46 protein-coding genes, 1 tRNA gene and 1 pseudogene (2 of these 48 cut by a window edge) are annotated in these 57184 nt (G+C 66.4%); 30 read left to right on the top strand and 18 right to left on the bottom strand.

From position 1 onward, the window contains the following. Nucleotides 1–323: the 3' portion of a hypothetical protein gene (locus AB7F11_RS07200; RefSeq protein WP_428287985.1), read on the top strand. The gene continues 178 nt to the left of window position 1, outside the view; 323 of the gene's 501 nt are visible here — the last part of the coding sequence; its start codon lies off the left edge, out of view; it ends in the stop codon at nt 321–323. A 6-nt stretch (nt 324–329) separates the two neighbouring features. Here the strand turns inward: AB7F11_RS07200 and AB7F11_RS07205 are convergent, their stop codons facing one another. The 3 genes from AB7F11_RS07205 to AB7F11_RS07215 are packed head-to-tail and all read right to left on the bottom strand — an operon-like array spanning nt 330 to nt 4076. Further along, complete coding sequence (locus tag AB7F11_RS07205) at nt 330–2147, bottom strand: M61 family metallopeptidase (protein WP_428287986.1); 1818 nt, start codon at nt 2145–2147, stop codon at nt 330–332. Then, entirely contained in the window at nt 2144–2857 is a 714-nt protein-coding gene (locus AB7F11_RS07210; RefSeq protein WP_428287987.1) for a DsbC family protein, read from the bottom strand. The genes AB7F11_RS07205 and AB7F11_RS07210 overlap by 4 nt, the downstream gene beginning before the upstream one ends. A 49-nt stretch (nt 2858–2906) precedes the next feature. Continuing rightward, nucleotides 2907–4076, bottom strand: coding sequence for an FAD-dependent monooxygenase (locus AB7F11_RS07215; protein ID WP_428287988.1), 1170 nt, complete (start codon nt 4074–4076; stop codon nt 2907–2909). 99 nt (nt 4077–4175) lie between these two features. On the opposite strand from AB7F11_RS07215, the gene AB7F11_RS07220 reads away from it, so the two are divergent. The 5 genes from AB7F11_RS07220 to AB7F11_RS07240 all read left to right on the top strand — a co-directional run bounded on the left by AB7F11_RS07220 (nt 4176) and on the right by AB7F11_RS07240 (nt 9256). Continuing rightward, entirely contained in the window at nt 4176–5084 is a 909-nt protein-coding gene (locus AB7F11_RS07220; protein ID WP_428287989.1) for an MOSC domain-containing protein, read from the top strand. A 36-nt stretch (nt 5085–5120) separates the two neighbouring features. Next, nucleotides 5121–6212, top strand: coding sequence for a redox-regulated ATPase YchF (gene ychF / locus AB7F11_RS07225; RefSeq protein ID WP_428287990.1), 1092 nt, complete (start codon nt 5121–5123; stop codon nt 6210–6212). 127 nt (nt 6213–6339) lie between these two features. Then, nucleotides 6340–7545, top strand: a complete 1206-nt coding sequence (locus AB7F11_RS07230; RefSeq protein WP_428287991.1) for an AAA family ATPase — start codon at nt 6340–6342, stop codon at nt 7543–7545. Next, nucleotides 7542–8135 (top strand): DUF4276 family protein, encoded by a 594-nt coding sequence (locus AB7F11_RS07235; protein ID WP_428287992.1) that lies wholly within the window; start codon nt 7542–7544, stop codon nt 8133–8135. The genes AB7F11_RS07230 and AB7F11_RS07235 overlap by 4 nt, the downstream gene beginning before the upstream one ends. Nucleotides 8136–8482: 347 nt before the next feature. After that, nucleotides 8483–9256, top strand: a complete 774-nt coding sequence (locus AB7F11_RS07240) for an RNA pseudouridine synthase (RefSeq protein ID WP_428287993.1) — start codon at nt 8483–8485, stop codon at nt 9254–9256. Here AB7F11_RS07240 and AB7F11_RS07245 read toward each other — a convergent pair. Beyond that, nucleotides 9229–10407 carry an MFS transporter gene (locus AB7F11_RS07245; RefSeq protein WP_428287994.1) on the bottom strand — a complete coding sequence of 393 codons (1179 nt, stop codon included), beginning with the start codon at nt 10405–10407 and terminating at the stop codon, nt 9229–9231. The genes AB7F11_RS07240 and AB7F11_RS07245 overlap by 28 nt on opposite strands. Continuing rightward, nucleotides 10404–10874 (bottom strand): YqaA family protein, encoded by a 471-nt coding sequence (locus AB7F11_RS07250; RefSeq protein ID WP_428299876.1) that lies wholly within the window; start codon nt 10872–10874, stop codon nt 10404–10406. The genes AB7F11_RS07245 and AB7F11_RS07250 overlap by 4 nt, the downstream gene beginning before the upstream one ends. A 191-nt stretch (nt 10875–11065) precedes the next feature. Here AB7F11_RS07250 and dusB point away from each other — a divergent pair, with 191 nt between their 5' ends. The 3 genes from dusB to purH all read left to right on the top strand — a co-directional run bounded on the left by dusB (nt 11066) and on the right by purH (nt 14077). Beyond that, nucleotides 11066–12097 (top strand): tRNA dihydrouridine synthase DusB, encoded by a 1032-nt coding sequence (gene dusB / locus AB7F11_RS07255; RefSeq protein WP_428287996.1) that lies wholly within the window; start codon nt 11066–11068, stop codon nt 12095–12097. After that, nucleotides 12094–12330, top strand: a complete 237-nt coding sequence (locus AB7F11_RS07260; protein WP_428287997.1) for a helix-turn-helix domain-containing protein — start codon at nt 12094–12096, stop codon at nt 12328–12330. Before dusB ends, AB7F11_RS07260 begins: the two co-directional genes overlap by 4 nt. Nucleotides 12331–12490: 160 nt before the next feature. Beyond that, nucleotides 12491–14077, top strand: coding sequence for a bifunctional phosphoribosylaminoimidazolecarboxamide formyltransferase/IMP cyclohydrolase (gene purH / locus AB7F11_RS07265; RefSeq protein ID WP_428287998.1), 1587 nt, complete (start codon nt 12491–12493; stop codon nt 14075–14077). A 21-nt stretch (nt 14078–14098) separates the two neighbouring features. On the opposite strand, the gene hemL is transcribed toward purH, so the two are convergent. Together hemL and thiD are read right to left on the bottom strand one after the other, a co-directional pair. Next, nucleotides 14099–15400, bottom strand: coding sequence for a glutamate-1-semialdehyde 2,1-aminomutase (gene hemL / locus AB7F11_RS07270; protein WP_428287999.1), 1302 nt, complete (start codon nt 15398–15400; stop codon nt 14099–14101). 8 nt (nt 15401–15408) lie between these two features. After that, nucleotides 15409–16335 carry a bifunctional hydroxymethylpyrimidine kinase/phosphomethylpyrimidine kinase gene (thiD, locus tag AB7F11_RS07275; protein ID WP_428288000.1) on the bottom strand — a complete coding sequence of 309 codons (927 nt, stop codon included), beginning with the start codon at nt 16333–16335 and terminating at the stop codon, nt 15409–15411. A 154-nt stretch (nt 16336–16489) separates the two neighbouring features. On the opposite strand from thiD, the gene AB7F11_RS07280 reads away from it, so the two are divergent. From AB7F11_RS07280 to AB7F11_RS07305, 6 genes are all read left to right on the top strand, one after another. After that, on the top strand, nt 16490–16663 hold the full coding sequence (locus AB7F11_RS07280; RefSeq protein ID WP_428288001.1) for a rubredoxin: 174 nt from the start codon (nt 16490–16492) through the stop codon (nt 16661–16663). A gap of 98 nt (nt 16664–16761) precedes the next feature. Next, nucleotides 16762–17157, top strand: coding sequence for a response regulator (locus AB7F11_RS07285; RefSeq protein WP_428288002.1), 396 nt, complete (start codon nt 16762–16764; stop codon nt 17155–17157). Then, nucleotides 17157–17522 carry a response regulator gene (locus tag AB7F11_RS07290; RefSeq protein ID WP_086125331.1) on the top strand — a complete coding sequence of 122 codons (366 nt, stop codon included), beginning with the start codon at nt 17157–17159 and terminating at the stop codon, nt 17520–17522. Before AB7F11_RS07285 ends, AB7F11_RS07290 begins: the two co-directional genes overlap by 1 nt. 29 nt (nt 17523–17551) lie before the next feature. Further along, complete coding sequence (locus AB7F11_RS07295; protein ID WP_428288003.1) at nt 17552–18094, top strand: chemotaxis protein CheW; 543 nt, start codon at nt 17552–17554, stop codon at nt 18092–18094. A 65-nt stretch (nt 18095–18159) separates the two neighbouring features. Beyond that, nucleotides 18160–20415: a methyl-accepting chemotaxis protein gene (locus AB7F11_RS07300; protein WP_428288004.1), complete on the top strand. Its 2256-nt coding sequence runs from the start codon at nt 18160–18162 to the stop codon at nt 20413–20415. Between the two features lie 41 nt (nt 20416–20456). Then, nucleotides 20457–26468 carry an Hpt domain-containing protein gene (locus AB7F11_RS07305; RefSeq protein ID WP_428288005.1) on the top strand — a complete coding sequence of 2004 codons (6012 nt, stop codon included), beginning with the start codon at nt 20457–20459 and terminating at the stop codon, nt 26466–26468. Between the two features lie 84 nt (nt 26469–26552). Here AB7F11_RS07305 and AB7F11_RS07310 read toward each other — a convergent pair whose 3' ends face one another. Further along, nucleotides 26553–28034 (bottom strand): cryptochrome/photolyase family protein, encoded by a 1482-nt coding sequence (locus AB7F11_RS07310; RefSeq protein ID WP_428288006.1) that lies wholly within the window; start codon nt 28032–28034, stop codon nt 26553–26555. 59 nt (nt 28035–28093) lie between these two features. Between AB7F11_RS07310 and AB7F11_RS07315 the strand changes: the two genes are divergently transcribed. Genes AB7F11_RS07315 through AB7F11_RS07340 form a run of 6 tightly spaced genes read left to right on the top strand, consistent with a single transcriptional unit; the run spans nt 28094 to nt 32669 of the window. Beyond that, the gene (locus tag AB7F11_RS07315) at nt 28094–28681 is read left to right on the top strand and encodes a YqgE/AlgH family protein (RefSeq protein WP_428288007.1); all 588 of its coding nucleotides are present in this window, start codon (nt 28094–28096) and stop codon (nt 28679–28681) included. Further along, nucleotides 28678–29106: a Holliday junction resolvase RuvX gene (gene ruvX / locus AB7F11_RS07320; protein WP_428288008.1), complete on the top strand. Its 429-nt coding sequence runs from the start codon at nt 28678–28680 to the stop codon at nt 29104–29106. Before AB7F11_RS07315 ends, ruvX begins: the two co-directional genes overlap by 4 nt. Continuing rightward, the gene (gene pyrR, locus AB7F11_RS07325; RefSeq protein ID WP_428288009.1) at nt 29103–29621 is read left to right on the top strand and encodes a bifunctional pyr operon transcriptional regulator/uracil phosphoribosyltransferase PyrR; all 519 of its coding nucleotides are present in this window, start codon (nt 29103–29105) and stop codon (nt 29619–29621) included. The genes ruvX and pyrR overlap by 4 nt, the downstream gene beginning before the upstream one ends. After that, nucleotides 29618–30583 (top strand): aspartate carbamoyltransferase catalytic subunit, encoded by a 966-nt coding sequence (locus AB7F11_RS07330; RefSeq protein ID WP_428299884.1) that lies wholly within the window; start codon nt 29618–29620, stop codon nt 30581–30583. The genes pyrR and AB7F11_RS07330 overlap by 4 nt, the downstream gene beginning before the upstream one ends. Nucleotides 30584–30585: 2 nt before the next feature. After that, nucleotides 30586–31938: a dihydroorotase gene (locus AB7F11_RS07335; protein WP_428288010.1), complete on the top strand. Its 1353-nt coding sequence runs from the start codon at nt 30586–30588 to the stop codon at nt 31936–31938. Then, nucleotides 31935–32669, top strand: a complete 735-nt coding sequence (locus AB7F11_RS07340) for a lysophospholipid acyltransferase family protein (protein ID WP_428288011.1) — start codon at nt 31935–31937, stop codon at nt 32667–32669. The genes AB7F11_RS07335 and AB7F11_RS07340 overlap by 4 nt, the downstream gene beginning before the upstream one ends. A gap of 18 nt (nt 32670–32687) precedes the next feature. Here the strand turns inward: AB7F11_RS07340 and AB7F11_RS07345 are convergent, their stop codons facing one another. Further along, complete coding sequence (locus tag AB7F11_RS07345; protein WP_428288012.1) at nt 32688–33911, bottom strand: helix-turn-helix domain-containing protein; 1224 nt, start codon at nt 33909–33911, stop codon at nt 32688–32690. Nucleotides 33912–34155: 244 nt separating this feature from the next. Between AB7F11_RS07345 and AB7F11_RS07350 the strand changes: the two are divergent. Together AB7F11_RS07350 and AB7F11_RS07355 are read left to right on the top strand one after the other, a co-directional pair. Then, nucleotides 34156–36291 (top strand): annotated as a pseudogene (locus AB7F11_RS07350) (PQQ-dependent dehydrogenase, methanol/ethanol family). Next, nucleotides 36269–38416, top strand: coding sequence for a TonB-dependent receptor family protein (locus AB7F11_RS07355; RefSeq protein WP_428288013.1), 2148 nt, complete (start codon nt 36269–36271; stop codon nt 38414–38416). Before AB7F11_RS07350 ends, AB7F11_RS07355 begins: the two are co-directional and overlap by 23 nt. Here the strand turns inward: AB7F11_RS07355 and AB7F11_RS07360 are convergent. The 3 genes from AB7F11_RS07360 to AB7F11_RS07370 all read right to left on the bottom strand — a co-directional run bounded on the left by AB7F11_RS07360 (nt 38413) and on the right by AB7F11_RS07370 (nt 41841). After that, entirely contained in the window at nt 38413–39465 is a 1053-nt protein-coding gene (locus AB7F11_RS07360) for a hypothetical protein (RefSeq protein ID WP_428288014.1), read from the bottom strand. The genes AB7F11_RS07355 and AB7F11_RS07360 overlap by 4 nt on opposite strands. A 19-nt stretch (nt 39466–39484) precedes the next feature. Further along, on the bottom strand, nt 39485–40990 hold the full coding sequence (locus AB7F11_RS07365) for an MBOAT family O-acyltransferase (protein ID WP_428288015.1): 1506 nt from the start codon (nt 40988–40990) through the stop codon (nt 39485–39487). 206 nt (nt 40991–41196) lie between these two features. Then, nucleotides 41197–41841, bottom strand: coding sequence for a glutathione S-transferase (locus tag AB7F11_RS07370; RefSeq protein WP_428288016.1), 645 nt, complete (start codon nt 41839–41841; stop codon nt 41197–41199). 97 nt (nt 41842–41938) lie between these two features. On the opposite strand from AB7F11_RS07370, the gene AB7F11_RS07375 reads away from it, so the two are divergent. The 3 genes from AB7F11_RS07375 to AB7F11_RS07385 all read left to right on the top strand — a co-directional run bounded on the left by AB7F11_RS07375 (nt 41939) and on the right by AB7F11_RS07385 (nt 44322). Beyond that, nucleotides 41939–42322, top strand: a complete 384-nt coding sequence (locus tag AB7F11_RS07375) for a DUF2946 family protein (RefSeq protein ID WP_428288017.1) — start codon at nt 41939–41941, stop codon at nt 42320–42322. Nucleotides 42323–42413: 91 nt separating this feature from the next. Further along, complete coding sequence (locus AB7F11_RS07380) at nt 42414–42902, top strand: copper chaperone PCu(A)C (RefSeq protein WP_428288018.1); 489 nt, start codon at nt 42414–42416, stop codon at nt 42900–42902. Between the two features lie 4 nt (nt 42903–42906). Further along, the gene (locus AB7F11_RS07385; protein WP_428288019.1) at nt 42907–44322 is read left to right on the top strand and encodes a PepSY-associated TM helix domain-containing protein; all 1416 of its coding nucleotides are present in this window, start codon (nt 42907–42909) and stop codon (nt 44320–44322) included. On the opposite strand, the gene AB7F11_RS07390 is transcribed toward AB7F11_RS07385, so the two are convergent. Beyond that, a complete protein-coding gene (locus tag AB7F11_RS07390; RefSeq protein ID WP_428288020.1) occupies nt 44243–45391 on the bottom strand; it encodes an ABC transporter ATP-binding protein in 1149 nt (382 codons plus the stop codon). The two genes, AB7F11_RS07385 and AB7F11_RS07390, sit on opposite strands and share 80 nt — an antisense overlap. Nucleotides 45392–45471: 80 nt before the next feature. Between AB7F11_RS07390 and AB7F11_RS07395 the strand changes: the two genes are divergently transcribed. Both AB7F11_RS07395 and AB7F11_RS07400 read left to right on the top strand, forming a co-directional pair. After that, complete coding sequence (locus AB7F11_RS07395) at nt 45472–47079, top strand: ABC transporter permease (protein WP_428288021.1); 1608 nt, start codon at nt 45472–45474, stop codon at nt 47077–47079. 52 nt (nt 47080–47131) lie between these two features. Then, nucleotides 47132–47575, top strand: a complete 444-nt coding sequence (locus AB7F11_RS07400) for a twin-arginine translocation signal domain-containing protein (RefSeq protein ID WP_428288022.1) — start codon at nt 47132–47134, stop codon at nt 47573–47575. Between the two features lie 4 nt (nt 47576–47579). Here the strand turns inward: AB7F11_RS07400 and AB7F11_RS07405 are convergent, their stop codons facing one another. Then, a complete protein-coding gene (locus AB7F11_RS07405; RefSeq protein ID WP_428288023.1) occupies nt 47580–48011 on the bottom strand; it encodes a VOC family protein in 432 nt (143 codons plus the stop codon). 155 nt (nt 48012–48166) lie between these two features. On the opposite strand from AB7F11_RS07405, the gene AB7F11_RS07410 reads away from it, so the two are divergent. Then, nucleotides 48167–49420 carry a nucleoside recognition domain-containing protein gene (locus AB7F11_RS07410; protein ID WP_428288024.1) on the top strand — a complete coding sequence of 418 codons (1254 nt, stop codon included), beginning with the start codon at nt 48167–48169 and terminating at the stop codon, nt 49418–49420. 11 nt (nt 49421–49431) lie between these two features. Here the strand turns inward: AB7F11_RS07410 and AB7F11_RS07415 are convergent. Both AB7F11_RS07415 and AB7F11_RS07420 read right to left on the bottom strand, forming a co-directional pair. Continuing rightward, nucleotides 49432–49506 (bottom strand) — tRNA-Arg (locus AB7F11_RS07415). Beyond that, nucleotides 49497–50468, bottom strand: a complete 972-nt coding sequence (locus AB7F11_RS07420) for a LysR family transcriptional regulator (protein ID WP_428288025.1) — start codon at nt 50466–50468, stop codon at nt 49497–49499. Before AB7F11_RS07420 ends, AB7F11_RS07415 begins: the two co-directional genes overlap by 10 nt. A 127-nt stretch (nt 50469–50595) precedes the next feature. On the opposite strand from AB7F11_RS07420, the gene AB7F11_RS07425 reads away from it, so the two are divergent. Further along, nucleotides 50596–51228, top strand: a complete 633-nt coding sequence (locus tag AB7F11_RS07425; RefSeq protein ID WP_428288026.1) for an FMN-dependent NADH-azoreductase — start codon at nt 50596–50598, stop codon at nt 51226–51228. Between the two features lie 3 nt (nt 51229–51231). Here AB7F11_RS07425 and AB7F11_RS07430 read toward each other — a convergent pair whose 3' ends face one another. Continuing rightward, entirely contained in the window at nt 51232–55374 is a 4143-nt protein-coding gene (locus AB7F11_RS07430) for a translocation/assembly module TamB domain-containing protein (RefSeq protein ID WP_428288027.1), read from the bottom strand. A 7-nt stretch (nt 55375–55381) separates the two neighbouring features. Then, a protein-coding gene (locus AB7F11_RS07435; protein WP_428288028.1) for an autotransporter assembly complex protein TamA crosses the window boundary here: on the bottom strand, nt 55382–57184 show its 3' portion. Its footprint extends 213 nt past the window's final position; 1803 of the gene's 2016 nt are visible here — the last part of the coding sequence; its start codon lies beyond the right edge, outside the window — the gene reads right to left on this strand; its stop codon occupies nt 55382–55384.

Raw genomic sequence — 57184 nt, forward strand, 5'->3', positions numbered from 1 at the left:
AATTGGCGGCTGCCGGATGGGTGGAGCCGGTCCAGACCGCCGCCGCCGACCCCGTGGTGGCGGCTCAGGCGGCGCCCGTGGCCGAGCCCGCCGCGCTGCCGCCGCTGCCCTTCAGTGAGGCGCGCCGCATGTTGGTGCGTTTCATCAACGATCAGCTCGGCCCCATGGGCGAGCCGCTGGCACTGCGAGTCGAGTCTTGCAAGACGCCGGTCGACCTGCTGACCGTGTTGCCGCGCATCCGCGACGGCCTGTCCAACCTCAAGGGTGCCGCCACCCTGCAACGCTTCGACCAGGAACTGGTCTCGCGACTGCCCAGGTTTTGACCGCGCTCAGGCCTGGAGCCAAGGCGCCAGGCGCGCTGCATCACCCACGGCCAGGCGCACAGTCTGCGATTCGGTCGGCCATCCCAGCGCGCAACGCAGCACCCGCCGGTCGCGCGCGACGAGTGCAATCAGGCTGGACCGATGGCCCCGAAGTTCGGCCACATCGTCGAGCTTGTGGATGCGCCAGGCTTCGGGAATGGCGCCACGCCTGGCGGCGGGCAGTTCGATGGCCAGCCACTCGTCGCCCGGCGCCATGCCGGCGGCTTCGGCCGCCCCGCCGCGCAGCACGTTCTTGAGCACCACGCTGCCATGCGACTCCGCCACGCGCAGGCCGAGCTGCTGGGCCAGGGGCGCCTTCTCGTGCGTCACCTTCGCGCCGGCCTCCTGCAGCAGCGAGGGCAGGGGCAGTTCGGCGGTGCTGTGCACCCAGGCGGCGATCTCGCCGTCGAAACTCCGCCTGCCCAGGCGTTTCAAGACGCGCAGAAGGTCCGCTTCTCGCATCGGACCGCCTTTGCATCGTTGCCAGAGTTCGCGCATCACGGCGTCAAGCGAGCTGTGGCCCTCGGCGCGCAGGGTCAGGTCCAGACACAGGGCGACGAGCGCGCCCTTGGTGTAGTAGCTCACGGTGGCGTTGGGCGTGTTCTCGCCCACGCGGTAGTACTTCACCCAGGCGTCGAAGCTGGCCTGGGCCACGGTCTGCACCAGGCGACCGGGCGTCTGGCGCACCTGGTTGAGTGTTTTGGCCACCAACTGCAGGTAGGCGGCTTCGTCGATCAAGCCGGCGCGGCGCAGCATCAGGTCGTCGTAATAGCTGGTGAAGCCCTCGAAGAACCAGAGCAGCTCGGTGTGGTTCTCGGCGCTGTAGTCGTAGCGTGCAAACTCTGCCGGGCGCAGGCGCTTGACGTTCCAGGTGTGGAAGTACTCGTGGCTGATGAGGCCCAGCAGCGTCGTGTAGCCGTCGGTGGCTTTCAGGGCGGCCGGTTTTTCGCCGGGCGCTCGCTGGCGCGGCAGGTCGCTGCGCTGGCAGATCAGGGCGGTGGAGTTGCGGTGCTCCAGGCCGCCGTAGCCGTCGCCGCTGGCGTACAGCATGAACACATAGTGGTCGAAAGGGGGCTTCTCTGCGTGGCGACCATGCCAGAAGGCGATCTGGGTTTCGCACACGCGGCGGACGTCTTCCAGCAGGCGCGCACCATCCATCCATTCGCCGGCGCCACTCACCACGAAGCGGTGCTCCACACCAGCGGCCTTGAAACGGCCGCTCCAGAACGTACCCATCTCCACCGGGCAGTCGGCCAGTTCGTCGTAGTCCCTCGCCCGGTACTGGCCGAAACCGTCGGCGTCCACGTGCTGCGGCGAGAGGGCCGTAGCCACTTGCCAGCCGGCCATGGACGCTGCGGTCTCGATCTCCAGCGCATGTGGCTGGTCTTCCTGTCCCAGCACTTGCAGGCACAGGCTGGTGGCGTTGAAGAAGCCACGCGTGGTGTCGAGGAAGGCCGTGCGCACCGAAGCGTCGAAGGCGTACACCTCGTACCGAAGTTCCAGAGGCTCATCAGCCTCGCAGGCCACCTGCCAGCGGTGCTTGTCGAGCTGCTTGAGCACCGCTGGCTGGCCGCCCTGCCAGGCGCGCAGATTCTGCAGGTGCTGCGAGAACTCCCGCACGAGGTAGCTGCCCGGGATCCAGACCGGCAGACTCACGCGCTGGTTTTTCGCCGGCCGTGTCACCCGCAAGGTGATGGCGAAGAGGTGGGCGTGGGCGCTGAGGACGGAGATGGTGTAGCGCACGGCGGCGCGAGAGGTGGGTGCGCGGCGTCGCGATGTCGTCACGGCTTGGCTTCCTTGAGCATCGCTTCAATGCGTTCGGCCGGGATGAAACCTGGTACCCGCTTGTCGTTGGTGAAAAACAGCGTCGGGGTGCCGTTGATTCCGTGTTCACTGGCCAGTTTGCTGTTGCGCTCGATGGCGGTGGTGTCACAACTGGCGGCTTCGGGTGGCTGGTTGTTCAGCATCCAGCTCGTGTAGGTTTTGGCCTTGTCCCTGGCGCACCAGATGCGTTGCGTCTTGTCGACCGAGTCGTCGCCCAGTACGGGAATGAGGAACACATGGACCGTGACGTCGTCGATTTTGGCAAGCTCGCGGTGCAGGCGTTTGCAATAGCTGCAGTTCGGGTCTTCGAACACGGCGATCTGTCGCGTGCCCTTGCCTTTGACCAGCTTGAAGGAATCCTTCAGGGGCAGGTCCTTGTAGTCGATGGCGGTGAGCTGCTCGACGCGCACCTCGGTGAGGTTGATCCGGTTGCGCGTGTCAATGAGTGCGCCCTGGAAGATGTAGTTGCCGCTGTTGTCGGAGTAGAGCAGGCGGTTGCCAGCCAGGCGCACCTCCCACACACCGGGGAAAGGCGTCTTGGTGACTTCCTCGATGGCGGGCAGATTGGGCAGGCGCTCGGCCAGGTTCTTGCGAATCGCGGCCTCCTGCGCCTGGGCGCTCAGGGACAGGGCGGCAAACGCCGCGATCAGGAGGGTCTTGAGGAGTTTCATCGTGTGCCGTGTGGGGCTGATCGGGAAGGGTCTGGAAAGGGTTGTGTGCTCAGGCGCCCGTCCGGCCCATGGCCTGGCGGGCGATCCAGCGCTTGAGCGGGCCACTGCGGTCGAAGCCCGAAAGGCCCCAGTTGCGCAGGGCCTGCACGCGCGTGTCGTCGTGCGAGAAAAGGCCAAACAGGTGGTCCGTGACCCAGCCCATGGTGCCCACCTCGGCGGCGCGTGCGCGCTCGTAGCGGCGCAGCAACCGGAGGTCGCCCAGTTCGCGCCAGTACTCTCGCTGCTGCAGCACGCGCGCGAGCTCGGCCACGTCGGCCAGGCCCACATTGAGCCCCTGGCCGGCCAGCGGATGCATGGCGTGCGCCGCGTCGCCAGCCAGCGCCACGCCTCCTTGGGGGGTGCGGGCGATCCAGCGCTGCGCGCGAGAGAGTTCGAGGGGCCAGGCCTGAGCGGGGCTTTCCATGTGCATGTGGCCCAGTGCTTGGGCGCTGCGCGCCTGCACGGCCTGGGTGAAGGTCTCGGGGTCGGCTTGCAGCCAGGTGTCAGCCTGCTGTGCTGGAACAGACCACACCAGCGCCACGGAGTTCCCATCCTCGCCGCCCAGCGGCAGCAAGGCCATCACCTCGCCATCGGCAAACCACTGCCGGGCGGTGCCGCCGTGCGGCTGTTCGCAGCGCAACCGCGCGGCGAGCGCCTTGTGCGGGTAGGGGCGCACGTCGAACTCGAGCCCGAGTTCCGCCCGCGTCTGGCTGCGCTTGCCTTCGCATATCACGGTGAGCGCAGCAATCGGCGCCTCGCTCATGCGTTCAATGCTGCCCTGAAAGCTCACCGCATCATTCAGGCGCTGCTCCAGCGCCGGTACGTCCACGATCCAGGTCAGGGCGTCCGAGCCCTGGTCGGCGGCCGAAAAGCGCAACTCGCCGCCATCGTCGCCCCAGACCTGCATGCTCGTCACTGGCGTGATGGGCGGCGTGCGCACCTCCGGCGGGCCGGCTTCGGGCCAGGCGCGCACCGAGCGCAGCAGTTCGCGCGAAGCGGCATTGAGGGCGTAGGCCCGCACGTCGGCCTGGCCCGCTTCGGCGCGGGTCGAGCCGATCAGCGCCACGCGCAGGCGGTCGCGCGCCAGCAGCAGCGCCAGGGCCTGGCCCACCACGCCGGCCCCCCGTATGGCGACGTCAAAACGCCGGGTCGAGCCGGAGCTGGAGGCAGTGGAATTCATGCAGCGATTCTAGGAGCAGGGCACAATCCGGGCCTTCTCACCCGACCAGGCCCCGCGCCCGCCTGTCGCCTTCAGCACCTCCCCATCACGACCCAAGCCATGACCAACTCTGCCGCCGACGTGCAGGCCACCATCGACCAGCTCTGGATCTACCCGGTGAAATCCTGCGCCGGCGTGAAGGTGGACGAGAGCGAACTGACCGACACCGGACTGCTCTTTGACCGCGCCTGGATGGTGGTGGACGCCCAGGGCGAATTCGTGAGCCAGCGCGAGCTGCCCCGCATGGCGCTGATCCAGCCCGCCTTCAAGATGGGGCAACTCGTGCTGCGCGCGCCGGGCATGCTGGCCCTGCACCTGGAGCTGAATGCCGCTGAGGGACCTTTGAAAGTGCGCGTGTGGGACGACGAAGTACAAGCCTGCGACATGGGCGATCTGGCCGCCCAGTGGTTCAGCGATTTCCTGGGCGCCGACGCCCCCGAAGGCTTGAAACAACTGCGCCTGGCGCGTTTCGACCCCGAGGTGCGCCGCCCCAGCAGCCCGCGCTGGCTCGACGGCCGCGAGGCCGGCACCCAGTTTGCCGACGGTTTTGCGCTCCTCGTGACCAGCACCGCTTCCATGGCCGGCCTCAACGAGCGGCTGGTGGCCGCTGGTGAGCCGCCGGTGGACATGCGGCGCTTCCGGCCCAATCTCGTGCTGCGCGGGGTGGAGGCGCACGACGAGGACCGTGTCGGTCCCTTGCGAATTCACACCGGTGACGACCGCGTGGCGGTGATCGAGACCGTCAAGCCCTGCGCACGCTGCCCCATTCCCAATGTCGACCCGGACACCGCGACCTCCAGCCCCGCCGTCAGCGACGCGCTGCAGGTCTACCGCCAGGACCCGCGCCTGAACGGCGCAGTGACCTTCGGCATGAATGCCATCGTGATCGAGGGCGACGGGCAGATGCTGCGCGTGGGCCAGAAGGTCACTGGCGACTGGAAGTTCGACCAGGCTGGGGCACCCCCGTAAAATCGCGGGTTTCCCCGAGAACCCGAAAGCCCTTCCATGAGTCTCCAATGCGGCATCGTGGGCCTGCCCAACGTCGGCAAGTCCACCCTTTTCAACGCCCTCACCAAAGCCGGCATCGCGGCCGAGAACTACCCCTTCTGCACCATCGAGCCCAACACCGGTGTGGTGGAGGTGCCCGACCCGCGCCTGCAGCAGCTCGCCGAAATTGTGCAGCCCGAGCGCGTGGTGCCGGCCATCGTGGAGTTTGTGGACATCGCCGGCCTGGTGGCTGGAGCGAGCACCGGCGAAGGCCTGGGCAACAAGTTTCTGGCCCACATCCGCGAGACCGACGCCATCGTCAACGTGGTGCGCTGCTTCGAAGACCCGAACGTGATCCACGTGGCCAACAAGGTCGATCCCATCGCCGACATCGAAGTGATCCAGACCGAACTGTGCCTGGCCGACCTGGCCTCGGTGGAGAAAGCCATCCACCGTGTGAGCAAGACCGCGCGCTCGGGCGACAAGGAGTCCATCAAGCAGCTCGCCATCCTGGAGAAATGCCAGGTTGCGCTCAACGACACCCAGCCGGTGCGCACCATCGACTTCAGCAAGGAAGAGCGTGCCCAGCTCAAGCAGTTCTTCCTCATCACGGCCAAGCCGGCCATGTTCGTGGCCAACGTGTCCGAGGACGGCTTCGAGAACAATCCCTTCCTGGATCGCCTGCGGGCCTTTGCTGAAAAACAGAACGCGCCGGTGGTGGCCATCTGCGCCAAGATCGAGGCCGAACTCTCCGAGATGGACGATGCCGACCGCCTGGAATTCCTCAAGGAACTGGGGCAGAGCGAGCCCGGCCTGAACCGCCTGATCCGCGCTGCCTACCAGTTGCTCGGCCTGCAGACCTATTTCACCGCTGGCGTGAAAGAGGTGCGCGCCTGGACCATCCACGTAGGCGACACCGGCCCGCAGGCTGCGGGCGTGATCCACACCGATTTCGAGAAGGGCTACATCCGGGCCCAGACCATCGGTTTTGACGACTACATCGCCTACAAGGGCGAGCAGGGCGCCAAGGACGCGGGCAAGATGCGCGCCGAAGGCAAAGACTACGTCGTCAAGGACGGCGATGTGATGAACTTCCTGTTCAGCAGCTGATGACCCGTTAGAGATTGCCGGAAGATGGCTCGAATAGTGGCGTTCACTTGTGGGATAAGGTCGCATTTCTGATTGTGGTAAGTCTCTTTCATTGCATTTGCCCTTCGTTTCTTCAAAAGCAAAGCTCATGTTTCAGACCGTCTTCATACAGCGAGTGGTGCTGCGCAACTACAAGAGCATCGGCAACTGCGATGTTCGTTTGCAGCCTCTGACGTACCTGGTTGGGCAGAACGGTGCGGGGAAAAGCAACTTTCTGGATGCGTTGCACTTTGTCCGTGATGCGCTGACGGGCTCCCTGGATCACGCCATCAATGAACGCGGTGGCCTGAATGAGGTCCGCAGACGCTCCAGCGGCCATCCGACCCACTTTGGTATTCGGCTCGAGTTCCGCTTGAAGGACGGTCGAGAGGGGTGGTACGCATTCGATGTTGGATCCATGACCAGTGGCGGGTACGAGGTGCAGCACGAAAAGTGTGTCATCGACGGCATCGGCAAAGGCCCATTCTTTCGCGTCGCGAAAGGTCGTCTTGTTGATAGCAGTGAATCTGCATTCCCCGCCATCACCTCTGACCGGCTTGCTTTGGTGGCTGCTTCGGGCTTCACCGCATTCAGGCCTGTGTTCGATGCATTGACTGCCATGGGTTTCTATAACTTAAACCCCAAGTTGATGCGTGAGCTTCAAAAACCGCAGGATGGTCGTTTGCTCAAACCCGTAGGTGAAAACATCGCCAGTGTGATTGGTCACTTGGAGCGCGTCGCGCCAGAACGCGTCAACACAATTAAGGAATACCTTCAATCAGTGGTTCCGATGGTGCATGGCATGGAGCGCAAAGCCATCGGGCCGATGGAAACGCTGGAATTTCGCCAGGACATGGCGGGAGCAAAGCATCCGTGGAAATTTCTGGCACAGAACATGTCGGATGGAACCCTTCGCGCACTGGGCGTGCTGACTGCGCTTTTGCAGAGCAACGTTGACTATTCGCCCACCTTGATAGGAATTGAAGAACCTGAAACCGCGCTGCATCCAGCGGCCAGTGCCGCATTGCGTGAGGTTTTGGTAGAAGCTGCCAGGCATACTCAGGTGCTCGTAACCAGCCACAGCCCCGATCTGATGGATGACAGAGGCATTGATGTGAATGCCATTCTTGCCGTTGTTTCGGAGGGCGGAGAAACCAAGATTGCTCCGCTGGATGAAGCCTCTCGCCAAGTGCTGCGCGATCACTTATTTTCGGCGGGCGAACTGTTGCGCATGAATCAATTGGCGCCTGACCGGGAAGAGCTCGACCGACAAAGCGAAGTTCAGATCGACTTGTTCAGTGAAATCCGATCATGATTCCCATTGCGTCCATCGTGGAGGGCGATGGGGAGGTGTCAGCTTTGCCAATTTTGCTGAGAAGGTTGGCCGCCGAAAAGACGCCTGGGACTCTGGTCAACGCCCTGCCGCCTATCCGCGTGAGGCGTGACCGCTTCCTGAATCGTGATGACGAGTTTCGCAAGCAGCTGCTGTTGGCTGCGGCCAAAAGCGGGGACAACGGTTGGATCCTAATCTTGCTCGATGCCGACGACGACTGTCCTGCGAGGCTCGGAGACGTAATTCTTAAACGAGCTCGGCAACTCGTGCCGCATCGACGGGTCTCAATAGTTCTGGCCAATCGCGAATTTGAAGCTTGGTTCATTGCAGCTGCGCAGTCGCTTTCGGGTGCGAGAGGTTTTTCTATAGAAGCCCACGTGCAAGTGGAGGCAGAGAGGCCTCGCGATGCCAAGGGATGGATGAGGCAGCACATGGTGGGGGGCGTGTATCGGGAGATGCTCGACCAGCCAGCGTTCGCTGCGAAGTTCGATTTGCATCAGGCTTTCGACAACAGCCGCTCATTTCGCAAACTGTGCAAGGAATGGCAGACCCACGTATCGCGAGCTCTCTAAGCTCTCGTGCAACTAGCTCTCGTTCAGACTGACTTTCCGTCGCTATGCTGCGACGCGGAGTACAGCTACATCCGTTCGGGCCATCGCCACCTTTCATCATGGGTGACGATAAAGATTCGATACCAGGTACCCAACGCCATGCAGAAGAGAACTTTTTCCACCACAAACCAGCCGCGCCTGGCGGTGCTCATCGGAGCCGAGAATCTCAGCGGAGCACATGCAACGCGTCTCACTTTGCTGGTGAAGGAGTTGGGCAAACCGATCGTTCGCAGGGCCTGGGGCGACATGTCGGACTGCGCCGCGTACATGTATCTGGAGGCGCCCACTCAGAGCGTAGAGTCGACGGCATGAACCAATCCGAACGATCCGAACCCCAGCGCCTGGCCAAACGCCTGGCGGCGCAAGTGCCATGCTCGCGCCGCGACGCCGAGCTCTACATCGCCGGCGGTTTTGTGCGCGTGGATGGCGCGGTGGTGGAAGAACCCATGGCGCGCGTGAACGACGCGCAGGTCGTGACGCTCGATGCCAAGGCGCGCCTGGAGCCGCTGGTGCCGATCACGCTGATCTGGCACAAGCCGGCTGGGCAGGCGGTCCCTGAGGCGGAGTTCCTGCCCGACGAACTGGCAGCCCGCTGGCTGGCCCCGGGCACACGTTTCAAAGGTGACCGCTCTGGCGTGCGCCCTCTCAAGGCCCATGGCCACCGCTTGCTGCCGGTCTCGCCGCTGGAACCCGAGGCCAGCGGCCTGATGGTCTTTACGCAGAACCCCGGTGTGCGGCGCAAGGTCACCGACGGCTCATCGCCGCTCGAACATGAGTGGCTGGTGGAGGTGCAGAACGACCCCGAACTCGACGACGCCGCTCGGCGCGAAGCGGTGTTGCAGTCACTGGGCAAGCTGCTGTTTTTCGAAGGCACCAGCCTGCCGTCGGCGCGCGCCAGCTGGCAGAGCGAGCGGCGTTTGCGCCTGGCGATCAAGGGCACGCTGCCGGGCCAGGTGGACTTCCTGGCGGAGCGCGCTGGCTTGAAGCTGGCGGGTGTGCGTCGACTTCGCCTGGGGCGCATCGGGCTGGACGGCCTGCCCGCAGGCCAGTGGCGCTACCTGGCCGCGCAAGAACGTTTCTGAAGGCGCCCGGCCCACACGCTCAGGGCCATGGCCAGAAGCAGCACCCAGAGGCCCACCTCGTTGAGCCTGAGCATGTGGCCTTGCGCGATCATCACGCCGCCCAGCGCTGCACCCAGCGCCTGCCCGCCATAGATGCCTGAGCTGTTGAGTGCCACCGTGGCCGGTGCAAGCGCGGGCGACATGTGGACCAGCCGCGCCTGCTGCGCGGAGTTCATGGAGAAGCAGCCCAGCGCCCAGGGCACCAGCACCAGCGCCTGCTGCCACAGCCCGGCCTGGCCCAGCGGCCAGAGCAGCAGGCTCAAGGCCATGGCGCCCAATGCGATCAGCACCGCGCGCGGCGCGCCGATGCGGTCGATCCAGCGCGACATGACCACATTGCCCAGCAGTCCGAACGCGCCGAACCAGAGAAACAGCAGCGACAGGCCGCCGCCGCCGAGCCCGAGCGTCAGCGCGAAGTAGGGCGCGAAGTAGGAGAACAGCACAAACTGCCCGAAGCCGCCGAGCAGGGTGACGCCCACCGCCATCATCAGCGGCGCCGAGCCCAGCGTGTCCTGCCACGACTGGCGCGACAGCGCGGCCGGCTTGATGCCGTCGGGCATCTCGCGCCAGACCCACCAGCCGCTGGCAAAAGCCATCAGCGCCACCAGGCCAAAGGCCCAGCGCCAGCCGAATTCGCCACCGATCCAGGCCGCCATTGGCATGCCCATGACCGATGCCACCGACCAGCCCAGGAACACGAAGGTGATGGCGCGGCCTCGCTGCGCTGGCGAGACCAGCAGGCCGACGCTCGCTGCAGCCTGCGGTGTGAAGATGGCCGGCGCAATCACCGCGAGCACACGCAGCGGCAACAGCGTTGCGTAGCTGGGGGCGAGCGCGCAGGCCCCGGTGAGCAAGCCATACCAGATGAGCGAGAGGGCCAGCAGGCGTCGCCGGTCCCAGCCGGCCACCAGGCTGGCAAAGGCTGGCGCACCCAGGCCCATGAGGATGGCCGCAGCGGTGATGAGCTGGCCGGCCTGCGGAATCGACACGCCCAGGGATGTGCTGATGTCGGTGAGGGTGCCTGGCACCACCATCACGCCCGTGCCGATCACGAAGTTGCCCACCATCAGTGCCCACAGGGCTCGGTGCAGGGCGGGGGTGGCAGCGCTCATGGTTGGATGGTTCCAGGAAAGAACCACAACAGCGCCGCTGTCATGGTGAGGTAGCGGGCGAACTTGCCGATGCCCATGTAGAGCAGGCAGGGCCAGAAGGGAAACTTCATCCAGCCGGCAACGGCGCACAGCGGGTCGCCGACCACCGGCAACCAGCTCATCAGGCAGGCTTTGGGGCCGAAACGTTCCAGCCAGCGCAATGCGCGCAGCTCGGTCGGGTTGCCGCGCGCGCGGTCCACCACCTTGTGTGTATAGAGGCCCATGAGCCAGCTCACGGCGCCGCCCAGCGTGTTGCCCACGGTGGCCACCAGGATGGCTGGCCAGAACATGTCGGGGTTGAGCTTGATCAGGCCGAACACCGCGGGTTCGGAGCCCAGGGGCAGCAATGTGGCGGAGACGAAAGCCACCACGAACACCGTGCTCAGCCCGTATTCGGGCAGCGACAGCAGTTCCATCAGGTGGTTCATCCAGGCGGGCATGAGCAACGGCGGTGGCGCGGTGAAAGACCGGCGCGATCGAGTCGGGCAGGTGGATGGAAAAAAGTTCGGGGCGATATCGTCTGCTGAAAAAACAGGCAGATACAATCGCTTTCCTCTCGCTCCCTGCCTGGGCAGGGCTCGCGGCCGTTCAACCGCTCGACGCCGATTCTCCCACCGCCATGCAAATCGGGGCTTTCACCCTGCCCAATGCCCTGTTTGTCGCACCGATGGCGGGCGTGACGGACCGGCCGTTCCGCAAGCTGTGCAAGCGCCTGGGCGCGGGTTATGCGGTGAGCGAAATGGTGACCTCGCGGCCGGATCTGCAGGACAGCCTCAAGACTTCGCGCCGCGCCAACCACGAGGGCGAGGCCGCGCCGATCTCGGTACAGATCGCTGGCACCGACGCGCAGATGATGGCCGACGCGGCACGCTACAACATCGACCGCGGTGCGCAGATCATCGACATCAACATGGGTTGCCCGGCCAAGAAGGTTTGCAACAAGTGGGCCGGTTCGGCGCTGATGCAGGACGAGGCCCTGGCCATCGAGATCGTGCAGGCCGTGGTGGACGCCTGCGAGCCTCATCGCGTGCCGGTCACGCTCAAGATGCGAACCGGCTGGTGCGCCAGCGTGCGCAACGCCCCCACGCTCGCACTGGCCGCAGAGTCCGCTGGCGTGCGCATGCTCACCGTGCATGGCCGCACGCGTGAGCAGGGCTACAAAGGCCAGGCCGAGCACGACACCGTGGCGCACATCAAGAGCCGCGTGCGCATTCCGGTGGTGGCCAATGGCGACATTGATTCCCCCGAACGCGCGCGCGAGGTGCTGCAGCAAACCGGCGCCGACGCCGTCATGATCGGCCGCGCAGCCCAGGGCCGGCCCTGGATCTTCCGCGAGATCGCCCATTTCCTGGCCACGGGCGAACATCTGCCGCCGCCTGCGCTGGCCGAGGTTCGCGTCTGGTTGCTCGACCACCTGCACGACCACTACGACCTGTACGGCGAATACACCGGGGTGCGCAGCGCGCGCAAGCACCTGGGCTGGTACGCACAGTCGCTGCCCTTGCCTGCGGGCGCGGCCGCCCTGTTCCGCTCACGCGTCAATGCCACGACCTCCGTCGAGGCCCAACTCCGGTGTGTGAGCGAGAGCCTGGACGAGTGGTCCAGCGACCACAGCGCCACCCCGAGAGACAACTGGAAACTGGCCGCATGAAACAGAACAAACTTCACGAGTGTGTGCGTGCCAGTATGGAAGACTTCTTCCGCGATCTCAATGGCACCGATCCGGACAACCTGCACGAAATGCTGGTCAAGGCGGTGGAGAAACCCTTGCTCGAAGTCGTGATGGAACAGGCGCAGCACAACCAGTCGCGCGCTGCCCAGTGGCTGGGTCTGAACCGCAACACGTTGCGCAAGAAGCTGCTCGAACACAAGCTCATCGATTGAAACACCCCCGCCGCGCTTTGCGCGACCCCCTTGAAGGAGCAACACCTGCGGCCTGGCAAAGCCCGTTCCGCGGTGTTTCTCGATGAGGGTTGTGGCTCGCCAAACATTTCGTGCTTCGACGGGATGGACCACGGATTCCTAACTATCTTCATTACCTTTTATGCGCGCACTCATCTCCGTATCCGACAAGACCGGCATCGTCGAACTCGCCCAGGCCCTGCATGGGCTGGGCGTGTCGCTCATTTCCACCGGCGGCACCGCGAAACTGCTCGCAGAACAAGGCCTTCCTGTGACCGAAGTGGCCGAGGTCACCGGCTTTCCCGAAATGCTGGATGGCCGCGTGAAAACCTTGCACCCCAAGGTGCATGGTGGCCTGTTGGCGAGGCGCGATCTACCCGAGCACATGGCCGCGCTCAAGACCCACGGCATCGACACCATCGACCTGCTCATCGTCAACCTCTATCCCTTCGAGGCCACGGTCGCCCAGGCCAGTTGCACGCTGGATGACGCGATCGAGAACATCGACATCGGTGGCCCGGCCATGGTGCGCAGCGCCGCCAAGAACTGGAAAGATGTGGCGGTGCTCACCGACGCCGCCCAGTACCCGGTGGTGGTCGAGGAGCTCAAGGCCAGCGGTCGTCTCAGCCTCAAGACGCGCTTTGCGCTGTCGGTCGCCGCGTTCAACCGCATCAGCAACTACGACGGCGCCATCAGCGATTACCTCTCCAGCATCGAGTTCGATGAAGCCGCCACCGTGCCCGCGCGCAGTGAATTTCCGGGCCAGTCCAACGGTCGCTTCGTCAAACTGCAGGACCTGCGCTACGGCGAGAACCCGCACCAGAGCGCCGCCTTCTACCGAGACCTGTACCCCGCGCCCGGCTCGCTGGTGAGCGCAAAGCAGTTGCAGGGCAAGGAGCTTAGCTACAACAACATCGCCGACGCCGATGCCGCCTGGGAATGTGTCAAGAGCTTCGAGGTGCCGGCCTGCGTGATCGTCAAGCACGCCAACCCCTGTGGCGTGGCCGTGGGCAAGGACGCGGCCGAGGCCTATGCCAAGGCATTCCAGACCGATCCCACCAGTGCTTTCGGCGGCATCATCGCGCTCAACCGCGTGCTCGATGGTGCTGGCGCGCAGGCGATCAGCAAGCAGTTCGTTGAAGTGCTCATGGCGCCTGGCTACACGCCAGAGGCGCTGGAGGTCTTCAAGGCCAAGGCCAACGTGCGCGTGCTGCAGATCGACCTGCCCCCCGGCGGCGTCACCGCATGGGAGCAGGGCCGCAACGCGCAGGACGTCAAACGCATCGGCTCGGGCCTGTTGATCCAGTCCGCCGACAACCACGAACTCGCCCGCACCGACCTGAAGGTGGTGACCAAGCTGCAACCCACGGCGCAGCAGATCGAAGACCTGCTGTTCGCCTGGAAGGTGGCCAAATACGTGAAGTCCAACGCCATCGTGTTCTGCAAGGACGGCATGACCATGGGCGTAGGCGCCGGACAGATGAGCCGCCTGGATTCGGCGCGCATCGCCAGCATCAAGGCGGGTCACGCCAAACTGTCCTTGCAGGGCACCGCTGTGGCAAGCGACGCCTTCTTCCCGTTCCGCGACGGTCTGGACGTGGTGGTGGACGCCGGTGCGAGCTGCGTGATCCAGCCCGGTGGCAGCATGCGAGACCAGGAAGTGATCGACGCGGCGGACGAGCGCGGCGTGGTGATGGTCTACAGCGGCGTTCGCCACTTCAGACACTGAAGGCGCCTGCGCGCCAGCGCGTCACAGCTTCTTGAAGATGTCGCGCGCCGCGCTCACGGTGTCGGCAATGTCCTGCGCCGTGTGCGCAGCGCTCACGAAGCCGGCTTCATACAAGGCCGGTGCGATGTAGACGCCGCGGTCCAGCAGCCCGTGGAACAGCGCGTTGAAGCGCGGGCCGTCGGTGGTCATGACCGTGGCGTAGTTTTGCGGCAATTCGTCAAACAGGAAGAAGCCGAACATGCCGCCCTCGCTGTCGCCACTCAGCGCCACGCCCTCGGCAGCGGCGGCACCCAGAAGACCATCGACCAATGAACGCGTGGAAGCCGAGAGCGCCTCGAAGAAGCCTGGCTTGCGGATCTCTTTCAGGGTGGCCAGGCCACAGGCGGTGGCCACCGGGTTGCCCGACAGCGTGCCGGCCTGGTAGACGCCGCCCAGCGGTGCGAGCTGCTCCATCACCGCGCGCTTCGCACCGAAGGCCGCCAGCGGCATCCCGCCACCGATCACCTTGCCCATCACCGTCATGTCGGGTTCGAAGCCGGGGATGAGTTTCGCGTAGACGCTCTGCGCGCCGCCCAGCGCCACGCGAAAACCGGTCATGACCTCGTCGAAGGCGAGCAGCGCGCCATGCTGGGTGCACAGTTCACGGCAGCGTCTCATGAACGGTACCGAGGCGCGCACGAAATTCATGTTGCCTGCGATGGGCTCGATGATCAGGCAGGCCACGTCGGGGCCATGCTCGGCGAACGCCGCTTCGAGTTGTGCCACGTTGTTGTATTCGAGGACCAGCGTGTGCTGCACCACCTCGGGTGGCACGCCGGCGCTGGTGGGGTTGCCAAATGTGGCCAGCCCCGAGCCGGCCTTGACCAGCAGTGCGTCGGCATGGCCGTGGTAGCAGCCCTCGAACTTGATGATCTTCTTGCGCCCCGTGGCACCGCGCGCCAGGCGGATCGCACTCATGCCCGCTTCGGTGCCCGAGCTCACCAGCCGCACCATGTCGATGCTGGGCACGAGTTCAATGATGGTTTCGGCGAGTTCCACTTCGCGTTCGGTCGGTGCGCCGAAGGAGAAACCCTCCAGCGCCGCCTTCTGCACGGCATCCACCACCGCAGGGTGGCCGTGGCCCAGGATCATGGGTCCCCACGAGCCGATGTAGTCAATGTAGCGCTGACCGTTGGCGTCCCAGAAGTAGGCGCCCTGCGCGCGCTGAACGAAGCGCGGCGTGCCACCGACCGCACGGAACGCCCGCACGGGCGAGTTCACGCCGCCCGGGATCAGGGCCTTGGCGCGGTCGAAGAGCTGCTGGTTGCGGTCGATGGTGGTCATGCGTGGGCTCAATGTCTGGTGGTGTCGAGCGGAAAGTCCTCGGCGTCGAGCGTGCTGTCGGTGGCGGAGTCTTCCTCGCTGTCGTCGTCGTGCGCCCAGAACATGCGGTCCGGCACGGCATGTCCCATGCCCGGCTGGAAGCCTGCATCCAGGCATTGGTCCAGGTAGGTCAGCGCCTCGGCACAGGCGGTCTGCAGATCGGAGCCGCCCGCGATCAGCGCGCACAAGGCGGCCGAGAGCGTGTCGCCCGCACCGGTGAACGTGGCCTCGAAGCGCTCATAGCGCGCGGTAGCCAGCACCGTCTCGGGCGTGGCCAGATGGCTCTCCAGGTACTGGTCGGCGGCATTGAAGCCGGTCACCAGCGTGTAGGGCACCCCGTGCACCGCGGCAGCGCGCGCCACTTCGCGGGGGCTGGGCGGGCGGTCACCTTCCCACTCGGGCAACAACCAGCGGCACAGCGTGCTGTGGTTGCCCACCAACACCGTGGTCTGCGGCAGCAGCAGCTCCGCGCAGGCATCAAGGTAAGTTTCGATGGCCACTTCGTCCCACCAGGAAAGGTCGGGCATGTAGGTGATCACAGGGACTTCGGCGTAGTCGGTGGTGATCTCGGCGACCGCGCTCAGGTTCTCGGGGCTGCCGACGAAACCGACCTTGAAGGCCTGCACCGGCATGTCTTCCAGCGCACAGCGCGCCTGGTCTGCCACCGCTTCCTCGTCGAAGGCGAAGTGGTCGTGGATGTCGCTGGTGTCGCGCACATAGGCGCCGGTAACGACGGGCAGCACATGCGCCGATGCACTGGACATGGCTGTGATGTCGGCACTGAGTCCGCCCGCGCCACTGGGGTCGCTGGCGTTGAAAACCATCACGCAGGGAAGAGAGGATTCGCCAGGCGCCTCGACAACGGAAGAGGCAGGAGCGTCGGGTGTATCGGGCATGAAATTTGGGGAAGGGTCAGGGAGTGCGGCACTCATCCGGGCATCGCATCACGCCGGTTGCCAAGCGTGAGCGACAGCCGGCCGAAACGGCTTGTGGAGCGGTACACATGGCTCGATACAATGCTTGCATTCTAGAACAATGCCCCCTATAACCATGACCGAAACCAAGACTTGGATGTGCCTGATTTGCGGGTGGATTTACGACGAGGCAGCCGGCGCGCCGGACCACGGCGTGGCACCCGGCACACCCTGGGCCGAGGTGCCGATGAACTGGACCTGTCCTGAATGCGGTGCCCGCAAGGAAGATTTCGAAATGGTGCAAATCTGACCTTCAATCGGCGCCCTTTATGGTCTTTTGACGGGCGCGGTCGATGCATGCGACCCGGCCCGTGTCCCATCTGTCCCACACTCTGGAGCCAGTGAATCGTGAGCACTACACCTGCCCTGAAAGTCCTGGTGGTTGACGACAGCAACACCATTCGCCGAAGCGCCGAGATTTTCCTCAAGCAGGGTGGGCACGAAGTCCTGCTGGCCGACGATGGCTTCGATGCCCTGGCCAAGATCAACGACTACCAGCCGGACCTGGTGTTCTGCGACATCCTCATGCCCCGCCTCGATGGCTACCAGACCTGCGCCATCATCAAGCGCAACCTGCGCTTTGCCAACATCCCTGTCGTGATGCTCTCGTCCAAGGATGGTGTCTTCGACAAGGCCAGGGGCCGCATGGTGGGCTCGCAGGACTACCTCACCAAACCTTTCACCAAAGACCAGTTGCTGCAGGCCGTGCAGCAGTTCGGCACCAACCTAACCGGAGCATTGTGATGCCCATCCGCAAGATTCTCGTGGTCGACGATTCGAAGACCGAACTCATGGTGCTGTCGGACCTGCTGGGAAAAAACGGCTACACCGTGCGCACCGCTGAGAATGCCGACGAGGCCTTTCGTCGGCTCGGCGAGGAAAAGCCCGACTTGATCCTGATGGACGTGGTGATGCCCGGTCAGAATGGTTTTCAGCTCACGCGTGCCATCACGCGGGACCCGCAGTTTTCGAGCATTCCCATCGTCATGTGCACAAGCAAAAATCTGGAGACCGACCGTGTCTGGGGCATGCGCCAAGGCGCGCGCGACTACGTCACCAAGCCGGTCAATGCGGAAGAGCTGCTGTCCAAGATCCGGGCGCTCGGCTGACTGCCGCACAGACCTGATTCACGAACAGCATGGCCAAACGTCAGTCCCTCAAGGAACTTCAGGAACGATTGGCCCAGCGTTTGACGGTCGCCAAGACCGAAGCCGTCACCGCCACCTGGCTGGCGGTGGAAGCCGAAGGAAAGCGTTACCTGCTTCCACTCGTGCAGTCCGGTGAGATTTTTCCCTGGTCCCCGGTGCACCGGGTGCCCTACACCAAGCCCTGGTACGCCGGCGTGGCCAGTCTGCGCGGCGGCCTGCATGGTGTGATCGACCTGGCGCGCCTCGTGGGCGTGGCCGCCGAACAGGTCCCAGGCGCAGTCCAGACCGAGCGCGTGACGTCCGAGTCGCGCCTGGTGAGCCTGCACGCGGCGCTTGGCATCAATGCCGTGATCTGGATTGATCGCCTGCTGGGTCTGCGCAACCCCTCCATGTTCAGCGCCGTTGGCGACGCTCCAGCGAATGCGCCCGGCTATTTCACGCGCTCGCTGGTGGATCTGCAAGGTCAGTCCTGGCAAGAGATCGACCTGCAGGCGCTGGTGACCGAACCCGAGTTTCTGGCGATCGCGGCCTGAGGGCCTGTACTCCCGGCTCGCCTGGGGCATTTTCGTTTCGTTGTTATCTGTTGGAAGGTTTTTACATGGCCATGCTTGATCGATTCCAGGGACTCTTCAAGAAGAATGCCGTTGACGAACCCGATCTGTCCCAAGCCACCGACCAGGAGGTGGCCGAACTGGCTGCGGCGCGTCTCGCGCCAGATCCTTCGGCTGACGCATTCGTTGGCAATCCGATGGTGGAAGACGACGATGAAGATGCCGCCAACCAGGCCGGCCTGGTGTCGCTGCCACTGCTGGGGCGGCGCACGGCCGAGCAGCACCAGCGTTCGCTGGCTGTGCTGTTCACCTTTGCGCTCGTGGTGCTGGGGTCGGTGACCTTGTTTGCACTGAGTCAGACCGACAAGGTCGGTAAGCAGGTGGCCGCCACCGGTCAGGCTCTGATGCAATCTCAGCGTCTGGCCAAGAGTGTTTCTCAGGCCATGATCGGCAGCGCCTCGGCCTTTCCCGAGGTGCGCGACAGCTCCGATGTGATGGCACGCACGGTGCGCGGCTTGAAGCAGGGCGATGCCGAGCTGGGGCTCGATGCCCTCAATCCGGCATACGCCGGTGACCTGGAGGAATTGCTGCCCAAGATCGACCAGGCTGAGCGCAATGCCTCGGCGGTGCTGGCGCAGCAGAACATCCTGACGCAGGTGGGCACCGCGCTGCGCACCATCAACCGCCAGTCTTCCGATCTGCTGGAAATTGCCGAGACCGTGTCCTCGCTCAAGCTGCAGCAGAACGCACCCGCAGCCGAGATCTCGGCCTCCGGCCAGCTCGTGATGCTGACCCAGCGCATCGGCAAGTCGGCCAACGAATTCCTGACCATGGAAGGCGTGAGCCCCGAGGCGGTGTTTCTGCTGGGCAAGGACTTGAACACGTTCAAGGAAATTGGCGAAGGCCTTCTCAAAGGCAGTGATGAATTGCGCTTGAGGGCCGCTTCAGATCCCCAGGTGCGTGAACGCCTGGAGGCGCTGCTCAAGCTCTACGAAGAAACGCGTGTGGAGGCCGGCGCCATTCTGGGCAATCTGCAAGGCCTGGTGTCCGCGCGCGAAGCGCAGGCCGGTGTGATCGCCGACAGTGAACCGCTTCGTCTGGGCCTGCAGAAACTGCAGGGTGACCTGTCCTTGCGCTCCGGTCTCGGCGGCGGTGAACTCATCGCGCTGGCGCTTTCGGCTGCCTTCGCCGTGTTGTGCGCCATTGGCTTCGCCGTCGTGCAGCTGCAGGACAGCCGCAAACGACAAATGAGCGCCGAATCCATGCGCCTGGCCGCGGAATCGCAGGAGCAGGACGCCAAGCGCGTCAACGACGCCAACCAGGCGGCCATTTTGCGGCTCATGAACGAATTGCAGACGGTGGCCGAAGGTGATCTCACGCAGGAAGCCACCGTGACAGAGGACATCACCGGCGCCATCGCCGACTCGGTGAACTACACGGTGGAAGAACTTCGATCGCTGGTGGGCAACGTGCAGGCGACGGCCACGCGCGTGGCGCAAACCACCTCGGCGGTGGAGAGCACCTCCACCGAGCTGCTGGCGGCCTCCACCGAGCAGCTTCGAGAAATTCGCGAAACCGGTCAGTCGGTGCTGGACATGGCGCAGCGCATCAACCAGGTTTCAGGCCAGGCGCAGGAATCCGCCACGGTGGCGCGTGCGTCGCTGCAAGCGGCCGAGTCCGGTCTTCAGGCCGTGCAGGACGCCATCGGCGGCATGAACGCCATCCGAGACCAGATCCAGGAAACCTCCAAGCGCATCAAGCGTCTGGGCGAGTCGTCGCAGGAGATTGGTGAAATCACTGAACTGATTTCCGACATTACCGAGCAGACGAACGTGCTGGCCTTGAACGCTGCCATCCAGGCCGCGTCCGCCGGTGAAGCCGGTCGCGGCTTCTCGGTGGTGGCGGAAGAAGTGCAGCGGCTGGCCGAGCGTTCGGCCGATGCCACGCGCCAGATTTCGGCGCTGGTGAAGGCGATTCAGACCGACACGCAGGACGCGGTGGCCGCCATGGAGCGCTCCACGCAGGGCGTGGTCGAGGGGGCCAAGCTGTCTGACAACGCGGGTACCGCCCTCTCCGAGATCGACCGTGTGTCGCGCCGCCTTGCCGACCTCATTGAACAGATCTCCAACGCCACCTCCCGCGAGGCCGATTCGGCCAACGAAGTGGCGGGCAACATCCAGCACATCTTCGCCGTGACCGAGCAGACCGGCGAGGGCACGCGCTCCACGGCCCAGCAGGTGCGCGAACTCTCGGCCATGGCCGAGGAACTGCGCCAGTCGGTGGCCCGATTCAAGATCGCCTGAGTCCAGCCCGCTCCCACGGCCCGCTTTTTTCCTGGATCACCATGTTCGACACCGCCACCGACACCGACAGCCAGCCGATGGACACGGTCGCCGACCTGGGTCCGCTGGCGTGGGTCTTCGATGAACTGCGCAAGTCGCTCGACGGCGCCAACAAGGCCATCAAGCGCTTTGTGCGCGAGACCGAGCAGTCGCGCCTGAACGACCTGGAGGCGGTGGACCCCGGGTCCCTGCGCCTGGCTCGCCAGCAACTGCACCAGGCGGTGGGCGCACTGGAGATGGTCGGGCTGGGTGCGCCAGCGCAGGTGCTGCGTGCCATGGAAGCGGCGGTTCAGCGCTTCGTGCAGCGTCCCGCCACCTGCAACGAAGAGGCCGCCGCCAAGGTCGAGCGCGCCAGTTTTGCATTGGTGGAGTACCTCGAAGCCGTCCTCAACAACAAGCCTGTGCAGCCGGTGGCCCTGTTCGCCCAGTACCGCGAGGTGCAGGAACTCGCCGCCGCCGAGCGTGTGCACCCGGCCGACCTGTGGCCGTACGAACACCGTGGCATCGAGGTGGGCGCGCCTGCGGGCGTGGCGCCGCTGCTGGTCAATCCGGCCATGCGTTCGCTGTTCGATCGGCTGGTGCTGTTGGTGGTCAAGACACAAAGCCCCGCAGCGGCCCAACAACTGGCCAAGCTGTGCGCAGGCCTGTGTGCCGGTGCGGAGGATGCGCGCGTGCGCACCTTCTGGCGCATCTGTGCCGCCCATTTCGAATCCGTCGCGCAGCGCTTGCTTCCGGCTGACGTGTACGTCAAGCGCGCGGCTTCGCGCATCCTGCTGCAGTTTGCCAACCTGGCCCAGGGCAAAAACCAGATCTCCGAGACGCTGCTGCACGACCTGCTCTTCTTCTGTGCCCAGCCTGTCGGGGTGACGGCCGCGACCACGCCCCACCTCGCGGCGGTGCGCGAGGCTTTTGGCCTGGGCGGCCTGACGCCGGTGGACTATCACCAGGCCACACTGGGCCGCTTCGATCCGGCGGTGCTGGCGCAGGCGCGCAAGCGCATCCACACCGCCAAGGAGGTCTGGTCCCTGTATTCCGGTGGCGACCAGAGCCGTGCTCGCCAGGTGGCCGACCAGTTCGGCCTGATCGGCGACTCGCTGCTCAAGCTGCACCCGGCCAGCACCGTGCTGGCCCAGGCGCTGGTGAAAGCCGCCGATGCGGCTGTGCACGAGCCCGGCGGGGTGCGGCCCGAGCTGGCCATGGAAGTGGCCACCACCACCCTCTACCTGGAAGCCGCGTTCGAGGACTTCGACCCCAGTGCGCCCGAACTCACCGAGCGCACCCAGGCGCTGGCCGAGCGCCTGGAAAGCGTGCTCGCGGGCGCGCCCGCGCAGCCCCTGGATGCCTGGATGGAGCAGCTCTACCGCCGCGTGAGCGACCGCCAGACCATGGGCAGCGTGGTGGGCGAACTCAAGGTCTCGCTCGGCGAGGTTGAAAAGTCGCTCGACCAGTTCTTCCGCACGCCGCAGGAAAAAGCCGGCCTGCACGTGGCCGTGTCCCAGCTTGGGCAAATGCGCGGCGTGCTGTCCGTGCTGGGCCTGGAGCAGGCGGTGCTCACGGTGGCGCGCATGCGCAACACGGTCGACCAGATCCTCGATACCGAGGTGGACGAAGCCATGGCCCGCGAGGCCGGCACCTTCCAGCAACTCGGCAACAACCTCAGCGCGTTGAGTTTCCTGGTGGACATGCTGAACTACCAGCCCGCACTGGCCAAGAAGCTGTTCGTCTTCGATGACGAGAAGGGCGAATTGCTGCCCCTGATGGGCCGTACGGTCAGCGCCCAGGCCATGCACCAGCCCGCCCAGGCCGATGCGCGCGCCATCAGCGATGGCGTACAGCGCGTGGTGGACAGCGTGCAGGGCGGCGCCAGCCTGGTGGACCTGAGCGAGCAACTCGACTCCCTCGCCGATCAGGCTTCGCTGGCTGAACAATCTGGCGTGGCCCGGGCGGCGCGCGAAGCCGCCGAGGCGGTGGTCAATGACAACGCCGCCGCTGGCGCACAGGCGCTGGTGGGACTGTCGGAGAGCTCGACCACGGCACCCATGGAGCCCGAGGCGACCGCCGCCGAGGACAACGACGAGGACGACCTGCTCGACATCTTCCTGGAAGAGGCCCGCGAAGTCGTGGCCAATGGCCTGGAGGCGGTGTCGCACCTTCAGGTGCAACCCGGCGATCTGGAACACCTCACCACGCTGAGGCGAGCTTTCCACACGCTCAAGGGCAGCTCGCGCATGGTCGGGCTCGACGAGTTCGGCGAAGCCGCCTGGGCCATGGAACAACTGCTCAACACGGTGCTGGCCGAGCAGCGCCCTGCCAGCCCGCCGCTGCTCACCCTGGCCGGGGAAGCCATGAACCAGTTTGGCCGCTGGGTGGCTGATATTTCCGCGCGGCAGGCCGACGCCTGGCGCTCGCAGCCTTTCCGTGCCAGCGCCGAGGCCCTGCGCGAGCAGGGCCAGTACCTGCCACTGGCGGTGCCGCCGCAAGGCCGCGCCGAGGCTGTGACGCTGGTCGAACCTGCCGCCAGCGCGGAGCCGGTGGAGGCCTCCGCCGAGCCTGACTTCAGCTTTGATCTCGACGCGCTTGCCAGGCCCGCCCCGGTGGCAGAGCCGGCGCCCGAAGACGCCACGCCGGCGCAAATGCCCGCAGAAGAAGTGCTGGCAGAAGAAATGCCGGCAGAAGAAGTGCCGGCAGAACCGGCACAGGCCGTCGAGTTCGAGTCGACCAACCTGCAAGGGCTGCTGGACGGGCCTGTCGAAGACACCAGCTCCGACGTTCCTTCCTTGCTGGCCGACTTCGACTTTGACAGCCTGGCTGCGGCTGCTTCCGGCCAGCAGGAGCAGCCTGCGCCCGAGACCCGGGAAGAAGCGCCGGCCGAGTCGGAGCCCGTGTCGGCCTGGGCCGAACCCCTGGTGGAACACCAGCCCGAACCCTTGGCGCCGCCTCCAGTTGACGAAACGGCGCCCGCCTGGGTGGAGCCTGCGCTGGTTGAAGAACCGACGCCAGAAGAACCTGTGCCCGCCTCGGAGTTCGAGGAGTCCATGCCGGACGACCAGACCCGTGTCATTGGTTCGCTGCGCATCGGTCACAAGCTCTACAACGTCTACCTCAACGAGGCTGACGAATGGTCTCGCCGCCTGAGCACGGTGCTCGCCGAGTGGGCGCTGGAGCGCCATGAACCCGTGCCCGAACAGGCCGAGGGGCTGGCTCATTCGCTGGCCGGCAGCTCGGCCACGGTGGGCTTTGAATCGCTCTCCCACATCGCCCGCGCGCTCGAACAAGCGATCGAGTCCGTGGCCCTGCACCAGCAGGCTGGCCGTGCCGCCTCCGCCGAGCAGGCGCAATTGTTCGTGCAGTCCGCAGACGACATCCGCCGGCTGTTGCACCAGTTCGCCGCGGGTTTCCTCAAGGAGCCCAATCCCGAACTGCTGAGTGCGCTGTACCGGGTCGTACACGACCCTGAGCCCGAGCCCGATGCGCCGGTCGAAGCCACGTTCGAGGCACCGATGGTCGAGCCGGTTTCGCCGGTGTTGTCTCTCACGGGCTTCGAGTCGACCAGCCACGGCGACCTCACCGCCGGCTTCACCGCGCCCCACGCCGACACCAGCCGGCCGCACGGGCCGGTGCAGGACATCGACGACGACATCGACGTGCTTGACACCATCGACGTCGACCTGTTCCCGATCTTTGCCGAAGAGGCGATGGAGCTGCTGCCCCAGCTTGCCGGCGCCTTGCGGCAGTGGGTTTCGCGGCCCGACAACGGCAGCGCTCGCGCCGAGGTGCTGCGCAACCTGCACACGCTCAAGGGAAGTGCCCGCCTGGCCGGCGCGCTGCGCCTGGGCGAGATGGCGCACCGCATGGAGACCACGGCTGAGCGCCTGGGCTCGGACGTGCAGCGCAGCAGCGATCTCGAACCGCTGCAATCCGCCTTCGACGCCATCAACGCGCGCTTCGAACTGCTGCGCAACACCGATCCACAGGCCACGGACGTGGTGCAGACCGCGCCCGAACAGGTGCCTCATGTGGCGTCCCCCGTGGTCGAACCAGCGCCTTTGCAGGCCGTGGTGCCCGTGGGCGACGAGCCCGCGCGGGTGGACGCCGCTGCGCCTGCCGGCCTGGCAGGCCTCACCCTGCCGCAGGCGCCAATTGCGGCGCAGACGCGAGCCGGTGCAGCGGTGCGCGTGCGCCCCGAACTGCTCGACCGCCTGGTCAACCAGACCGGTGAGGTGATGATCACGCGCTCGCGCATGGAGGCCGAACTCGTCACCCTGCGTGGCTCGCTCAAGGACCTTACCGGCAACCTGGACCGCCTGCGCGGTCAGTTGCGCGACATCGAACTGCAGGCCGAAACGCAAATGCAGTCGCGGCTGGCCCAGGCCCGCGATGCCGACCAGTCGTTCGACCCCCTCGAATTCGACCGCTTTACCCGGGTGCAGGAACTCACGCGCATGATGGCCGAGTCGGTCAACGACGTGGCCACCGTGCAGCGCAATCTGCAACGCGCGGTGGAATCCACCGAAGACAGCCTGGTCGCCCAGGCGCGCCAGACGCGCGAACTGCAGCGCGACCTGTTGCGCACGCGCATGGTGGAGTTCGAAGGCATCTCCGAACGCCTCTACCGCGTGGTGCGCCAGGCGTCCAAGGAAACCGGCAAGCAGGTGCGGCTGGACATCACCGGCGGCAACATTGAAATGGACCGTGGCGTTCTCGACCGCATGACCGGCGCGTTTGAACACCTGCTGCGCAACAGCGTGGTGCATGGCATCGAATTGCCTGAGGTGCGCCAGCGGGCCGGCAAGCCGGCAGAGGGGCAGATCGAGATTCGCCTGGCGCAGGAACTCAACGACGTGTCGGTCGTGTTCACCGACGACGGCGGTGGCCTGGACCTGGCGCGCTTGCGCGAGAAGGCCGAGGCACAAGGGCTGCTGGCACCCGGTGCGCAGATCAGCGACGAAGAAGCCGCGCAGCTCGTCTTCGAACCCGGCCTGAGCACCGCGCGCGAGGTGTCCGAACTGGCCGGCCGCGGCATCGGCATGGACGTGGTGCGCAGCGACGTGGTGGCACTGGGTGGTCGCATTGAAACCGCGAGCCAGCGTGACCAGGGCAGCAGCTTCAAGCTGGTGCTGCCGCTGACGACCGCTGTCACGCAGGTGGTGATGTTGCGCGCGGGCTCGCTCACACTGGGCGTGCCGTCCAACCTGGTGGAAGTGGTGCGCCGCCTGAGCACCGATGACCTGAACAAGGCTTACGCCAGCGGCGCGCTCAACGTGGCCGGTGAAGACGTGCCATTCTTCTGGACGGGCGCACTGCTGCAATCGTCCGCCCACTCGCAGGAGGTGCATGGCCGCACGCAGCCGGTGGTGATTTTCCGAAGCGCAGCGCAGCGCGTGGCCATGCACGTGGATGAAGTGCTGGGCAACCAGGAAGTCGTGGTCAAGAATCTGGGCACGCAGCTCTCGCGGCTGCCGGGCCTGGCGGGCATGTCGGTGCTGGCATCAGGTGCGGTGGCGCTGATCTACAACCCGGTGGCGCTGGCCACGGTGTACGGCAGCCAGGTGCCCGCCTGGGTGGCCAGTCACCAGCGCAGCGGTGCCCTGGTGTCGTCCGACGCCACGGCCTCTGCCGAGATGGAAGTCAATGCCGTGCCGCTGGTGCTGGTGGTGGACGATTCCATCACCGTTCGCCGCGTCACCCAGCGTTTGCTGCAACGCGAAGGCTACCGCGTCACGCTCGCGGCCGACGGTCTGCAGGCGCTGGAGAAGCTGCAGATGGAGCGGCCCACCGTGGTGCTCTCAGACATCGAGATGCCGCGCATGGACGGCTTTGACCTGGTGCGCAACATCCGCAGCGACGTGCGCCTGTCGGATCTGCCGGTGATCATGATCACCTCGCGCATCGCCGAGAAACACCGCGAACACGCTCGCGAGCTCGGCGTGGACCACTACCTCGGCAAGCCGTACTCCGAAGACGAGCTGCTGGCCCTGATCGGGCATTACGCCAAGGTGTCTGCGGAAGCCTAGGCAGGCGATCCGCCGCCGGGCCGCCCCAAGGCGGATCAGCCCTCCCGGGGTGCAGCGACCCGCGAAGCGCTGGAGCGTGAGGGCCTACAGTTTGCCGGGGTTCTTCACCACCGCATAGCGCAGCAAGGTGCGCTCCCGCGCCAGGGCGTGGTCCACGATGGGCAGCGGGTAGTTCTTGCCCAGCTCCAGCCCGGCAGACGCCAGCTCGACCTCGTTGGCTTTCCACGGCGCGTGGATCACCGCGTCGGGCAGGCCGGCCAGCTGGGGCAGGTAGCGTCGGATGAACTTGCCTTGCGGGTCGAACTTTTCGCTTTGCGTCACCGGGTTGAAGATGCGAAACCAGGGTTGCGCGTCGCAGCCGCTCGAACTGGCCCACTGCCAACCGCCGTTGTTGGCCGCCAGGTCGAAGTCGATCAGGTGTTCGGCGAAGTAGCGCTCGCCCCATTGCCAGTGAATGCCGAGGTCTTTCACCAGGAAGCTCGCCACCACCATGCGCAGGCGGTTGTGCATGTAGCCGGTCTGGTTGATTTGTGACATGGCCGCGTCCACCAGCGGGTAGCCGGTGCGGCCGTCGCACCAGGCGGCGAACTGCTCCTTGGCGTGCTTGTCGCGTTCGAACCGGATGGCGTCGTATTCGGATCGAAAGGCCTTGTCCACCACGTGCGGGAAGTTGGCCAGGATCTGGTGGTAGAAGTCGCGCCAGATCAACTCGGAGAGCCAGGTGCTGGCGCCCGCGATGCCCTGCAGGTGCATCTGATAGGCCACCGATGCGATGCCCCGGATCGAGATGGTGCCGAAGCGCAGGTGCGCGCTGAGGTAGCTGGGCCCCTTCACGGCAGGGAAGTTCCGGGCTTCGTCGTAACGGTCGATGCGCTCCACGAAATCCTCGAACAACTGGCGCGCGCCCGTTTCTCCCGTGGGCAGGGGCAGTTGCGAGAGGTTGGTGGGCGCAAAGCCGATGTCGGCCAGGCGCGGCACCGGTGCCGTGTGCGAAGTGGGCACCGGGGCGAGGGCCTTGGTATAGCTTGCCACCGGGTACGCCTGCAGATGAAAGGGAGTGATTGCCTTGAGCCACGCGTTCTTGTAGGGCGTGAACACGCCATACGCCTGACCGGCCTGGGTGAGCACCTCGCGCCGCTCGAAGATCACATGGTCCTTGTGGCTGTGCAACAGGATGCCGGCATGCGCCAGGTCGCCGAACACGCGGGCATCGCGCGCCAGTGCCGCCGGCTCATCGTCGTGATTGGCAAACACCGCCTGCACACCCAACTGCTGCGCCAGCGCCGGAATGGCCTGGCTGGCGCGGGCGTGCAGCACGATCAGCCCGGTGCCGCGCACCCCTTGAGCCCGCCCCATCTCGCGCAGGCGTTCGTCCAGTTCCACCAGCGATTCGCGGATGAATTCCACCCGACGGTCGGCGCGGGGCAGCTCGTCCAGGATGTCGGTGTCGAACACAAACGCGCACCAGACCCTCCTGCATTGCTTGAGTGCGTGGTAGAGCGCTGCGTTGTCCTGCGTGCGCAGATCGCGGCGAAACCACATCAAGCCCTTGTCGTAATGGTTCATGGTTGAGTGTCGCTTCCGCCTTGCGGCGCCCGGCTGGGAGGGCGGCTTAAAATCCCGCCATGTCCGCTGATTCTGCCTCCATCAACCTGACCAATCATTTCCTGATTGCGATGCCCGGCCTCAGCGACGAGCTATTTGGCCGCAGCGTGGTGTTCATGTGCGAACACAGCGAACGCGGCGCCCTGGGGCTGGTGATCAACAAGCCCAGCGACATCCTCCTGCCACGCCTTTTCGAGAAAGTCGATCTGCCCATGGGCCGCAACGACCTGGCCACGCTGCCGGTGTTCCAGGGCGGTCCGGTGCAGACCGAACGTGGCTTCGTGCTGCATGAGGCCGTCTCGGGCGAGGGCGAGTCGGTCTACGCGTCCACCCTGTCCATTCCAGGCGGTCTGGAAATGACCACCTCCAAGGACGTGCTCGAAGCCATGGCCTCGGGTGCGGGACCGCGCCGGGTGTTCGTTTCGCTTGGCTACGCCTCCTGGGGCCAGGGTCAGCTCGAATCGGAGATCACCGAGAACAGCTGGCTCACCGTGGAAGCCGACCCCAGCCTGATCTTCGATGCGCCTGTGGCCGAACGCTACGAGCGCGCCATGGGCTTGCTGGGTCTTCAGCCGTGGATGCTCTCACCCGACGCGGGTCACGCATGACCGAGAACGTGCCTGCGCCCACGACCTTTGAAGTCCCGGCGCATTGCCAGTTGTTCCTGGCCTTCGATTTCGGCCTGAAACGCACCGGCGTGGCCACCGGCAACCGACTCACCCGCAGCGCCACGCCCCAGCCCACCATTGCAGCCGAAGGTGATGCCCGTTTCGAGCAGATCGCGCAGCGCCTGAAGGAGTGGCAGCCCGACGCTCTGGTGGTCGGCGTGCCGTACCACCCGGACGGTGCCGCCCACGAGAACACCGCCCGGGCGCTCAAGTTCGCGCGCCAGTTGCGCGGGCGATGCCACCTGCCGGTGTTTGAGGTGGACGAGCGGTACAGCACCACCGAGGCCCACAGCCTGCGCGCCAAGGACGCCGATGCCGCGTCTGCCTGCATCATCCTGGAACAGTTCCTGAGGAGCCTGCCTTGAATTCAACATTCCCCGCGCCCGATGCGGAATCGCTCTACGCCGAGTTGTTGCGCGGCGTGAAAGCGGTCATGGCATCGGCACCCGAGCCCGTGTTTCTGGCCGGCATCACCTCCGGCGGCGCGTGGCTGGCCGAACGCCTGCAAAAGGATCTTGGCCTCGCTGGGGCGCCTGGCGTGATTTCATCGAGCCTGCACCGCGACGATTTTGCACAGCGCGGCCTGGCCGCCAGCGCACAGACCGTGCTCCCCTTCGACGTAAACGGTGCGCACGTGCTGCTGGTCGATGACGTGCTCTACACCGGCCGCACGCTGCGCGCGGTGATCAATGAACTCTACGACTACGGTCGCCCGGCCAGCGTTCGGCTGGCGGTGCTGGTGGACCGAGGGGGGCGCGAACTGCCGATCGAGGCCAACGTGCGCGCAGCACGCGTCGAGCTGCCGCCAGGCCAGTCGCTGGAACTCGCGCGCGACGGCGCCGGCCGCCTGAGTTTCGTGCTGGAAGAGAAGGAAGCCTGAACGTGACGCAACGCAACCCCCAGCTCAACAAAAACGGTGAACTCATTCACCTGCTCTCCACCGAGGGCCTTTCGCGCGACATCCTCACGCAGATCCTCGACACCGCCGCCAACTTCGTCAGCGTGAGCAACCGCGAGGTGAAGAAGGTGCCGCTGCTGCGCGGAAAAAGCGTGTTCAACCTGTTCTTCGAAAACAGCACCCGCACCCGCACCACCTTCGAGATCGCTGCCACGCGCCTGTCGGCCGATGTGATCAACCTCGACATTTCACGCAGCTCCACCGCCAAGGGCGAATCGCTGCTCGACACCATTGCCAACCTCAGCGCCATGGCCGCCGACATCTTCGTCGTGCGGCACAGCGAGTCCGGGGCACCCTACCTGATCGCGCAGCACGTGGCACCGCACGTTCACGTGATCAACGCAGGCGATGGCCGCCACGCGCACCCCACGCAGGGGCTGCTCGACATGTACACCATCCGCCACTACAAGCACGACTTCACCAAGCTTTCGGTGGCCATCGTGGGCGACGTGCTGCATTCACGCGTGGCGCGCTCCGACATTCACGCCCTCACCACACTGGGTTGCCCCGACGTTCGCGTGGTCGGTCCGCGCACCCTGGTGCCCAGCGATCTGTCGCAGATGGGGGTGCGTGTGTGCCACACCCTGGAAGAGGGCATCAAGGGCTGCGACGTGGTGATCACGCTGCGCCTGCAGAACGAACGCATGAGTGGTGCGCTGCTGCCTTCGAGCCAGGAGTATTTCAAAAGCTTCGGACTCACGCCGGAGCGCCTGCGATGGGCAAAGCCGGGTGCGATCGTCATGCACCCCGGGCCGATCAACCGCGGCGTTGAGATCGACTCGGCGGTGGTGGACGGACCGCAGAGCGTGATCCTGCCGCAGGTCACTTACGGCATTGCGGTGCGCATGGCGGTGATGTCGATCGTTGCCAGTAACGAGGCCTGAACATGAAGATCCTGATCCAGAACGGTCGCGTCATGGACCCGGCCACCGGCCGCGACGAAATGGCCGACGTGGCGATTGCCGCCGGCCGCATCATCGCCATCGGCAACGTGGCGGCCGACTTTCATGCCAGCCGCACCATCGACGCCAGCGGCTGCGTGGTCGCGCCAGGCCTGGTGGACCTGGCTGTGCGCCTGCGCGAACCCGGGCAGGAACATGCCGGCATGCTGGAGAGCGAGATGGCTGCGGCGGTGGCTGGTGGCGTGACCTCGCTGGTCTGTCCGCCCGACACCGACCCGGTGCTCGACGAGCCCGGGCTGGTGGACATGCTCAAGTTCCGTGCCGAGAAGCTCCACCTGGCGCGCGTGTTTCCGCTGGGTGCGCTCACGCGTGGCCTGCAAGGCGAGGTGCTCACCGAAATGGCCGAGTTGACCGAGTCGGGCTGCATCGGCTTCGGCCAGGCCGAGGTGCCCATCGTCAACGCCCAGGTGTTGCAGCGCGCCTTGCAATACGCCGCCACCTTTGGCTACACCGTGTGGCTGCGCCCGCAGGATTTCTGGCTCGGCAAGGGGGTGGCCGCCAGCGGGCCACTGGCCACGCGCCTGGGTCTCTCGGGTGTACCGGTGGCGGCCGAGACGATCGCGCTGCACACGTTGTTCGAACTCATGCGCGGCGTGCAGGGCAAGACGCCCGGCAGCCCCAACGCGCGCGTGCACCTGTGCCGCATCAGCAGCGCCGCCGGCCTCTCGCTGGTGCGCCAGGCCAAGGCCGAGGGCCTGCCGGTGACCTGCGATGTGAGCGTGCACAACCTGCACCTGACCGACGTGGACATCGGCTTCTACGACAGCCGCCTGCGCCTGCAGCCACCGGTGCGCCAGCAGCGCGACCGCGACGCCCTGCGCGCCGGCCTGGCCGATGGCACCATCGACGCGCTGGTGTCCGATCACAACCCGGTGGACAGCGACGCCAAGACGCTGCCCTTCGCCGAGGCCGAGCCCGGTGCCACCGCGGTGGAGTTGCTGCTTGGTCTGGCCTGCACCTGGGCTCAGCAGGAGGGCCTGGGCCTGATGCAGGCGCTGACCGTGCTCACCAGCGGCCCTCAGGCCGTGCTGGGCGCCAGCCTGGGTACGCTGCAAGCCAGTGTGGGCCGGCTGGCGGTGGGCGGCGTGGCCGACGTCTGCATCTTCAACGCCGACAGTCCCTGGACCGTGACCCCCCAAGCCCTGCGCAGCCAGGGCAAGCACACCCCCTTCGGTGGCCACGAGCTGCCGGCAACGGTGCGCGTCACCCTGGTGGCGGGTCAACTGGCGCACCAGACGGGCGCCGATCAGCAGGCCGAAGGCGCCGCCCTCGCGTGAAAGCGCTGCGCGCGCTCTGGCGTGTCGTGCGGGCCACCGGCCATGTGCTGCGTGGCCTGTGGACCATCCGCACCGAATTCGGTCGCCTCACGGCGTCGCAGACCGAGCTGCTGGTGCGCGAATGGTCGCGGCAGATGCTGCGCATCATGGGTGTGGAGCTGGTGGTACGCGGCGATCCACCGGCCACTGGTCCTCTGCTGGTTGTGGCCAACCACATGTCCTGGCTTGACATCCTGGTGATGAACGCAGGCAAGCCCAGCCGCTTCGTATCGAAGTCCGACGCAAAACGCTGGCCACTGCTGGGCGCGCTCATCACTGGTGCGGGCACGCTCTACATCGAACGCAGCAACCGCCGTGATGCCATGCGCATGGTCCACCACATGGCCGAGCGCCTGCGCGAGCGCGACATCATCTCCATCTTTCCTGAAGGCACCACCGGGGACGGCAGAGCATTGCTGCCGTTTCACGCCAACCTGTTCCAGGCCGCGATCTCCGCCAACGCCCCCATCCTCCCGGTCGCCCTGCGCTTTCTCGACAGTCGCACCGGCGCACCGCACGACGCGCCGGTGTTCGTGGGTGACACCACGCTGCTCGGTTCGATCTGGGCGACGCTGTGCGCCGACGGCGTGCAGGTGGTGGTGCGCTACGGCGAGCCCCAGATGCCGCAGGGGAGGGATCGCCGCACCTGGGCGCGCGACATGCAGGAGGAAGTGGCCCGCCTGCTGGTTTGACCGAGGCTTGGCGTCCGATCAGGCCTGAGCGTCCTGCCCTCGACCCTTCTGCAGCCGCCGGTACAACATTCCGCGCGAAACGCCCAGCGCCCGCGCTGCCTTGGCAATGTTGCCGCCGCATTGCGCGAGGGTGGATTCGATCAGGCGCTGGCTGTGGTCCACCAGGGTGGCGTGGGGGCTCAGAGTCTCGATGTCTGGCGTCGGGATGGCGGCCTGCAACTGGGTCTGGCGTGGCGCCGCCGGCTCGGGTTTCGTGATGGCCACGGCGTGGTTGAAGTCGGTGCCATCGGAGGCGGTGAGGCGGGCCTTGATCCACACGCCCAGGCCGTTGGGCAGGTGCAGCGTCTGCACCGTGGTTTGCCGGGGCAGGCCAAGCAGCCAGCCCAATGTGGCGCCGAACACTTCGTCCACCATAGGTTGCCCCGACGTGCGGCAACCGGTGAGGCGGCGCGCCACCGCGTTGAGCCAGAGCACGCGTCCCCTGGCGTCGATGCCGGCCAGCGCTTCTAGCGGCGTGTCCAGCAGCGTGGGGCTGGCCTGGAAGTGCAGCACCAGGTGTTCGACCGATTGCAGTTGCAGCAAGCGGTTTTCGATGGTGGTGGCGTACAGGCCGACCACCGACGCCGCATCGAATTGAAACGAGCCGCCTTCGACCGAGATGTCGAGCACACCCGCGAGCTGACCGTGGATGTCGTGAATCGGAGCAGCGGCGCAATGCAGGCCTTGCAGGCACTGGAAGAAGTGCTCGGCGCCGGCCACGGTGCAGGCTTCGCCGCTGCGCACCACGATGCCTGGCGCGGTGGTGCCAATCTGCGTTTCCGCGATGTTCACGCCCACCCGGGAAGCGGTCTTGAGCAGCGGCTGTACCGCGGTCGGTGCGAGTTCGGTGGCGTGAATGATCACGCCTTGAGCGTCGGTCAGCAGCACGCGACAGTCGGTGCCGATGAGCGCGGCCTCCATGTGGTTGAGCTCATGGTTTCCGGCTTGCAGAAGCTGGCGGTTGCGATTGAGCGTGGCGTGCGCGCGGCTGCGCGTGACCTGCTCGAAGCTGACCCTGTCGGCGGGGTTCTGGTGGGCCTTGCAGCAGCGCAGCCACGACTGGATGACCGCCTCGCCCACCAGGCCCGAAGGCCGTGCGCCTTCGTCAAAGAACTGCTGGCGAGCCAGCGCCGTGCGTTGCTCTGCGGTGCGAAAGAAGAGCTGGCGCGGTGCGTCCTGGCGTCCCGTCGATGACTGGGGCATGGCGGTGTCCTTCGGTGGTCCTTCGGGCGTCTCCGGACGCAGTATCGGGGCCATCGTTTCCCATGCGCATGCGGGTAAGCCCTTGGCGTTGAAACCGCATGTGTTCCACGTCGGAACACATTGGGTTTAGGGAAATCCCGAGGGTGAAACGCGGTCGCTGGACGACGACGATTTATCCGCCAGCGCCTTTCGGCGGGGCACCCCATGCCAGGCCCGTTGCGATCGGGCCGCACCAGGAGACAAGATGAAACCGATCACTTCCCCCGGCACCGGGCGGCGTACGCTCGCCGGCCTTCTCACCCTGCTGGCCTTTGCAGGCAGCGCGCTGGCGCAGCAACCCCCGGCCAAGGGGTCGGCGGCGCACATCACCACCACGGTCAATCAGGTCAACGCGGCGTTCATGAAGAACAACGCCCGGCAGACGGCGGACTGGCCCAGCTACGGCCTGGACTACGCCGAGACGCGCCATTCAAAGCTGAACCAGATCAACGCCGCCAACGTGAAGGACCTTGGCCTGGTGTGGTCGTACAACCTCGAATCCTCGCGCGGCGTGGAGGCCACGCCGCTGGTGGTGGACGGCATCATGTACGTCACCGCCTCATGGAGCATCGTCCATGCGGTCAACGTGCGCACCGGCCAGCGCATCTGGACCTTCGATCCCAAGGTCTCGCGCGAGGCCGGCTAAAAAGGTTGCTGCGACGTGGTCAACCGGGGCGTGGCGCTGCACGAAGGCAAGGTGTTCGTGGCCGCCTACGACGGCCGCCTGATCGCGCTGGACGCGGCCACGGGCGCCAAGGTGTGGGAAAAGGACACCATCATCGACCGCAAGTTCAGCTACACCATCACGGGCGCGCCGCGCGTCTTCAAAGGCAAGGTGATCATTGGCAACGGTGGCGCCGAATACGGCGTGCGCGGCTACATCACCGCCTACGACGCGAAGACCGGCGACCAGAAGTGGCGCTGGTTCACCGTGCCGGGTGACCCGAGCAAGCCGTTCGAGGACGATTCCATGGCCAAGGCGGCCAAGACCTGGGACCCCGCAGGCAAGTGGTGGGAAGCCGGTGGCGGCGGCACCGCGTGGGATGCCATGGCGTTCGACCCTGACCTCAATCTGATGTACATCGGCACCGGCAACGGTTCGCCCTGGGCGCAGAAGAAGCGCAGCCCGGCCGGGGGCGACAACCTCTACCTCGCCTCCATCGTCGCGCTCAACCCCGACACCGGCAAGTACGTGTGGCACTACCAGGAAACCCCTGGCGACAACTGGGACTACACCTCCACGCAGCCCATGATCCTGGCTGACATCAAGGTCGGCAACAAGCCACGCAAGGTGATCCTGCACGCGCCGAAGAACGGTTTCTTCTTCGTCATTGACCGCACCAACGGCAAGTTCATCTCGGCGAAGAACTTCGTCGAAGTGAACTGGGCCACCGGCTACGACAAGAACGGCCGCCCGATCGAGACCGCTGCCGCCCGCACGGCCGACCGTCCGCGCGAGATCATCCCCAGCGCCTTCGGTGCGCGCAACTGGCACTCCATGTCGTACAACCCGGCCACGGGCCTGGTCTACATGCCGGTGCAGGGCGTGCCGCTCACGCTCATGGACAACAAGGACTGGAAGTTCAACGCCGACCGCCCTGGCGAGCCGCACGCCAACATGGGCTGGAACCTGGCCACCTTTGCCAACGTGGAGCCACCCACCAGCAAACCCTTTGGCCGCCTGGTGGCCTGGGATCCGGTGAAGCAGGAGGCGCGCTGGACCAAGGAGCAGATCTCGCCCTGGAACGGCGGCACGCTCACCACCGCCGGCAACCTGGTGTTTCAGGGCACGGCCGACGGGCGCTTCATCGCCTACAACGCCGCCACTGGCGAGCAACTGTGGGAGACGCCCACCGGCACGGGCGTGATCGCGGCACCCTCCACTTACCTGGTCGATGGCAAGCAGTATGTGTCGATCGCAGTGGGCTGGGGCGGCGTGTACGGCCTGGCCCAGCGCGCCACCGACCGGCAAGGCCCGGGCACGGTCTACACCTTCGCGGTGGGTGGCAAGGCGCAGCCACCGGCATTCGTCAGTTACCAGCTCGGCAAGCTCGTGGCGGGTGTGAAGTACGACCCCGCCCACGTGCCCGCCGGCACCGCGCTGTATGTGAGCAACTGCGTGTTCTGCCATGGCGTTCCCGGTGTGGATCGGGGCGGCAACATTCCCAACCTGGGCTACATGGATGCGTCCTTCATCGAGAACCTTGACAAGTTCGTGTTCAACGGGCCGGCCTCCGCGCGCGGCATGCCCGACTTCACCGGTAAGCTCAGCCCCGATGACGTCCAGAAAATCAAAGCGTTCATTCAAGGCACAGCCGATGCCATTCGGCCGAAGAACTAGATGCGCCGGTCTTGTCCTGCTGGCGGCCTGCAGCCTGGCCCACGCCCAGACCCCTGAACGCGGGGACGCCGTTGGCGCCCTCGCGCCCGTGATCGTGACCGGTGAAAGCGCCTGGCAACAAAGCTGGCGTTCGCCGGGTTCGGTGGAGGTGGTCGACGGCGAAGAACTGCGTGCCGGACGGTTGCAGATCAACCTCTCCGAAAGCCTGGGACGCGTGCCGGGCCTCGTGGTGCGCAACCGACAGAACTACGCGCAGGACTTGCAGATATCCGTGCGCGGCTACGGTGCTCGGGCACCGTTTGGTGTGCGAGGGGTGCGCCTGTATGTGGACGGTATTCCGGCCAGCGCGCCCGACGGGCAGGGCCAGGCGGCGAACTTCCCGCTGGGCAGCGCCGAGCGCATCGAGGTGATCCGGGGGCCGTTCTCCGCTTTGTACGGCGCTTCCGCAGGCGGCGCCATCGCGCTCTACACGCAAGACGGCCAGCAACCCGCCGAATGGCGCACGGGAGTGGCCACCGGTGCCAATGGCCTGTGGCGCCTGTCCACCCAGCTCAGTGGTCGAACGGGCGGCGAGGCCCAGCCCGGCTGGGGTTACACGCTGGACGTGGGCCAGTTCGCCACCGGCGGCGAACGCGCGCAGTCGGCCGCCTCGCGCGCCAGCGGCAACCTCAAGCTCACGCGAGCGCACGAGGGTGGGCGCAGCGTGCTGGTGTTCAACCGCCAGACCAGCGCCGCGCAGGACCCGCTGGGCCTCACGCGCGCCGAGTTCGACGCCAACCCCGGCCAGACCACCGCAGCCGCCACGCAGTTCGACACGCGCAAGACCGTCTCGCAGACCCAGCTCGGCCTGGCCTGGGAACAGGCGCTGGGGCAGGGCCACCGCATCGAACTCATGGGTTACGGGGGGCAGCGCGGCGTGCGCCAGTTCCAGGCGATTCCCACCGGCGCTCAGATTCCGCCCGGCAGCGCAGGAGGCGTCATTGATCTGGCACGCAATTACTGGGGCTGGAACGCTCGCTGGCGCCTGGACCGCAGCTACGACGACGGGCAGAGACTCACCGTGAGCGCTGGCCTGGCGCTCGACCGGCAAAGCGAACAGCGGCGCGGGTATGAAAACTTCGTTGGCCCCACGCTCGGCGTGCAGGGCAACCTGAGGCGCGACGAAACCAACCGCGCGAGCACACTCGACCCCTATGTGCAGGCGGAGTGGCGAACCGAGGCCACCACACTCATGGCGGGCTTGCGGCATTCCAGCGTGCGCCTCACCTCGGCCGATCGCTACATCGCGCCGGGCAACCCGGACGACAGCGGCAACGTGCGCTTCGATGGCTTCAGTCCGGTGCTGGGCATGCGTCGTGAGATCACACCGCAACTGCAGGCCTTTGCCAGTCTGGGCCGAGGGCTGGAAACGCCCACGCTGAACGAAGTGGCCTACCGGGCCTCGGGCCTTACCGGGTTGAACCCCGCGCTCAATGCCTCACGCAGCCTGAGCGCCGAATGGGGCCTGCGCGGCCGCCAGGCCTGGGGCACCTGGAGCGCCACGCTGTACGAGACGCGTACCCGGGACGAAATCGTGGTGCTCTCCAACAGCGGCGGCCGGTCCACGTTTCAGAACGCGGGCCGCACGCGCCGCCACGGGCTGGAACTGGCCGCCTTGCTCGAATGGGGCTCCTTCACCATCACCCCTGCCTACACCTGGATGGACGCGCGCTATCGCGACGGCTTTCTCACCTGCGCCGCCACACCCTGCGTCACGCCGACAGTGCCGGTGGCCGCCGGCAACCGGATGCCAGGGCTTGCGCGCCAACAGGCATTTCTGCAAGTGGCCTGGCAACCCGGGTGGGCCGGCAGCGTGTTCACGATGGAGGCCACGCACACCGGGCGCATGGCGGTGAACGACCGCAACACCGACTTTGCTGCAGCCAGCACCCTGTTCAACCTCGGCGTGCGCTTCGAGCAGAACCGGGGCGACTGGACGTGGCGGCAGTTCCTGCGCATCGACAACATCACCGACCGCGTACACGCGGGCTCTGTGATCGTCAACGAAGGCAACGGGCGGTTCTTCGAGCCCGGCGCGCGCCGCTCGGTGTTCGTGGGCGTGGAACTGGTGCGGCGCTTCCCTTAATGGCCGGACGCCGGTTTCAGGAAGTGGATGAGCGTCTGCGCGACAACCAGGTGGCCGTTCGAGCCCCAGTGGGTGTTGTTGGGCAGGTAGACGTCCTTGTGCCCCTGGCCGATGGCGGTGATCAACGCCTGGTCCAGGCGCGGCATCACCGATGGGTGACGCTGCGAGAGTTCTGCGAGCTGGCTCAACGACTGAAGGTCGTGGCGGTTCGTCCAGGGACTGTAGGCGGTCAGTTTGTCGGGTGGCACCAGCAGAACGAAGCGGGTGTGCCCGTTGGCTTCCACTCTTTGGCGCAGCTTCTCGATGCGGCAGCTCAGTTCGTCGAGCCCTGCCTCTCGCCACTGGGCCACCTTGTCCACATCGCCACGAAACACCAGCATGGTCGATGGTTTTGCGCTGGAGAAAAGATCGGTCCGACTCAGCCCGATGCTCAGGGCCTTGGTGGGCTCGTGACCGAAAGCGCTGCGAACCACGCCGTACACCACGTGCTTGGCAGCGTGGGCCAGTTTGACGTCCCGCCAATCGCTCCAGTGTGTCTGCCGGTGCAGGAACATGGGATTGTCGATGGTCGGCAAGGCTGCAGCGGGTTGCACCTCGACAGGCATGCTGGCGTGCAGCACGGGCACGAACCCGTCGCACTGGACATCCTTCCCGATCTGCGAGGGAAAGTGCCGCTCGGTGTAGGTGAGCACGAAGAACCGGGGCGGTTGCTGCGCGAAGACGCTGCTCTGCAGAACCGCCGCCACCGACGTGGTGTACGAACTCACCGTGACGATGGACATGCCGGTCGCAGCGGCGAGCTGGTTCTGCCATTGGTGTTGCGGCATCGCCGTCGCGAACGAGTCGCCGATCACCACCATGTCGTGCCCAAGGGTGTAGTCCCCCTGTGTGTAACGCGGCTGTTCAAACACCGCCTGGGGCGCATTCCAGCCATGGTCGCGCTCCGCGTGCGAGCCGATGCGGGTGAGGTCGCCGTCCAGGGGTTGCAGGTAGATGCCCACGAAGAAAAACAGTGCCGCCGGCACGAACGCCAGCAGGAGCACCCCCACGGCGAAGTTCCGGTGGGCTCTAGAACTGGAAGTAGAGGAACTCACTGACTTGACCCATGTCGAGCATGGCCTTGAAGAGGGAGAGTGCGATCAGCACGGTCCAGAAGAACGTGGGGCGCCAGAGGATGCGACCCTTCGGGGTCACGGTGGCGAGGGCCGGCTGGTGGTGGGCCAGGATTTCCTGCGAGTTCGGAAACCACCACACAACGGCCGCACACAGGAGCAGGGCGAGAAGCAGCTTCGAAGGCGCGGAAGAGATGTGGCCGTAGGCGGTGAATTCCCCCAAGGTGACGGGAATGCCGTTGAGGCCGGCCATGGCCTGGAGCATGTTCAGGGCGGCAGGCATGTGATCGGCCCTGAAGAACACCCAGGCGACCACCACCGCCACGAAGGTCAGACCGGTGGCCAGCCACCGGCCAGCCGCCGCTGGCGACTGCAGGTCATGTCCCCACTTCGCGCGCATGCTGCGCCAGCCATGGTTGACCATGAGGTAAATGCCGTGCAGCGCACCCCATGCCACGAAGGTCCACCCGGCGCCATGCCACAGGCCACCCAGCACCATGGTGATGAACAGGTTCAGGTGCCTTCGCCACTTGCCCCTGCGGTTGCCGCCCAGCGAGAAGTAGAGGTAGTCGCGCAGAAAGCGTGACAGGGTCATGTGCCAGCGCCGCCAGAACTCGATGATGTTGACGGCCTTGTACGGCGAATTGAAATTGAGGGGCAGCCTCACGCCGAACATGCGCGACAGGCCGATCGCCATGTCGCAGTAGGCGGAAAAATCAAAATACAGCTGGAACGAAAATGCCAGGGCGCCGCCCCAGGCCTCGAACATCGAAAGCGAATGGCCTGCCGCGGCCGCGTCGAACGCCGGGCTGGCATACGGTGCAATGCCGTCTGCAATCACCACCTTCTTGAACAGACCGATCGTGAAAATGGCGATGCCGGCCGCCAGGTGATCCCACTTCGGCACGTAGGTCAGCCGGTTGGCGAACTGCGGCATCATTTCCTTGTGGTGCAACACCGGCCCCGCGATCAGGTGGGGGAAGTAGGTCACGAACAGGCCGTAGTGAACGAAGTTGGTCTCTTTCACCTCGCCCCTGTACGCATCCACCAGGAAGGCGATCTGGGTGAAAGTGAAAAATGAAATGCCGATGGGCAGGATGATGGATTCGATCTGCCAGGCGTCTCCCAGCAGGGGCCGGGCGCTGGACACAAAGAAGTTGGCGTACTTGTAGTAGCCCAGCAGCAGCAGGTTGCTGGTGACCCCGAAGCGAATGAGCCATTTCGCTTTCAGTTCCTGCCGCCCTGCCACATGCCGGCTGAGGTACAAGCCAACGATGTAGTTGAAGCTGATCGAGCCCAGCAGCAACGGCACGTAGGCCACGTTCCACATGCCGTAGAACACCAGCGAAGCACCGAGCAGCCATGCCGCAGCAGCGGTGGTGTGGTGGCGACCGATCAGAAAAAAGCCGCCCAGGGCGACCGGAAGAAAGAAGAAAAGAAAGGTGTAGGAGTTGAACAGCACGTCGCATCCAGTCGATGGATGGATTGCCGCGCCGCCCAGCCTGACGGGACCGGGACGAGCGCGAACGGTGCTGGAATCTAGCGATTGCAGGCAGCGGCAGTCAGCAAAGTGCTGAAGCGCTGCGAGGCAGGTACGAAATGTGACTTTTCAGGCCTCAGAAGGCCGATTCATTCCACGAGCCTGTCGCTCGATCAGAGAGGCGGGCGTTATTTCTTGACCCGCTGGAGCATCAGTTCGGTGTTTGCCTTGCGGTCTGCATTCACCTTCTGCACCGTGGTTCTCTCGCCCACGGTCTTCAGGTACTCGCGCACCGGCAGATCGGCCATGTAGTCGCGGCCGTAGATGATCTTGGTGGCGCTGGCCACCAGCGGCAAGTGCACAGCGGCGGCGCAGTCGGCCAGCGTGAACTGGCTGCCCGCCACGAAAGGCGAGAACTTCGCGATCTTGCTGAACGCGGCGATGTTCTTCTCCAGCTGCTGGCCGATCTTTTCCTTGGCGGTCTCACTCACCTTGCCACCGAAGAAGGCTTCGGGGTACAGGTTGCGCGCCACCAGTTCCAGGTGCAGTTCGATGTATCGCAGCAGTTCGCGCACCTTGGCGGCCTCGAAGGGGTCCTTCGGCATCAAGGGCTTTTGCGGGAAGGCGTCCTCCACGTATTCGAGGATCACGGTCGATTCCGACATCGGACCCTGTTCGGTCTTGAGGTAGGGCACCTTGCCCAGCGGGCTGCAAGCCGTGTCGGTCTCGCCGATCCAGTCCAGCTCCTCTTCGAAGGGCACGCCTTTTTCCAGCAGGGCGAGCTTGACCTTGTTGTAATAGTTGCTGGCCGAGAAGCCGCAGAGGGTGAGCATGTGGGTCTCCTGAGGTGTGTTGTGATCCGTTCCGATCCTAGCCCCGCTGGGGCGTCGCGCCGGTCCCCCAGTTGACGCGCTGATAAACTCTGCCGCCATGCCGTTTTCCCGCGTTACCCGCCGTTTTGCCGCCGGGCTGGCCATGCTGGCCATGCTGCTGGGCGCGCTCGCACCCGCCGTGGCGCAGGCGGTGGTGGCCTCGCGAGGCGGCGAAGGCTGGGTGCAGGTCTGCAGCGCCAGTGGCATGGTGTGGGTGAAGGCCGATGGCCTGGAAGATCCGGCCGCCGGCAAGCCGATGCCCGATGCCTCGCGGCATTGCCCGTGGTGCAGCCTGCAAGGGGCTACCGGTCTGCCACCCTTGTTGGGGTCAACGCCGTTTGCGCTGTCCATGCCGGCGGGTTTGCCGCAGGCGCGTTTTCAATCGGCCATTCCGGCGTCGCCTTGGCCCACCGCGCTGTCGCGCGCGCCGCCCCGGGTCTAGCGAACTGCGCGGCGTTTTCGCTGCGCTTTCTGTCGTGCCCCGCCGCTGCATTGCCCGGGCCATGCCTCTCCCTCATTCGCTGGATACCGTCATGAAAAAAGTTCTCATCGCCTCCCTGCTGGCCCTTGCCGCCAGCGCCTGGGCCCAAGGCCCCGCCAACGTCGAAGTCAAGGACCCCTGGGTGAGGGCCACTGTGGCGCAGCAAAAAGCCACTGGCGCCTTCATGCAGCTCACCGCCAAGACCGATACGCGGCTGGTGGAAGTGAAGTCCCCTGTGGCCGGCGTGGTCGAGCTCCACGAAATGGTCATGGACAAGGACGTGATGAAAATGCGCGCCATCACCACCGGCCTGAGCCTGCCTGCCGGGAAGGCGGTCGAACTCAAGCCCGGCAGCTACCACGTGATGCTGATGGACCTCAAGGGTCCCGTGAAAGCTGGCGACGTGGTGCCCGTGACGCTGGTTTTCGAGAGCCAGGGCGGCCAGCGCGAGTCGCTGGAGGTGAAGGCCACAGCGCGACCGCTCGGCCCTGCCATGGGGGCTGCGCCTGCAGCCGCCGACCACGGCAAACACAAGCACTGAGGCCATGGCTGTCGTTGAACGCGCGCCCACCCCGGACGCGGGGACGGGGCTGTCCTTTTCCACCTCCCGCTTTCACGCCGCGGCCTGGCGCTGGCACTTCTACGCGGGCCTTTACGTCGTGCCGTTCCTGTTGATGCTGGCGATCACGGGCGCAGTGATGGTGTTCTTCACCGGGTTCCAGACCCGGCTTGGTCCGTTGGTTCATGTGACGCCTCAGGCCGCGACGCTGCCCGTGAGTGTGCAGGCACAAGCCGTGATGGAGTTGCGCTCGCAAGGCGCGCTGCTGGAATACATGGCCCCGCGTGCGGCCGATCAGGCGAGCTGGTTCACCGTGGCGCGCGATGGCCTCACCGAAGCGGTGGCGGTGGACCCCTACACCGCGCGCGTGCTGCACCTGGTGAACAAGGAAGACACCGTGTTCGCCTGGGCGCAGCGCATCCATGGCACGCTGCTCATCGGCGATGTGGGTGACCGCCTGATCGAGATCGCCGCCGGCTTTGGCGTCATGATGATCGTCACGGGTCTCTACCTCTGGTGGCCACGCGGCGGCACGCGCTGGGGACAGGTGCTTGTGCCAGATCTGCGTTTGAAAGGCCGCCTCTGGTGGCGTTCGTTGCATGGAAGCGTGGGCTTCTGGATCGGCGCCGTGCTGCTCACTTTCCTGCTCACGGGCTTGTCCTGGTCCGGCATCTGGGGCGGCAAGATCGTGCAGCCCTGGGGCTCGTTTCCAGCAGAGAAGTGGGGCGAGGCGCTCAAGTCCGATGCCACGCACGCCAGCCTGAACCCGAAGGGGCAGCACGAAGTGCCCTGGGGCCTTGAGCAGACACCGCTCCCGGCATCGGGATCGGCTTCGGCTGCGGTGGATGTGCCTTCGGGACAGCCGGTGAATGTCGACGCCGTGGTGGTGCTCGCGAAGCAACTCGGTTTCGAGGGCCAGTACCACGTCCAGTGGCCGCAGAGCGAATCCGGCGTGTTCACGATCTCGGCCGACACCATGAGCGGCGACCTGGGCAACCCCACGCGGGACCGCACCGTGCACGTGGATCGCTACAGCGGCCGGGTGCTCGCCGAAGTCGGGTTTGCCGACTATTCCATGCTGGCCAAAGGCATGGCGGTGGGCATTGCGCTGCACCAGGGCGATCTGGGCTGGTGGAACGCGGTGCTCAACCTGCTGTTCTGCGCGGGCGTGGCGTTCCTGTGCGTCAGCGGCATGGTGATGTGGTGGAAACGTCGCCCTGCTGGCAGTGGCTGGCGGATCGTGGCGCCTCCGGTGCCGCGCGACCTGCCATTCTGGAAGGGCGGCGCCGTGGTGATGGGTGCAGTGGCGCTGGCGTTCCCACTCAGTGGTGCGGTGCTGGCGGCGCTGCTGTTGCTGGACTGGCTGGTGGTCTCGCGCCTGCCGGTGCGGGTGGCGAGTTAGCGCCCGATCCGCGCTCGAAGGTGACCACGTGGTCCACCTCGGCGCGGATGCCGATCCACTCACCCACCGCGTGATTGTGGTGCGATGGCACATGCGTCATCAGCACCTCACCGCTGGCCAGGCGCAGCGTGTAAAGGAACTCGGAACCCCGGAAAGCCTTGCGCAGGATCTGGGCCTTCACGGGCGCGTTGTCATCGTGCACGATATCGTCGGCGCGAAGCAGCACATCGCAAAGCCCCGCCTCGTAGGCCGTGGGCAGGGGGCACTCTTCCACGTCCTGCAGCGGCCCAAGCGGCGTCTGCACCGACACATCGTGGCCGTCCATCCGGATCTGCGCCGGCGCAAACACGCCATGCCCGATGAACTCCGCCACGAAGCGGGTCGCAGGGCGGTGGTAAAGCGCGTACGCGTCCTCCCACTGATGCAGGTGGCCTTCGTGCATCACGCCGATCACGTCGCCAATGGCAAAGGCTTCCAGCTGGTCGTGCGTGACGAAGAGCGCGGTGGCGCCAGCGGCCTTGAGGATGCCGCGCACCTCGTGCGCCAGACGTTCCCGCAGGTCCACGTCGAGATTGGAGAAGGGTTCGTCCAGCAGCAGCAGGCGGGGGCGGGGCGCGAGCGCCCTGGCCAGGGCCACGCGCTGCTGTTGCCCGCCCGAGAGTTCGTGCGGATAGCGCGCCTGCATGCCGGCCAGGCCGACCAGACGCAACACCTCCGCCACGCGTTCCTCGCGCTCGGCGCGCGGCAACTTCTCGATGCCGAAAGCGATGTTGCGGCCCACGTCGAGGTGGGGGAAGAGGGCGTAGTCCTGGAAGACCATGCCGATGCGGCGCTGCTCGGCAGGCATGTGGTGCTGGCCATCGCTCACGGTCTCGCCGTCGAGCACGATGCCGCCGCCGCTGGCGCGCTCCAGACCGGCCACGGCGCGCAGCAGGGTCGTCTTGCCGCAGCCTGAAGGCCCGATCAGCACGCCGATATCGCCCGCCCGCAGTCCGAGCGACACGCCATCCACCGCGGCCTGGGGCAGGCCGGCGTAGCGCACGCTGAGCTGGGAGATGTTCAGGAACATGGAATGGGCATTGTAGATAACTACAATTCTCATTTGTGTTGACGTGGGTCAATGGCCCTTCCTACCTGAAACCCTTGCCCATGCAACGCTGGTTGTCTCCGGTCCTCCTGATCGTGCTTGCACTGGCGCTCACGCTGCCGGTGCTCGCCCTTGTGGGCTCGTGGTTCCAGTTCGATGCCGTGGCGCGCGACGTGCTTGGCCAGATGGCGCAGACCGTGCTGCCCGAATACGCCTTCACCACCCTTGTGCTGTGCGTGAGCGTGGCGCTGGGCGTGGCGGTGGTTGGCATGGCCACGGCCAGCGCGGTCACCTTGTTCGATTTTCCCGGCCGTCGATTCTTTGAATGGGCCCTGCTGTTGCCGCTGGCCATGCCGGCGTATGTGGTGGCTTATGCCTACACCGACTTCCTGCAGTTCAGCGGGCCGTTGCAGGTGGGGCTGCGTGAGAGCTTCGGCTTGTCGGGCCGCGTATTCCCCGAGATCCGCAACACGCCGGGCGCGGTCTGGGTTTTCACGTTTTCGCTCTACCCCTATGTGTACTTGCTCGCACGCACGGCGTTGTCCGAGCGCGCCGCGCAGTTGATGGAGGCCGCGCGGCTTTTGGGCGCGCCGCTGGCCCGGCGCATCCGCGAAGTGGCACTGCCGCTGGCGCGCCCCGCCGTCGCGGCCGGTGTGGCGCTGGCACTCATGGAAACGCTGGCGGACTTCGGCGTGGTCAGCTACTTTGGCGTGCAGACCTTCACCGCAGGCATCTACAAAGCCTGGCTCGCCATGGACAACCGGGCCGCCGCGGCGCAACTGGCCACCCTGCTCCTGGCGGTGGTGGCGCTGCTGCTTTGGCTGGAGTTTCGCGCGCAACGCCGCATGCGCTTTGCCACGCTGCGCGGCCAGCGCGCGGGAAGTGCCGAGGCGCAGCCAGTGCGGCTGCATGGTTCGCGCGCGGTGATGGCGGTGCTCGCGTGCGCCTTGCCTATCGTGTTCGGTTTCGTGCTGCCGGTGCTTTTCATGCTGCGTCCGCTCATCGGCGGTTGGGAGACGCTGCCCTGGACCGCGTTCGTGCAGTGGTCGCGCAACAGCGTCTGGCTTGCCGGCCTGGCCGCCGTGCTGGCCACCGGCATCGCGCTGGCGCTGGCGTTCGCGCTGCGCGCGCGACCGAATCAGCTCACGCGCGGTGTGGTGCAACTTGCCAGCCTGGGCTATGCGGTGCCCGGTGCCGTCATCGTGGTTGGCCTGCTCCTGCCGGTGGGCTGGCTGCAGGCGGTCAAGCCCGACACCAGCGTGGGCTATTTCGTCACCGCCACCGTGCTCGGCATCGTGTGGGCCTACCTTGTGCGGTTCACGGCGGTGGCCCTGCAATCGGTGCAGAGTGGCTACACACGCATTCCGGCCAGCCTCGACGATTCCGCCCGCATGCTCGGCACCACGGGCCTCGGGCTGGCCACGCGGGTCCACTGGCCGCTGCTCAGGCGCTCCACCGCGGCGGCCGCACTGCTGGTGTTCGTGGACGTGATGAAGGAACTGCCCGCCACGCTGGTTCTTCGCCCCTTCAACAGCGACACCCTGGCTGTGGTGACCTACCAGCTCGCGCGCGATGAACGGCTGGGCGAGGCGGCACTGCCGGCGCTCACGCTGGTGCTGGTGGGCCTGGTGCCTGTGATGCTCCTCAGCCGGACTTTGAGACAGCGGTAAGCGGGTGTTGCGTTCGCTTGTATCTGGCGGGGCACGCTGATGTAATGCGGCGATGACACCTGTTTCCACCGAAGCACGCCGCCAGTTTCTTTCGCGGGCCGCCGTCACCGGCATCGGGGCCGTGCTGGCCGGCTGCGCGATCCGGGTACCGTTGCCAGGGCAGGCGCCGGCCAGCGCGGCCTACCGCCGCGAAGCCGCCACCCATCTGTATCGCAAGTATCCCGATCGCATCCACCGGGGAAAACTGCCGGCCATGCTCTACGCCATTGGCGTGCTTGAAGTGGAGGTGCAGCCAGGAGGCCGCGTGGGTGCCACGCGCTGGCTGCGCGGCCCGAGCCATGCGCCCGAGGTGATGGCCGAGATCGAGCGCCTCGTGCGGGCGGCCGCACCGTTTCCCTCGCCCGGCGGGTTTGGGCGGGTGCAGTATGTGGACACCTGGCTGTGGGATCGCAGCGGCCGATTCCAGCTCGACACGCTGACCGAAGGGCAGCTCTGAATGCTCAACCCGCAGGCATCTGCCTGGGCCCGCCATTCACGCCCCATGGCGTGCCGAAGCGGTCGGTGACCATGCCGAAGGTGTCGGCCCAGAAGGTCTCGCCCAGCGGCATGCCGACCTTGCCGCCCTCGGCCAGGGCGTTGAACACGCGGGTGGCCTCGGCCACGGTCGGGTAGGTGATGGCCATCATGCAGCCCTGGATGCCCTGGAACGGCACGCCGGGCGGCGCGTCGCCGGCCATGATGGCGAAGTCGGGATGCACCAGGTAAGCATGCATGATGCGGTCGGCCTGGCCGGCGGGAACTGGCTCGCCACCGGGCATCTCGCCGTAGGTGATCAGTGCCTCGAGCCTGGCGCCCAGCACCTTGGCGTAAAACTTCATTGCTTCGGCGCAGTTGCCGTCGTAGGACAGGTAGGCAGAGAGCTGGATGGACATGGACATCTCCTGAGAAATGAAAAAAGGGGGGCGGGCACCGGTGTGCCCGTTGCTATGTCGGCATCGGTACGACGAAGCTTGCGCCCGCTTTTCGACAGGGCGCTCAGGCCATGCGACCAATGGTCGGCCTGTCTCAGCGGCTACCATCGCAACCCATGGCGTTGAACTGGGTCTGGATCGGATTCTTCACCGTGGCGTTTGCCACCGCCGTGGTGCGCTGGCTGCTCGGCGAACATGGCATCCTGCAGGCGCTGATGACGGCGATGTTCGACGGCGCGCGATCGGGATTTGAAATCTCGCTCGGCCTGGCCGGCATCATGGCGCTCTGGCTGGGGCTCATGCGCGTGGGCGAGCGCGCCGGCATGATCGAGTTGCTCGCGCGGCTCGCTGGCCCGCTGCTGCGGCGCCTGTTCCCCGAGGTGCCACAGGGCCACCCCGCGCAGGGTGCGATGACCATGAACATGTCGGCCAACCTGCTGGGCCTGGACAATGCCGCCACGCCGCTCGGCCTCAAGGCCATGCGCGAATTGCAGACGCTCAACACCGAACCGCCCGGCACGGCCAGCCACGCGCAGATCATGTTCGTGGTGATGAACACGGCTGGCCTCACACTGATTCCCACCTCGGTGATCGCGATCCGCCAGAGCATCGCGCTCAAGCAGGGACTGGGCGCCAGCTTCAATGCGGCCGACATCTTCCTGCCGACGCTGCTGGTCACCTTCACTGCGCTGCTGGCCGGTGTGCTGGCCGTGGCGGTTTGCCAGCGCCTGCCGCTGTGGCGCGCGCGATTTCTGCTGCCGGTGCTGGCGGTGGGAGGGCTGCTGGCGGCTGCGGTGACGGCGCTTTCCCAACTGCCCGCCGAGCAGGCGGCGCGCGTGGCCGGTACCACCGGTGCCGCCGTGATCCTCGGCGTGGTGATGCTTTTCGTGCTGGCCGGCGCCTGGCGCCGCATCAACGTGTACGACGCCTTCATCGAAGGCGCCAGAGAGGGCTTTGGCGTGGCCATCCAGATCGTGCCCTACCTCATCGCCATCCTGATCGCCATCGGCGTCTTCCGCGCCGCTGGCTGCATGGATTTTCTGCTTTCGGGCATAGGCGCGGCCGTGGCGGCGCTGGGCTGGAACACCGACTTCCTGCCGGCGCTGCCGGTCGGGCTGATGAAAATCCTGTCTGGCGCGGGCGCGCGCGGCCTGATGATCGACGTGATGCAGACGCACGGCGTGGACTCGTTTGCCGGGCGCCTGGCCGCCATCGTGCAGGGTTCGACCGAGACCACCTTCTACGTGCTCGCGGTGTACTTCGGCAGCGTGGGCATTCAGCACGCACGCTATGCCCTGGCCTGCGCGCTGTTTGCCGACGCGGTCGGCCTGGCGGCGGCGATCGGAGTCGGCTACGCGATGCTGCGTTGATTCAGGAGAGCTGGTACCACCAACAGGAATCGAACCTGTATCTAGCGCTTAGGAGGCGCTCGTTCTATCCATTGAACTATGGCGGCGGAAAAGAGCCCGAATTGTACGGGGGTCGCTCCGGTCGCAAGGCCGATGGCAGGCGCAACAGGTTGCCGCACACCGGCACGTATTCGCCGAGAAAGTCGAGGAAACTGCGCACCGCCGGTGACAGTCCCCGCCGCGAAGGAAACACCGCGTGCACCACGCCCACCGGGCGGGTCCATTCGGGCAACAGGCGCACCAGCCGGCCATCGCGCAGTTCGTCCTCGCACATGTAGTCGGGCAACGAGCACATGCCGGTGCCGCCGAGCGCGGCGAGCTTGAGCGTGAGCAGGTCGTCGGCCACGAGGCGTGGGCGCTGTTGCAGCACCGCCTCGACGCCTTGTGTGCTGGTGAGCGTGATGCTGGCCACTCCGTCTGTGGCCGACATCGCCACGCTGTCGAGCCGGCTCGCCTCCTCCACCGTGACGGGCGTTCCCTGGCGCGCGAGCAGCGCGGGGCTGGCCACCAGCACGGACCGCGCTTCGTCCAGCCGCTTGATGACCAGGCTGCCGCTTTGCTCCAGCGTGAGGCGCACGCGAAGGGCCACATCCACGCCTTCTTCCACCAGATCCACCACGCGGTTGTTCACTTCCATGTCCACTTGCACATGCGGGTGGCGTTCGAGATAGATCGGCAACACGTCGCCCAGCACCGTCTGGGCCAGTGTGACGGGACAGACCACGCGAATCGTGCCGCGTGGCTCGGTCTGCACCTCGGCCACGGCGTCGGCGGCGGCCTGAGCCGATTCGCGCAGGGCCAGGCAGTGGCGCAGGTAGGTTTCGCCGATGGCGGTGAGCGAGAGCTTGCGGGTGGTGCGTTGCAGCAGGCGCACGCCCAGCTGCGCTTCGAGCTCGGCCACACGACGCGAAAGCCGCGACTTGGGCACACCCAGCGCACGGCCGGCCGCTGCGAAGCCGCCACGCTCCACCACCTCGGCAAAAAAGAGCATGTCGTTGAGGTCTTGCATGGTCGGGCTCCTGATTGTTCCATCAATAGAACGATGAGGTCTGATTTTGCCGTCTTATCAATGAATCGACTCGAAATCACAATCTATCCATGGCCACGGACGTGGCTTTCAACCTCAGGAGCCCTCCATGAAACTGCTGCACATTGATTCCTCCATCACCGGCGACCAGTCGGTTTCCCGTGAACTCACCGCCCGCACCGTGGCCGCCTGGGTGGCCACCCATCCCGGCACGCAGGTGGAGCGCCTGGATCTGGCCACCGCCGTGGTGCCCCACCTGAGCGCCGATGCGCTGGGTTTTCGTACCGGCCAGGCTGCCGCCACGGACGCACAGCGTCGCGAGAACGCACTTTCCGAGGTGCTGGTGAGCCAGTTCCTGGCGGCTGACGTGGTGGTGATCGGTGCGCCGCTCTACAACTTCACCATCCCGACCCAGCTCAAGGCCTGGATCGACCGCGTGGCGCAGGCCGGGCGGACCTTCACCTACACCGACAAAGGCGCCGTGGGCCTGGCTGGTGGCAAGACGGTGATCGTGGCCCTGACCCGTGGCGGCGTGTATTCCACCAGCGAAGGTGGCCGCGCCATGGAGCACCAGGAAACCTACCTGCAGACCGTGCTGGGTTTTTTCGGCATCACCGATGTTCGCTTCGTGCGCGCCGAGGGCGTGGCGATGGGGGCCGAACCGAGGGCGAAGGCACTGGCCGAAGCCGCAGGTGAGATTCAAGCCCGAGTGAACGAAGGCGCGGTGGCTGAAGCGGCCTGAGCTTCAGTCGTACTGGTGGGTGAATATGAGGTCGATGGCGTTCTCTTCCCCGGCGCGCGCGCGCACAGTCACTCGGCGTGAGAGGTCGTAGAACATCGACACCGTGCCCATCGCGCCGGCCAGGCTGCTCTCGTAGCTGAGGTAGAGACGGCTCGATAGCCGCTTGCCCAGGGTGACCGCTGCCGATGCGGTGGTGCCGTCGGCGTTGGTCGAACTGCCGGCAAAGGACAGCTCGTCGAGCCCCAGCGCGTTGGCCAGGCCGCCATCGAGCCGGCCGCCGCTGCGCGACAGCAGCGCCAGCGCCGCTTGCTGCAGCACGGCGGCTTCCGCGCCCGCACCGCTGGCCGGACGGCCCAGCACCAGCCAGGCGAGCTTTTCGCTGTCGGGCAACTCGGGGTCGGAGAACAGGCGCACGCGCGGCACCTGTGCCGTGCCGCTGATGATCACGCCCACGCGCTGCGTGGTGTTGGGGCGCACGGCGGTGATGTCCAGCGTGGGGTTGTCGTAGGGGCCGGTGAAGCGCAGCACGCCGGTTTCGATGCTCAGCGCCTGGCCGTAGGCGCGGTAGGTGCCGCGCACCGTGCGCACCTCGCCCAGCACGCGCGGCGTGGGCTGCGTGGGCGTGCTGCGCAGGTTGATCTGGCCGGTCAGGCGCGTCTGCAGTCCCTGGCCGCGCACTTCGAAGTTGTTGCCCAGGTCCAGGTCCACCAGCACATCGGGCTGCACGCGAAACGCATTCGGGTCCTCCAGTGGAATCTCGGTGCCGCGCACCACCACGTCGTCGCCGAGAGAGGGCGTGGTTTCGTCGGGCAGCACAAACAGGGCTTCGTCGGCGGTGAGCTGGCCGCGCAGTTTCAGCGCCGGGCCGGCGAGTTCGGCCTGCAATTGGCCGGACAGCGTGAGCCGGCGATCGGCCCGCGTGGACACGCGCAGTTTCGTGGCCGTGGCCTGAAGGCTGATGTAGGGCTGGCGGCGTTCCACGCCGTCCACCATGGCGTTGCGCCACTCGGTGGTGCCGCTGGCCAGCAGCGTGCCGCCGTTCTCCACGCCGCCGCGTCCCTGCAGGTAGAAGCGCTGAATGGTGATGCGCTCCCCCGCCAGCGTGGCGCGCAACTGTCCGCGCGAGAACGAAATGCCGTTGACCAGCGAACGCAAGGCCAGGTCATCGGCGTTGAGCTGGCCGTTGAGCAGGGGCGCCGCACGCGTGCCAGCCACGGCAAGGTCGGCCGAGAGCGATCCGCGCACACGCCAGCCCGGCGGCGCCAGGGCTGACCACACCCCCACCTGCGGCAGACTGGCCTGAATGGAGCCGCGCAAGGGCGCTTGTTCAGACCAGTGCCAGGCGGGCTGGTCTGCGTTGGGTGGGCTCAGCGCGGTGCCGAGTTCGGCAGTGGCCTGGCCCAGGCGCTCGCTGTCCCAGCGCAGGCGGGCCTGCACGTTGTTGCCCTGGGTGTCGACGTTCAGGCGCGCCTCGCGGATGCCGGTTTGCAGGCGCTGGATCGAAGTGGTGTTTTCGTCGAAGGCGCCGTCGGTCTGCACCGACAGATCGCCGCTGCGCCGTTGCAACTGCGCCGACAGGCGCGGCGGTGTGCTCGCATCGGCGGGCAGAAACAGGTCCCAGGAGCCGTCGAACACCACGTCGCCACCCAGGCCGGCCTGGCTCAGCGGGCCGTAGCGCGCGCCCTCTGCGGTGGCAAGCGCATCCACCCACGACAGTGGCAGACCGGTGAGCTGGCCGCGCGTGTCCAGCGCGCCGGCCTTCCAGGTGAGCCGGTCCCAGGTGAGCGTCATGGGGCTGGTGGCGCCGGGTGTGGTGGCCGCCGCCGCCGCGGCCATGGTGTTGCCGGGCGCGGCTGGCGGTGACGCAGAGCGGCGGTTGAACGAAGGTTGCAGCTGCAGCCGGCCGGGGTCGACCTGCAAGCTCGGCGCACCGCTTCGCAACCCTTGCCATTGAACGCCCAGTGCGGTCGCACTCTCCAGCGTCCATTCCACTGTGCGGTCGGTGCGGGCGCTGTCAGTGGCCTGCAGCCGCAGGCGGGCGAGGTCAAGGCGGCCGGTGTCGATGTCGGGCTGGCGCGCGTTGCCCAGCTGCAGCGAGCCTTGGGTGTCCAGCGCAGCGCGCCAGGGGCCCAGCTCGGCGCGGCCGGCCAGCGCCAGGGCCAGGCGATCGGGTGTGCCGCTGACTTGCAGCTTGAGCGCGCTCAGTTCCACCACCTGGTTCCGGTTCGGACTCGCCAGGGCGCCGTTGGGCGCCTCGCGCGAAACGCGCAGACTTGGCGCCTGCAGGCTGGCCGTCAGGCGCGGGACCTCGGCGGGGGCTGCGGCGCCTGCGGCGGGCACAGGGTAGCCGAACATTCCCAGGCCACCTTGCCAGGTGGCGCGCAGGCGCGCGCTGCCCTCCGCCGACAGGCCCGGCTGCTTGTCCAGCGCGGCGCGGATCGGCGGGCCCACCACCGGCAGCGTCTGCAGGCTGCGCACCCAGGCCAGCACGCGGCTGGCATCGGTGAGTTGCAGTTCCAGTTCGCCTCCGCCCTGTGCGTGGGCCGCCCGGCCCTTCCAGTTGGCCTGCGCCCCCGGCCACTGGAGCGCAAACTGGCCGTCGAAACTGCGCGCCTGCGTGTCGTAGCTGCCACGACCTTCGAGCGTGGCGTCGGCCGCGCTCAGGCGGGCTTCACGCAGTTCGAGCATGCCCTGCGCAGCGTCCTGGGTCGAGGGGCGCCACAGGCCCTGCAGGTCCAGCTCGCGCAGGCGCAGGCTGGACAGTGAGCTGGCCCTGGGTTGTGTGCCCGATGGCCGCACGCGGGCAACCAGCTCGATGGCGGCGCGAGGGGTGTTGGCATCCACCGTGCGCCCGGTGAACTGGCCGTCCAGCGCGGCCGGCGCCACAGCGCTCCAGATGTGGGCGGGATTGATGCGGCTGGCCTTGAACTCGCCCTGCCATTGGCCCAGGGGCGACGGCTGCGAGCCACTCCCGGGCTCCCACCAGCCCTCGCCCTGGAGCTTGCCGCCGCCCAGTTGCGCGTCGATGCGTGAGAGCGCCCATCGGGCGCCGCGCTGATCCAGCTCGGCGTCCAGCCGGTCCAGCGGCAGGCGCTGCTGGTCGGCAGGGCCGCTGGCGGCGTTGGTCAGCCGCACTTCGGCGCGCCAGGCATCGCCTTCGGGCCTGGCCAAGACCGTGCCGTTGAGCAGCGTGGCCGGTGCCTGCGGCCAGAGTGCCGCCAGATCAAGGCGGTTCATGGTGGCGTCGGCCGACTCGATCGGCTGCGGCAACCAGGGCCGCAGCCGGGCCCTGGCGTCAAGTGTGGTGGCGTCGGCACCGGCTGCGCCGCCGGTGGTGCGCAGGCTGGCGGTGGCGTCGAGTGCGGCGTCCACCGTGGCCAGCGTGCCGGTGATCCGGGCCACCGCATTCAACACGACGCGCTCGCCGCCGCCGGGCACGGTGGTCTGCACCTCACCCTGCGCCTCCACGCGCAGCGGCATCGGAGCCTGTGCGCCCATCACCGCCTGCAACTGGTAGCGCCCGCCCGCCACCTGCAGGTTGTCCAGATGGATCTGGTGGGCGTCGGCCACGCCCAGGCTCCACGCGCTGTCGGCCGGACGGTAGCGGTACTCGCCCTTGAGATGGCTGAGCGTGAGCGGGCGATCGCCCTCGATCACCAGTTCGCCAATGGACCAGGGCAGGGTGACGGGCAGGGGCAGCGTGACGGGTTGCAGCGGCTCGGGTGGACCTGGAGGGCCGGGCGGGCGCTGGTCCTCGATCTGCAGGCGAACGATGTCAAGTTGCGACAGGCGCACGCCACGGCCGAGCAGGGCGTCGGCCCAGAACCATCCGCTCAGGCCGATGCGCGTTTCGGTGGCCAGCACTTCCAGGCCATCCCGCGCCCAGGTCAGGCGCGCGATCCGGCCACCGCGCAGCAGGCTGCCTTCGACCTCGGTCACCTCGATGGTGCCCGCTTTGATGCCCTGACTGGCCATGACCGCCTGGCACCAGCGAATGGACTGCGCCAGTGAGCCCGGCGATGCCGCCCAGAGACCGAAGCCCACCAGGAGCAGCAGCACCAGCGCGGCCAGCGAGCCGAACACCCAGCGCACCACGCGGCCAACGCGCGAAGGCGGCGGGGCGATGGTGTCGGGCGATGCACTCATGCGCGGGTCAGAACGTGAAACCCACGTTCAGGTGGATGCGGAACCGCTTGGTCTCCAGGCCATAAGCCAGGTCCAGTTGCAAGGGACCCACCGGGCTGTTGAAGCGGATGCCGGTGCCCACGCCCCACACCGGGTCGAGATCACCGGCCTTGTTCGCGATCGCACCGCCGTCGATGAACACCACGTTTTCCCAGTTGGATCGGTTGTCGCTATTGAAAATGGGGCGCTGCCATTCCAGGCTTACCACCGCCTTGTACCGGCCCGGACCGATCGTGCCGTCAGGGCGGCGCACGCCGATGTCGCGCAGGCCGTAGCCGCGCACGGTGTTGTCGCCGCCGGTGATGAAGAGCTGCGTGTCCGGAATGGGTGCGGCGTCGCGTGCGATCACCGCACCGCCTTCGACGCGCAGCGCCAGACGGCCCAGCTGGGTGCGCCGCGATGCGGTGCCTACTTCGCGCGCCCGGCCGGGCTCCGGCGTGGCCACAGGTGCGAGCGCACCGAGCGGCCAGTACGTGAGCCAGCGGGCCTGGGTGCGACCAAACGGCAGGCGGGTGGTGCCCAGCGTGTAGCCCGCGCCCAGTTCCACCGCCAGGCCGTAGCCGCTCTGGGGAAAGATCAGGTCGTCGAAGCGCCGGCGCGTCCAGGCGTAGTTGGCCGTGATCGACGAATCGGCAACTTCCGTGGCCGCATTGCGCGCCGCATCGTTGACCACGCGGGCACGGTCGTATTGAAGGTAGTAGCTGCGGTCGTACTCCACGCCGAGTTGCGTCTGGCCCACGCGCATGCGCTGGCTGCTGGTGGTGGTGGTGTTGTAGAGCTGTTTGGCCAGTTGCGCACCAACGATCTTGCGCCAGCCATCACCGTCTGGCGGGGAGCTCAGCTCGGTACTGGCGAGCTGGTCGATGCGCTCGAGCTGCAGCTTGCTCAAGGCACGCCAGCCGATGCCTGGCACGCTGTTGTGTGTGTGTTCCAGCGACAGGCGGGCGCCGTTGTCGGTGCTGCCGCCCACACCGATCACCACCTTCTGCTTCTTGCTCTCGCGCAATTGCACCATCACCGGCAGCGTCTGGCCATCCAGGGTGGGCTCAACGTACACGAACACCGAGTCGTAGTAACCGCTCTCTGCGATGCGGCGCTGCGCATCCTGCAGCCTGGCCAGGTCGTAGTCGCTCCCCGGGGTGAGGCCTGAGAGCCGCACCAGGCGCTCTGCCGTGACGGCGTCGTAGCGCTCGGCGCCTTGCACCACCACGTCGCCGATGCGCATGGCAGGTCCCGAGTCGAGTTCGATGTAGAGATGGGCCACGCGCTGGTTGTTGTCGATATCGGCCAGGCTGTTCTGGATGCGGCCGCTGGGGTAGCGCTCTGCGATCAGGCGACGCAGTGCGGCCGTCTTGGTGCGATCCCAGTCGGCTTGCGAGAACGGCAGGCCCTCGCTGAGTGCGGCCTCGCGCTGGATATCTGCGCGCTGCTGCGCGGCTTCGGGCGAAGTGGCGATATCGCCCACGAAGGAGACGTTGACGCTGGTGATCTGCGTCACCGGTCCGGGCTCCACACGGATCGCCACCGTGCCCAGCGGGGCGGCGGCCGTCTGACCGTTCTGCACGGCCGCTGTCTCGCTCAGCCCCGGAGGTGCGGTCACCTCGATCTCTGGCGTGAAATGCCCCAGCGTGGCCAGCAGTTCGCGCAGGTTCGCGGGGGCCTGCACCAGCAGCCGGCCAAGTTCGTTGGCGTCCAGGTTGCGCTGCTCGCGAAAGCGCTGCAGTTCCATGTGGCGCAGCAGGAACTCGCGGATGGCCTCGGGCGCCTGGAC

This window comes from Hydrogenophaga sp., assembly GCF_050250835.1.
In the GTDB taxonomy this organism is placed as follows: Bacteria; Pseudomonadota; Gammaproteobacteria; order Burkholderiales; family Burkholderiaceae_C; genus Hydrogenophaga.

Excerpts from the sequence above, each read along its gene's own strand:
- AB7F11_RS07380 (WP_428288018.1), top strand. The coding sequence starts at position 42,414 with ATGAAAAAAGTTCTCATCGCCTCCCTGCTGGCCCTTGCCGCCAGCGCC.
- AB7F11_RS07420 (WP_428288025.1), bottom strand. The coding sequence starts at position 50,468 with ATGCAAGACCTCAACGACATGCTCTTTTTTGCCGAGGTGGTGGAGCGT.
- AB7F11_RS07215 (WP_428287988.1), bottom strand. The coding sequence starts at position 4,076 with ATGAATTCCACTGCCTCCAGCTCCGGCTCGACCCGGCGTTTTGACGTC.
- AB7F11_RS07290 (WP_086125331.1), top strand. The coding sequence starts at position 17,157 with ATGCCCATCCGCAAGATTCTCGTGGTCGACGATTCGAAGACCGAACTC.
- AB7F11_RS07345 (WP_428288012.1), bottom strand. The coding sequence starts at position 33,911 with ATGCCCCAGTCATCGACGGGACGCCAGGACGCACCGCGCCAGCTCTTC.
- AB7F11_RS07245 (WP_428287994.1), bottom strand. The coding sequence starts at position 10,407 with ATGAGCGCTGCCACCCCCGCCCTGCACCGAGCCCTGTGGGCACTGATG.
- AB7F11_RS07395 (WP_428288021.1), top strand. The coding sequence starts at position 45,472 with ATGCAACGCTGGTTGTCTCCGGTCCTCCTGATCGTGCTTGCACTGGCG.
- AB7F11_RS07210 (WP_428287987.1), bottom strand. The coding sequence starts at position 2,857 with ATGAAACTCCTCAAGACCCTCCTGATCGCGGCGTTTGCCGCCCTGTCC.
- AB7F11_RS07295 (WP_428288003.1), top strand. The coding sequence starts at position 17,552 with ATGGCCAAACGTCAGTCCCTCAAGGAACTTCAGGAACGATTGGCCCAG.
- dusB (WP_428287996.1), top strand. The coding sequence starts at position 11,066 with ATGCAAATCGGGGCTTTCACCCTGCCCAATGCCCTGTTTGTCGCACCG.
- AB7F11_RS07260 (WP_428287997.1), top strand. The coding sequence starts at position 12,094 with ATGAAACAGAACAAACTTCACGAGTGTGTGCGTGCCAGTATGGAAGAC.
- ruvX (WP_428288008.1), top strand. The coding sequence starts at position 28,678 with ATGACCGAGAACGTGCCTGCGCCCACGACCTTTGAAGTCCCGGCGCAT.
- AB7F11_RS07405 (WP_428288023.1), bottom strand. The coding sequence starts at position 48,011 with ATGTCCATCCAGCTCTCTGCCTACCTGTCCTACGACGGCAACTGCGCC.
- AB7F11_RS07375 (WP_428288017.1), top strand. The coding sequence starts at position 41,939 with ATGCCGTTTTCCCGCGTTACCCGCCGTTTTGCCGCCGGGCTGGCCATG.
- AB7F11_RS07240 (WP_428287993.1), top strand. The coding sequence starts at position 8,483 with ATGAACCAATCCGAACGATCCGAACCCCAGCGCCTGGCCAAACGCCTG.
- AB7F11_RS07300 (WP_428288004.1), top strand. The coding sequence starts at position 18,160 with ATGGCCATGCTTGATCGATTCCAGGGACTCTTCAAGAAGAATGCCGTT.
- AB7F11_RS07430 (WP_428288027.1), bottom strand. The coding sequence starts at position 55,374 with ATGAGTGCATCGCCCGACACCATCGCCCCGCCGCCTTCGCGCGTTGGC.
- AB7F11_RS07315 (WP_428288007.1), top strand. The coding sequence starts at position 28,094 with ATGTCCGCTGATTCTGCCTCCATCAACCTGACCAATCATTTCCTGATT.
- AB7F11_RS07235 (WP_428287992.1), top strand. The coding sequence starts at position 7,542 with ATGATTCCCATTGCGTCCATCGTGGAGGGCGATGGGGAGGTGTCAGCT.
- AB7F11_RS07385 (WP_428288019.1), top strand. The coding sequence starts at position 42,907 with ATGGCTGTCGTTGAACGCGCGCCCACCCCGGACGCGGGGACGGGGCTG.
- purH (WP_428287998.1), top strand. The coding sequence starts at position 12,491 with ATGCGCGCACTCATCTCCGTATCCGACAAGACCGGCATCGTCGAACTC.
- AB7F11_RS07370 (WP_428288016.1), bottom strand. The coding sequence starts at position 41,841 with ATGCTCACCCTCTGCGGCTTCTCGGCCAGCAACTATTACAACAAGGTC.
- AB7F11_RS07425 (WP_428288026.1), top strand. The coding sequence starts at position 50,596 with ATGAAACTGCTGCACATTGATTCCTCCATCACCGGCGACCAGTCGGTT.
- ychF (WP_428287990.1), top strand. The coding sequence starts at position 5,121 with ATGAGTCTCCAATGCGGCATCGTGGGCCTGCCCAACGTCGGCAAGTCC.
- AB7F11_RS07250 (WP_428299876.1), bottom strand. The coding sequence starts at position 10,874 with ATGAACCACCTGATGGAACTGCTGTCGCTGCCCGAATACGGGCTGAGC.
- AB7F11_RS07280 (WP_428288001.1), top strand. The coding sequence starts at position 16,490 with ATGACCGAAACCAAGACTTGGATGTGCCTGATTTGCGGGTGGATTTAC.
- AB7F11_RS07410 (WP_428288024.1), top strand. The coding sequence starts at position 48,167 with ATGGCGTTGAACTGGGTCTGGATCGGATTCTTCACCGTGGCGTTTGCC.
- AB7F11_RS07400 (WP_428288022.1), top strand. The coding sequence starts at position 47,132 with ATGACACCTGTTTCCACCGAAGCACGCCGCCAGTTTCTTTCGCGGGCC.
- hemL (WP_428287999.1), bottom strand. The coding sequence starts at position 15,400 with ATGACCACCATCGACCGCAACCAGCAGCTCTTCGACCGCGCCAAGGCC.
- thiD (WP_428288000.1), bottom strand. The coding sequence starts at position 16,335 with ATGCCCGATACACCCGACGCTCCTGCCTCTTCCGTTGTCGAGGCGCCT.
- AB7F11_RS07335 (WP_428288010.1), top strand. The coding sequence starts at position 30,586 with ATGAAGATCCTGATCCAGAACGGTCGCGTCATGGACCCGGCCACCGGC.
- AB7F11_RS07305 (WP_428288005.1), top strand. The coding sequence starts at position 20,457 with ATGTTCGACACCGCCACCGACACCGACAGCCAGCCGATGGACACGGTC.
- AB7F11_RS07390 (WP_428288020.1), bottom strand. The coding sequence starts at position 45,391 with ATGTTCCTGAACATCTCCCAGCTCAGCGTGCGCTACGCCGGCCTGCCC.
- AB7F11_RS07310 (WP_428288006.1), bottom strand. The coding sequence starts at position 28,034 with ATGAACCATTACGACAAGGGCTTGATGTGGTTTCGCCGCGATCTGCGC.
- AB7F11_RS07220 (WP_428287989.1), top strand. The coding sequence starts at position 4,176 with ATGACCAACTCTGCCGCCGACGTGCAGGCCACCATCGACCAGCTCTGG.
- AB7F11_RS07355 (WP_428288013.1), top strand. The coding sequence starts at position 36,269 with ATGCCATTCGGCCGAAGAACTAGATGCGCCGGTCTTGTCCTGCTGGCG.
- AB7F11_RS07230 (WP_428287991.1), top strand. The coding sequence starts at position 6,340 with ATGTTTCAGACCGTCTTCATACAGCGAGTGGTGCTGCGCAACTACAAG.